Here is a 56,720-nt window from a genome sequence, read left to right as displayed (position 1 = left end):
CCTGGTCCGTCGTCATCGAGGGCGAGTGCAACAAGCCCGGTCGATGGGGCCTGGACGACCTGCTCAAGGCCGCGCCCATGGAAGAGCGCGTCTACCGGCTGCGCTGCGTCGAGGGGTGGTCGATGGTGGTGCCGTGGGTCGGGTACTCGCTGTCGGAGCTGATCAAGAAGGCCGAGCCCACCGGCAAGGCCAAGTATGTCGAGTTCACGACCCTGGCCGACAAGGCGCAGATGCCGGGCGTGCGCTCCGGCGTGCTGGACTGGCCCTACCTCGAAGGCCTGCGCCTGGACGAGGCCATGCACCCGCTCACGCTGATGGCCTTCGGCCTCTACGGCGAGGTGTTGCCGAACCAGAACGGCGCGCCGCTGCGCCTGGTCGTGCCGTGGAAGTACGGCTTCAAGTCGGCCAAGTCCATCGTCAAGATCCGCTTCACCGAGAAACAGCCGGTCAGCAGCTGGACCAAGGCGGCGCAGCAGGAGTACGGCTTCTTCTCCAACGTCAACCCGCTGGTCGACCACCCCCGCTGGAGCCAGGCCACCGAGCGCCGCATCGGCGAGGACGGGCTCTTCGCCAAGCGCCGGCAGACGCTGATGTTCAACGGCTACGAGGCGCAGGTCGGGCAGCTGTACGCCGGCATGGACCTGAAGAAGAACTTCTGACGTGAGCGCCACGCCCGCCGCCGCCCGCGCCCGAAGCGCGCCCGCGAAGCGCCATCCGCTGCTGCACCCGGCGGCGAAGGTCGTGCTGTTCGTCCTGTGCCTGCTGCCGCTGAGCTGGTACGTCTACGGCGCCTTCGCGGACCGGCTGGGCGCCAATCCCGCCGAGACGCTCATCCGCGGGCTGGGCGACTGGACCCTGCGCTTGCTGTGGATCACGCTGGCCGTCACGCCGGTGCGGACCTGGATCCAGCAGCCGGCGCTGGCGCGCTTTCGCCGGATGCTGGGCCTCTTCGTCTTCTTCTATGCGAGCCTGCACCTGCTCGCCTACGGCTGGCTGGACAAGGGCCTGGACCTGTCCGAGATCCTGCGCGACATCGCCAAGCGACCCTTCATCCTGATGGGTTTCACCGCCTGGATCCTGCTGATCCCGCTGGCGGCCACCTCCTTCAACCGCGCCATCAAGGCGCTCGGCGCGCCGCGCTGGCAGATGCTGCACAAGCTGGTCTACGCGATCGCCGTCATCGGCCTGATGCACTTCATCTGGATGCGCGCGGGCAAGAACAACTTCGCGGAGCCGGCTGTCTACGGGGCGATCCTGACGGTGCTGCTGGGCTGGCGGCTGTGGAAGAAAGTCGCGCGCGGCGCACCGCGCTGAGCGTGGGGTAGGGGCTCGCCCGCCCCTTGGATGGCGCCGGAAACCCTCGTTCCGGGATAATCCCCGGTTTGCTTCGCCAGCCGCAAGCGCGCCCTCCATGTCCAACGTCCCGCCAGACCTCTCGCCCGACCGCCTGCCCGCCCTCGTCGACGCCGCCATCATCGGCGGCGGCCCGGCGGGCTGCAGCGCGGCCAGCTGGCTGGCGCAACTGGGCCTGAGCGTCGCGCTGATCGAGCGCGAGCCGCGCCTGTGCGGCAGCCTGCAGGCGCTGACCTACCGCCAGGACTGGCTGCTCGGCGACCCGGGCGAAACGCTCGCGGGCCTGGGCGACCGCTACGCCCATCACACACAGGCCCAGCCCGGCGTGCACACACTGCTGGGTCAGACGCCCCACCACCTCGACTGGACGCCGGACCAGGGCTGGTCCCTGTACCTCGATGGCACCCCGGTGCCCCACGACGGCACGCCCGATCCCTCCGCGCGGCAGCCGCTGCGCGCCCGTTCGCTGCTGCTCGCGACGGGCCTGACCCCGCGGCACCCGACCCCGCTGTACCCGGAGCAGGCGCGTCACGGCCGCGTCCTGGACGCGCTGGAGCTGACGGCGCGCCGCGAGCACCTTCCCCCGGGCCGGGTGCTGCTGCTGGGCGGCGGCGACAACGCCGTCGAGAACGCGCTGTACCTGACCGCGCGGGGCCACGACGTCACGCTGTGGTCCCGCTCCGAATGGCGCGCGCAGAGCCATCTGATCTCCCAACTGGACGAGGCCGCCTCGCTCCGCCGCCGTCCCGCGCAGGCGCTGCCGACCGCCGTCGTCGCCTCCACGCATGACGTCGCCGTCACCTCCAGGGCCTATGGCGAGGAGCGCTTCGACCATGTCGCCGTGCTGCTCGGCTACGAGCCGACGCCGGCCGCCTGGCTGCAGGTCGCCGACGCGCTGCAACGCGCCGGCGTCACCGCCCCCTCGCAGCCGTTCCGCGACGAGCCCCGCTTCGGCGTGCTGGGCCTGTTCGTGGCCGGCGACGCCAGCGGCCGGCAGCACCCGTGCGTGCAGACGGCGCTGGGCGACGGCGTCGTCGCCGCCAAGCAGATCGAAGCCTTCCTGCGCCCGCTGCGCGAGTCGCAACCGCCGCCCGCGCTGCGCCGCAACAACCGCCAGGTGATCCACATCAACGGGCTGCGCTTCGGCGCCAACCTGGGCGTGCTCGACTTCGAGCGCGAGGGCCCACAGCCCATCCAGGTGGATGCCGAAGTCAACCTGGGCGCGCAGACCATCGTCTCGCGCGACGCCGACATCGGCCACGTCCTCGACTACCGCCGGGTGCGCCTCATCATCATCGACGAGTGCACCGCCGAACACACCGATCTGCTGGAAGCCCTGCTGGGCAAGCTCTGCACGCGCCTGATGAAGCTGGCCGGCGTGGTGGGCGTGCGCATCAAGGTGACCAAGCTCGAAATCTTCCCCGACTGCCAAGTCGCGATCAGCGCCGAATGCGGCCAATGGTGAACCCCATGACGACCGAAACCCTGCTCCAAGACTCCGCCACTGCCGTTGACGCCGCCGCCATCGACCGGGCCGCGGCCGACGCCGAGGCCAAGAAGCACGCGCACGAGATGAACAAGCTCTCCAAGCGCCTGCACCGCCAGGTCGGTCAGGCCATCGGCGACTTCAACATGATCGAGGACGGCGACAAGGTCATGGTCTGCGTCTCGGGCGGCAAGGACAGCTACTCGCTGCTGGACATCCTGATCAACCTGCGCGACCGCGCGCCGATCAAGTTCAGCATCGTCGCGGTCAACCTCGACCAGAAGCAGCCGGACTTCCCGGAAGACGTGCTGCCGACCTACCTGAAGTCGCGCGGCGTGGACTTCCACATCGAGGAGCAGGACACCTACTCCATCGTCAAGCGCCTGGTGCCCGAGGGCAAGACGACCTGCTCGCTGTGCTCGCGCCTGCGCCGGGGCATCCTGTACCGGGTGGCCGGCGAGCTGGGCGCGACCAAGATCGCGCTGGGCCATCATCGCGACGACATCGTCACCACGCTGATGCTGAACATGTTCTTCGGCAGTCGCATGAAGGGCATGCCGCCCAAGCTGGTCAGCGACGACGGCAAGAACGTCGTCATCCGCCCGCTCGCCTACGTCAAGGAGTCCGACCTCGAACGCTGGGCCGAGCACCGCGCGTTCCCCATCATCCCGTGCAACCTGTGCGGCAGCCAGCCCAACCTGCAGCGCGCCACCGTCAAGGCGATGCTGCAGGACTGGGACCGCCGCTTCCCGGGCCGCGTCGACAACATGTTCACCGCGATGGGCAACATCGTCCCGTCCCACATGCTGGACCGCGACCTGTTCCCCTTCCAGACCATCAAGGCCACCGGCGCCCCCACCGCCGACGGCGACATCGCCTTCGACGAGGAAGAACACTGCGGCACGCCGGCCCCGGGCAATGTGGTCAAGCTGGTCCGCGCCGCCGCGATCGACGGCCATGGCAGCGGCGATGACAGCGACGATGAAGGCCCGGATCGGGCCTGAGCAAACGGAAACCTGAGCGTTACCCAGCGCTCACAGACAAGGTCAACCGGACGCGGTCACAATCGTTGGACGAACATCCGCGCCCGGGAGCGTTCGTTGCTCCCGGGAATCACGTTCGCGCGTGGCGGCGTTCGTCCACCTGGAGGTCTGTATGTTCACCTTGAATCGTCGTCGACTGGCCCTGGCCGGTCTGGGTGCGGCGGCGCTGCTGTCGCTGACCGCGTGTGCCTCGCTGAATACCGTCACTGCCGATGCGCAGACCTTCGGCAGTTGGCCCGCGGGCCGGCAACCCGGCACCTATGCGTTCGAGCGCCTGCCCTCGCAGCAGCGCAACGAGGCCGGGCAGGCGCAGTTCGAGGACGCGGCCCGCAGCGCGATGCAGAAGGCCGGCTTCACCGAATCGGCCGACCCGAAGACCGCGGACGTGACGGTCTCGCTGGGCGCGCGCGTGACGCGCACCGGCCCCGCGCCGTGGGACGACCCGATGTGGTGGCGCTGGAACGGCAGCTACTTCTCGTGGCGCTACGGCCCGGCCTGGCGGCCGTATTACAGCCGCTGGGGCTACGCCTACCCGATGGATCCGATGATGGAGCGGCGCTACGACCGCGAGGTCGCGCTGCTGATCCGCGACCGCGCCTCCAACGAACCGCTGTATGAAGCCCGCGCCAGCAACGACGGCCTGACCGAGGGCGGCAAGGAACTGATCGGCGCGCTCTTCGAGGCGTCGATGGTGGACTTCCCCCAGACGCGTCCCGAGCCGCACCGCGTGAGCGTGCAACTGACGCCGTCCAAGTGAGCTGACGCCCGCTCCCCCCGACGCGGGGCCGGTGCGTGTGGGTGGGCCTGCCGGCCCCGCCTGATAATCGCGGTTTCTCCACAGGGACCGCGATTTTTCTTATGTCGCTCAACATCGTCGTCATGGCCGCGGGCAAAGGCACCCGCATGAAGTCCAGCCTGCCCAAGGTGCTGCACAAGCTGGCCGGCCGGTCGCTGCTCCAGCACGTGCTGGGCAACACCGCCGCACTGGACGCCGATGCCCGCATCGTCATCACCGGCCATGGCGCCGAGCAGGTGGAGACGGCTGTCGCCGGTCCCGGCATCCGTTTCGTGCGCCAGGAGCCGCAGCTCGGCACCGGCCACGCGATCCAGCAGACGATCCCGGCGCTGACCGCCGGCGGCAGCACGCTGATCCTGAGCGGCGACACCCCCCTGATCACCACCGCGACCACCCGCGCGCTGGTCGACGCCTGCGACGGCCGGCAACTGGTGCTGCTGACGATCGAGTACGCGGACCCCAGCGGCTACGGCCGCATCCTGCGCGACGGCGACAGCGTGCGCGCGATCGTCGAGCACAAGGACGCCAGCGACGAGCAGCGCTGCATCCGCGAGTGCTACACCGGCATCATGGCCGCCCCCACCGAGGCGCTCAAGCGCTGGGTCGGCCAGTTGAGCAATGACAACGCCCAGGGCGAGTACTACCTGACCGACATCGTCGCGATGGCCGTCGCCGAAGGCGTGCCGGTCGTCGCCGTCAGGACGGCCGACGAGACCGAGGTGCTGGGCGTCAACAGCCCGTCGCAGCTGGCGCAACTGGAGCGCCGCCACCAGCTCGCCCAGGCCGAGTTGCTGATGACCGCCGGCGTGCGCCTGGCCGACCCGGCGCGCTTCGACCTGCGCGGCGCGTTGACCTGCGGCCGTGATGTCGAGATCGACGTCAACTGCGTCTTCGAGGGCGATGTCACCCTCGGCGACGGGGTCCGCGTCGGCGCCCACTGCGTGATCCGCAACGCCACCATCGGCGCCAACGCGCGCATCCACGAGTTCACCCACATCGACGGCGAGGCCGCCGGCGCCAGCGTCGGCGAGGGCGCGCTGGTCGGCCCGTTCGCGCGGCTGCGCCCGGGCGCCCAACTGGGCGCCGAGGTCCACATCGGCAACTTCGTCGAGGTGAAGAACTCGACGCTGGCCAAGGGCGCCAAGGCCAACCACCTGGCCTACCTGGGCGACGCCACCGTCGGCGAGCGTGTCAACTACGGCGCCGGCAGCATCACCGCCAACTACGACGGCGCCAACAAGCACCGCACCACCATCGGCGCGGACGTGCACGTGGGCTCCAACTGCGTGCTGGTCGCCCCGATCACGATCGGCGACGGCGCCACCGTCGGCGGTGGCTCGACCATCACCAAGAACGTCGAGCCGGGCCAGCTCGCCGTTGCGCGGGGCCGACAAATCGTGATTTCCGGCTGGAGCCGCCCCACGAAAAAGAAGTGAGGCCTGCACGTCCGGCGGGGAAGCTCGTAAGCTCCGCCATTCGTGTCACGACTCGTGACACGTCGACGCGGTCCTGAAGCCGCCGCCCCTTGCGGCCCAGGCGCTCCCCCCGACTCGTGGGAGGCGCGCTTGCCGCGAGACCCCTAGCATCCGGACCGTTGTCGACCCGACCCGCCGACCCGCATTCCACATGGCGACCCCGAAACCCTGTTCTCCGCTGCCGCCCAAGGACGACGACACCCTCGTCGGCCCGCCCGTGTCCGCGACGCTGGAAGCGCTGCGGGACACCTCGGACGATCCGGCCGCGCAGGCGGCCCGGGCCGAGGCGCTGGAGCAACTGGCGCTGTCGCACGCGATGTGCGATCAGGCCGCCGAGGCCTGCTTCTACCTGTGCCGCAGCCTGGGCCTGGCCCGTCAGCAGCAGGCGCCCGACGCCGAGCCTGACCTGGAACTGCTGTTCCAGTTGCTGGGCGCGCTGGCGGACCTGCCGGCGGAAGTGTCCGCGTTGCCGCTGCCCGAGGGCGAGGCCGATGGCCTGGGTGTGGCCGAGCTCTGCCATCAACTGGGCGCCGCCCGCGAGCTGACCACCGCCGCCTGGCATGACGCCGCGGAACAGGACCAGGCCGTGGCGCCCTGCCCGGCCGCTCCGGCTCGCGCGCTGCATTGAGCGATCTCGCCTCGGCGAGATGACAAAACACCCAACAGCGAGGCGGCCCGGCCGACCCCGTGGTCCAGGCCCCTCAGCGTTGTCGCTCGTGCCCGGCGATCAGCCGGCTCACCCGCGACACCGACAACCCTAGTTCCCGCGCCAGCGCGGTCATCGATTGACCGCCCTCGGTGTGCGCGCGATACAGCGCCTCCTCGCGGCTGCCGCTGGCCTTGAGCCAGTCGCCCCAGCGGCGCGGACGGGGCGCCCGCGGCGGGTGCTCGCTCTGCCGGACAGTGCGTTGCACGAAGGCGGCGTCGCCGAGGAAGATCTGGTGGCGCAGCTCGCCCCAGATGTCGAGGTCGGGCTCCGCCTCGACCATCGCCTGATACCGCTGCCCCGCCTTGCGCCGGTCGGCCGCGTTCTGCGGCACGCGGCCGAGGACGTTGGTCCAGAGCCCGTCCACCTCCAGCCAGTCCGGCGCCGGCACCAGCCCCGCGTGCGCCTGCAGGCTGCTCCAGCGCCACCCGGCCGGCGACGACGCCAGCCCCGATCGGCGCCCGATCAGCTCCACGTAGCGACAGGCGTCGAGCAGCAGGTGTTCCCGATCCACCAGCACCGCCTTGAAACGGCCCTGGAAGACGTGTCCGGTCTGCGCGTGGCGGCGGTTGTGAGCCTGCGTGTAGACGCCGTTCAGATGGCGCATCAGGCGGGACAGATTCGCCTGCCGCGTGAACAGCAGCAGCTCGTAATGGTCGCGCCCCAGGCCGTAGGCCAGCACCTGGGCGTCGAAGCGCTGGACGGCCTGCTCGATGAGATCGAGCATCACATGCCGGTCCTCGTCGTCGGCGAACACAGGCAGATCCCCACGTGTCGCGACGTGATAGACGGCGCCCGGAAACTCGATGCGAAGTGGCCTGGCCATTTCTGCAAACTAGGCGATCAGCGCACAAAAAACAAGCGCCCGACACTCGTTTGAGTGGCGGGCGCAAGACTTGACCCCTGAATCCGGTGGCACCGTCCGGCCACCGGTCTGGAAGGCCGCGGCGCGATGGCGCGGGCGGCTATCGGGGGTCAGTTCTCATCAGCTCTTGCCGAGCGATCCGAGCACGTTCAGGACCGCGTCCTCGCCCATGTTGCGGGCGTCTGCCAGTTCACCGCCCTTCGTGGTGCCCAGCACCTGGCCGTCGGCGCCCAGCACGGCCACGGTCGGGATGCCCTTCTTCAGGGTCACGCCCATCTGGTTGGCGACGTCGACGTTCTTGTCGAAGCGGCCGACGTTGACCTTGACGGTCACGAAGCGCTTGTCGACCTCGCCGCCCAGATGCCCCTGGCCGAAGCCGCGGTTCAGCGCCAGGCAGTCCTTGCACCAGTTGGCGCCGTAGACCACCAGCACCTGCTTGCCCTCCTGGGCGGCGCGGGCGACGGCCTTGTTGATGTCGGCGCGGGCGTCCGCCTGCTCGTCATAAGGCCCCGGACCGGCGCCGTCGGCGGCGATGGCGGGCGACACGAACGCCGCGGCCAGCGCGGCGGCAATCAGGAAGGAGGTGGTGCGGCGTTTCATGCGCCGGAGTGTGCCATCGGCGCCATGCCCCTGCCGAAGGTCGGGGCGCGGCGCGCGCGGCATCGGGTACAAAGGCGGGCTTCGCACAACACCTCACATCCAGGGAACGGGATCTTCACGCCATGGCCTCCAGCCTGCTCGCTTTGCTCGACGACATCACCACCGTCCTGGACGACGTGGCGCTGCTCTCCAAGATGGCCGCCAAGAAGACGTCCGGCGTGCTCGGCGACGACCTGGCGCTGAACGCCCAGCAGGTCACCGGCGTCAGCGCCGACCGCGAACTGCCCGTCGTCTGGGGCGTGTTCAAGGGATCGATGCTCAACAAGGCGATCCTGGTGCCGGCGGCGCTGGCGATCAGCGCCTGGGCGCCCTGGCTGGTGACGCCGCTGCTGATGATCGGCGGCGCCTACCTGTGCTTCGAGGGCGTGGAGAAGCTGGCCCACAAGTGGCTGCACGGCCCGGCGGACGACGCCCATCAGCAGGCGCTGTCCGCCGCGCTCCAGGACCCGTCGGTCGACCTGGCGGCGCTGGAGAAGGACAAGATCAAGGGCGCCATCCGGACCGACTTCATCCTGTCGGCCGAGATCATCGCCATCACGCTGGGCACCGTCGCCGACGCCAGCTTCATGACACGGGTGCTGGTGCTGTCCGGCATCGCGATCCTGATGACGATCGGCGTGTACGGCCTGGTGGCGGGCATCGTCAAGCTGGACGACGTCGGCCTGTGGCTCAGCCGCAAGGCCGCCGCCTGGCAGCAGGCGCTGGGGCGCGGGCTGCTGTGGCTGGCGCCGTGGCTGATGAAGGCCCTGTCGGTGGCGGGCACGGCGGCGATGTTCCTGGTCGGCGGCGGCATCCTGACGCACGGCGCGCCCTTCCTGCACGACGCCGTCCACCACGTGGTCGTGGCCAGCGGTGCGAGCGGCTTCGGCGCGACCGTCGTGCAGCTGCTGGGCGACGCGGTGACCGGCATCCTGGCCGGCATCGTGGTCGTCGCCGGGGTCACCGGTATCCAGCGGCTGCGCCATCGCCGAGAATGACGCCCATGAAGACGCATCACATCGAAGTCCAGAAGTTCAAGGCCGCCTCGAATTCGACCACCAGCGGTCTGGTGACCTTGAAGGTGGACGCCCTCGTCAACGATCGCCAGCCGGTCGAGGGCATCGAGCCCAGCACCCTGATCACGATGACCGAGGCCAACGCCCGCGTGCTGATGGCGCTGCTCAAGACCCAGCTGACCGACATGGACGGCCGCAAGCCCAAGAGCCGCCACGGCCGTCACGGCTGACTTCCGCCAACACCCGCCCGCATTCTCAGGATCCCCCATGGACTTTCCGCAGTACCAACCCGCCAAGGCCGACTACCTGCCGCTGACCGACGACGAGCTGTCGGACCTGGACGACTTCCTGTCCGAGCTCGACAACGACGCCGCGATGAACATCGAGGCGCTGGACGGTTATCTGAGCGCGCAGCTGCTGAGCCCGCTCCCGCTGGCCGACAAGCCTGGCGCCGAGTGGATGAGCCCCGTGTGGGGCGGCGGCGACCCGTTCGTCAGCGGCAAGCAGCGCAAGCGGATCGCCCTGCTGCTGCTGCGCCACGTGCACAGCCTGGCCGTGCAGTGGACGTCGAAGCAGGACGCATGGGAGCCGATCTTCAGCGTCGCCGAGGAAGAAGAGCAGCAACTGGTGGACGCCGAGGACTGGTGCACCGGCTTCATGATCGGCGTGGACCAGGACGGCGAGGCCTGGACGCCGCTGTTCGAGCACGTCAAGACCGCCGCCGCGCTGGCGCCGATCGCGCTGCTGGGCGGCGACGAGAGCCAGCTCAGCGCCGAGGACCAGGAAAAGCTCACCGACCTGCACTGGCGTGACGCGCTCAGCCGCGAGGTGCCGGAGGGCGTGCTGACGCTGTGGACGCTGCGCCAGCAGGCGGACTGATCCCGGCAATGCGCGCGTTCAGATCTTCCGCCGTGGCGGCCACCACGGTCGCCGCGGCTCTGCTCGCCGGCTGCGGCACCAACGTCGTCAACCCGGTCACCGGCCAGACCGAACGCAGCGCGATGAGCCCGCAGCAGGAGGTCGAGACCGGCCGCAAGGCGCATCAGGACGTGCTCAAGGAGTACACGCCGGTCGACGACCCGAAGCTGCAGGCCTACGTGAGCGCGCTCGGCAACAAGCTGGCGGCGCAGTCGCATCGGGCCGAGCTGGAATGGCACTTCACCGTGCTCGACAGCCCCGAGGTCAACGCGTTCGCGCTGCCCGGCGGCTATGTCTACGTGACGCGGGGCATCCTGGCCTACATGGAGAGCGAGGCCGACCTGGCCGGCGTGATGGGCCACGAGATCGGCCATGTCACCGCGCGCCACGGCGCGCAGCGGGCGACGCGGCAGCAGAACGCCGGCATCGGCGTGCTGGCGGCGGCGGTGCTGGGGGCGGTGCTGGAATCGCGCGGCGTCGGCGGCGCGGCCGACCTGGCCGGGCAGGTGTCTCAGAACGTCGCGGCCGGCTACATCGCGTCGTACAGCCGTGAGCAGGAATTGCAGGCCGACCAGCTCGGCGCCGAGTATCTGGCCCGCAACCATTACGACCCCAAGCACATGGTCGAGGTGATCCAGGTGCTGAAGGACCAGGAGCAGTTCGCCGCCGATCAGGCGCGCGCGGCGGGCCGCCCGGCGACGACGGGCAACAACTGGCTCGCCTCGCACCCCAGCAACGAGCAGCGCCTGCAGCGCATCCGTGACGAGGCGGCGACGCTCACCGTCGGCCAGACCGTCGACGAGAACCGCGCGGCCTTCCTGCAGGCGATCGACGGCATGGGCTTCGGCGACAGCCCGGCGCAGGGGCTGGTGCGCGGGCAGTTGTTCCTGCATCCATCGCTGGACATCGCATTGACGGCGCCGTCCGGCTGGACGCTGCAGAACGGCAGCGACGCCCTGACGGTGATGAGCCCGCAGCGCGACGCGGCCCTGATCCTGCAGCCAGTGCCGGAGAAGGCGGGCAGCTCCCATGACGACATCCTGCGCGGCTGGGGCGCCGAGCAGGGCCGCACCGACGCCAGGACCATCAACGGCCTGCGGGCGACGCATTTCAGCGGCGTGCGACGCAATGCGCAGGGGCAGCGCGGTACGGCCGAACTGACCTTGATCACGAGCGGCAAGGGCCAGGTCTACGCGCTCGCCTATGCGGCGAAGGACGCGCAAGTCCTGCAGGCTCGCCGCGCGGGACTGGTCCAGATCGAGGAGTCCTTCCGCGCGCCGAGCGCCGACGACCGCAAGCTCGCCAAGCCCTGGAAAATCGCGCTGCGGCCGTTCCCGTCCGGCGGATTCGCCGAACTGGCGAAGGGCTCGGTGCTGGGCGAGGCCCAGTTGCGCCTGCTCAACGGCCATTACGGCGACAAGGCCGCCCCGGCGGTCGGCCAGCGGGTCAAGACGGTCATCGCGGCGCCCTGAGGGGCGCCCACCGTCGCCGCCGGAGGGCGCGGGGCCGCCAGGTGCGCCCACTCACCCGGCCATGACGACGACCGCCCCGCTCCAACGCCTGATCGATCTCGCCCTCGTCGCCGAGGCGTCCCCCGCTCAACTGGCCGCCCTGGCAGCCCAGGCCTCCTGCGATTGCAGGGAACTGCTGGACCAGCTCTCGCTGCACGTGGCCCGCGCCTTCGCGGACGGCTCGCTGTCGTACGAGGATGGCGACTGCATCATGAACAGCATCTTCGGCACGCTCTGCGCCTCGGATTCCCCGAACGAGCAAATCGACCTGCCCGACCTCACCTTCGAGGTCTACCTCGCCTTCGACGACGGCGAGTGCCGCCGGTCCGGCGACGGTCCGGATGTCGATCCGATCGAGAAGTACACGCGACCGCAGGTGCTGCAGTTGCTGCAGCGCTTCGAGAAGACTGCCTGAGGCGCAAGCGAAAAGGCCCGCGATCCTTCGATCGCGGGCCTCGCTCGCATCGAGCGGACTCGATGCGTCAATCGACCACGACGTAGCTCACGTTGAAGTAGTAGGGATCCGGCGCGCATTCGCCGAAGAAGGACACCTTCGAGCCCTGCGCCTTGGCCAGCAGGATGACGGCCATCAGGTTCTTGAAGTTGGGCGAGCCCATGAAGAACTGGGCATGCACCGCGCCGGGACATGACGGTGCGCCCCACCCGCTCTCGCCGGCCATGTACACGAGGTTGTACTCGGTGCTGTAGCGCAGCTGCTTGATCGGCTGCGAGATCGTGGGCTCGCCCGCGAGGGCCGGGCTCATCGATCCGCACAACGTGACGGCGGTCAATGCCGCCTTGATCTTGACCTTCTTCGCGATCATGAATTCCTCCCTGTGATGTGGTCGCCTTACTTCTGCTGCGCCGGGCCCAGGTGCTGCAGCCAGAACGCCTCGTACTTACGGTGCCAGCCGACCGCCTTGACCGCGCCGCCGAGACCGTGCTCGCCGTCCGGATCGAGGAACAGATCGACCAACCCTTCCTTGCCCGACTCCAGCAGCGCACGGTACACGTTGACGGTGTCCTGATACAGCACGTTGGGGTCCTGCATGCCGTGCACCAGCAGCAGCGGCTTCTTGAGGTTGCGCGCCAGCGGCAGCAGCGAGTACTTGCGCAGCACCGGCTTGCTGCGGTCGACCTTGCCGATGGTGCGGCCGCTGTACCAGCTGTTGTAGTTCTCCCATTCCGTCGGACCGGCACCGGCGATGCCGGCAGCGAACAGGTCGGGCTTCGTGTACATCGTGTACTGCGTCTGGAAGCCACCGAAGCTCCAGCCGTTCAGGCCGATGCGCGCGGCGTCGACCCCCAGGTTGGACTTCATGTACGCGACCAGGTCCTCCAGGTCCTCGCTCTGCGGCGCGCCCGGCTTCTCCCAGTTCGCGTCCGCGAACTTCTCGCCGTAGTTGGAGTGGCCGCGTGGGTCCACCGTCACGGTGACGTAGCCGTGCTTGGCCGCCATGTACATCGCGAAGACGTAGCCGGTCGGCTGGAAGCTGTCGGTCTCCACCGAGTGGCGGTCGTTGAGCGGGCCGCCGTAGGTGTAGACCACCGCGGCGCGCTTGTCCGTCGGCGCCCAGCCCAACGGCTTGAACACGTAGGCGGGAATCATGTCGCCATGGCGGTTCTTGAAGCTGAAACGCTCCGGACGCAGCACGTCGACCTTGGCCCAGGCAGGGTCGTGGCTTTGCGTCAGCAGCTTGCCGGCGTCGGCGCCGGCAGCCACCGGCTGGCCCTTCAGCAGCTTCAGCTCGGGACGCTCGGCCCAGTTGCCGGCGACCGCCGCGGCCCACTGGCCGTTCTTGGCGACCGCCGCGTTGCGGTGGTAGTCCGGCGACCGGCCCAGCGCCGTCATGCGCCCGTCCTTCAGCTCGACGCGCCAGACGTTCATCGCGGCGTAGTCGTCCTTGTTGGCGACGACGAACATGGCCTTCACGTCCGGCGTGAAGCCCAGCACCTGGAAGGCCTCGAACTCGCCGTTCACCAGCGGACGGACCGAGCGGTCCGCGCCGGCCGCCAGGCTCATCGCGTAGGGCTGGCGCCAGCCGTTGTCAGCCAGGATCAGCACCAGTTGCTTGCTGTCCGGCGTGAAGGTCGGCGTCATCACGTTCACCAGTTCATGGTGAATCGGCGCGCGGCGCTCCAGCACCATCTCCGGCTTGGCCGCGTCGGGCTTGCCGAGGTAGACGCGCAGCAGGTCCTTCTCACGCTCGAAGGTCGTGAACACGTAATGGCTGCCATCGCGCGCCCAGACCACCGGCGAGATCTCGAACCAGAAATCACCGCCCGGGTGCGTGAACACCGGCTCCGGCTGGCGCTCGGGCGCCGCGCCGACGGCGGGCACCTTGCGGATGTAGATCGCCAGCGATTCGAGGCCGCGCTTGTCGTCGGAGACCTCGCGGGGGACCTTCTTCGCGGTGGCGAAGCGGTCGTTGTAATTCATGATCTCCACTTGCCGGCCCGCCTTGGGCAGCGGCTTGCCGTCCGCGCCGACCAGCGGCGCGTTGGCGGCCAGCGCCATCCAGCGACCATCCTCGCTGAGCGTGGTCTGGGCGATGCGGAACTTGCGATCCTCGTCGTCCGGGTTGAACAGCTCGCGGTTGATCACCTCGATGCCGGCCGTGGCCAGGCGCACGCGCAGCACGCGGGTCTCGTCCTGGACGATCAGGTGCTGGTCGTCCGGCGTGTAGCCGACCGGCCGGAGCGTGCGGCCGGTGGCCAGCAACGGCTCGGCGCGTTCGGCGCCGGCCTTCCAGCGCAGCAACTGGCCGCGGTAGGCGAACACCAGCTCGTCACCGCGGGTGCCCCACACGAACTGCGAGACACCGGGATACAGGTCCTCGGGCTTGAGCTTGTCCTTGGCGAGCTTCTTCTTCAGCTCGTCACGCAGCTCCCACAGGGCCATGTCCTTGGGATCCTTGGCCGGCTTCTTCGCTTCCGGCGCCGAGGCCCCCGAAGCGGGCGCCGACGCGGCGACCGCGGCGGCCGGGGCGTCGCCCCAGGCGGCCTTCTCGGCGGCCTTGCGCGCGTCCTCGCGGGCCTTGCGTTCGGCCAGCTCGACCTTCAGGTCGGCGAGCGCCTTGCGCTCCCATTGCTCCAGGTCCACCGCCTCGCCGCGCAGGTAGGCGGCCTGGGCTTCCTCGCGCGCCTGGCGCTCGGCCTGCTCGTCGCGCTTCTGGCGCAGCTTGCGGGCGTAACGGTCCAGGTTCTCGGGCGTCTCGACGACGGCCATCAGCGTCGGCGAGCTGACGCGCACCGTCTTGCCGGTTTGCGTGTCATGCACGTAGAGGTCGCTGCCCGGCTCGCCGAACGGGTTCCACAGGTAGGCGACGTAACGGCCGCTGGCGCTGAACCGCACGTCCTTGGCGGACTCGCCGCGATAAGGTTCGGCGCGGAACAGCTGTTCCAGCGTCAGCGGCCGGTTGGCCACGGCGACGGGCGCTGCCTGGGTCGAGGCGGTCGTCTGGGCCAGCGAGCCTTCGCTGGCGCCCAGCCCGGTCGCCAGGGTCGCCAGCGCCAGGGAGGTGAGGATCCATTGCTTCAAAACGTTGCTCCGCCCCGCGGGGTTCGGCGGGGACCGAGGATTCTAGGGACGATGCCAACAACTGCTTACCGCTGACACGTCCACCAAGGCCGTCAAGTGCGCGTTAAACCTCCATACTTTCCCTAGGAACGGCCTGTCGCGACCCCGCCGCCATGACCTCCAGCACGGAGAACCGGGCGATCGCGCCGCGACAGACAACCCAGAGAGGACCCCGATGAAGCAACTGATCCACCGCATCCTGACCGCCACGGCGCTGCTCGCCGGCGCCCTCGCCGCGCCGGCCGCCTTCGCCGGCGATGTCGGGGTGTCCATCAGCGTCGGCCAGCCGGGTTTCTACGGCCGGATCGACGTCGGCAACGTCCGCCCGTCGGTGATCTACAGCGAGCCGCTGATCATGCAGCGCGTCTACGACCCCGCGCCCCCGCTGTATCTGCGCGTGCCGGTCGAGCATCACCGCCACTGGGCTCGCCATTGCGCTTACTACGGCGCCTGCGGACGGCCGGTGTATTTCGTCCGCGAGGACTGGTACGCCCGCACCTACGCGCCGGTCTACTACGGCCGCCCATACGTTCATCCGATGCCGGTCTATGCGCCCCCGCCGCGCTGGGAGCCGCCGCGCCGCGACCACTGGGATGGTCGGCGCGACTGGCATGACCACCGCGACGAGGGCCGCCGGGGTTGGGACGGCCGACGCGACTGGGACGACCGCCGGGGCGACGGCCGCTGGGACGGCCGAGGTGACCGGGGTGACCGAGGCAATCGCGGCGGCGACCGAGGAGATCGCGGCGACCGTGGTGACCGTGGCAATGGCCACCATCATCGCGACTGAGCGACGGGCCTCGCGTATAGTCGGCGGCTTGCACGCCAGTAAGGCGTGATTCACAGCGCCGACGTATGTTCGTCAATGTCTTCGCCGCCCTGGGTCTGCTGGTCTGCATCCTGCTGGCCATCGACATGGCCTTGCCGCGCCGTCATCAGATGGCCATCCGGGCCTGGATGCGGCGTCCACGGCATTTGTCCAGCGGCCCCGGCCTGCGCAGCCGCTTCAACTCCCGTGAACGCCGCCGCGCCGCGCACGATGCCGCGCTCGACGCGATCGCCCGCGCGAAGCACCGCTCGGACAACTGGGACGGCAACGTCTATCACGGTGACGAATTCGAGCAGCGGCGCAAGCCGCACTGACAACGTGGCGGTCCGATGGCCACGCTCGATCACCTGATCCTGAAGGTCAACGACCTGGCCGAGAGCCTCGGCTTCTACACCGGCATCCTGGGCTTCTCCAACGAAGGCACGTCGGGCCCGTTCACCGTCATCCGCGTCGGCCCGGACTGTCAGTTGCAACTGGCTCCCTGGGGCACGGCGGGCATGGAGCACTACGCGTTCTCGGTGACGCCGGATGAATTCGAGCGCATCTTCGCGCGCGTGCAGGCGGCCGGCATCGGCCACGGACCCAGCTTCCACGCGGTCGGCACCAACACCGGTCCCGGCGAGGAAGTCGGCGCCCGAGGCGCGGCGCCGACCTTGTACTTCAACGACCCGAACCAGCATCTGATCGAGATCCGGGCGTATCCACTGGCCTGATCGCGCGACGAGCCGGGCCGCCGAACGCCGCGCCCGCGGGCGGCATCCCGGCCCCTGCCCGGATCACTTCCGCGCCAGCACCGGCGCCAGCGCCACCCCCGTGTGCGTGGCCTGCGCCACCAGCGTCTCGGGCCGTCCCTGCGCGACGACGCGCCCACCCGCCGAGCCCCCTTCCGGCCCGAGGTCCAGCACCCAGTCCGCCTCCGCGATCACGTCCAGGTCATGCTCGATGACGACCACGCTGTGGCCTCCGTCGACCAGCCGATGCAGCACGCGGATCAGCTTCTCGACGTCCGCCATGTGCAGCCCCACCGTCGGCTCGTCCAGCACGTAGAGCGTGTGCGGCGGCTTCTGGCCGCGGCGCGTGACGTCGTCGCGCACCTTGACCAGCTCGGACACCAGCTTGATGCGCTGCGCCTCGCCGCCCGACAGCGTCGGGCTGGGCTGCCCCAGCGTCAGGTAACCCAGGCCGACGTCCTGCAGCAGCTTCAGCGGGTGCGAGATGTTGGTCATCGCGGCGAAGAAGTCCACCGCCTCGTCGATCTCCATCCGCAGCACGTCGCCGATGCTCTTGCCGCGCCAGCTGACCGCCAGCGTCTCGGGATTGAAGCGCTGGCCGTGGCATTGGTCGCACAGCACCTTCACGTCGGGCAGGAAGCTCATCGCGATGGTGCGCATGCCCTGGCCCTCGCAGCCGGGGCAGCGGCCCTCGCCGGTGTTGAAGCTGAAACGCGCTGGCGCGTAACCCCGAGCCTTGGCTTCCAGCGTCTCGGCGAACAGCTTGCGGATCGCGTCCCAGAAGCCGATGTAGGTCGCCGGGCAACTGCGCGGCGTCTTGCCGATCGGCGTCTGGTCGACCTCCAGCACGCGGTCCACGAGCTGGTGCCCCTCGACCGCGTCGCAGCCGATCCACTTCGCGGGCGCGCGGCGCAGCGGCACCGCCGCGGCCATGTTGGCCAGCAGGACATCGCGCGCCAGCGTGCTCTTGCCGGAGCCCGACACGCCGGTGATCGCCACCAGCCGGTGCAGCGGCACGTCCGCCGTCACGCCGTGCAGGTTGTGCAGCGTGGCGTTCAGCACCGTCAGCTTCGGCGCGTCGGCCAGCATCTCGCGACGCGGCTGCAGCGGATGCACCAGCGGCCGCGACAGGAAACGACCGGTCAGCGACTCCGGGTTGGCCGCGATCTGCGCCGCCGTGCCTTCGGCGATCACCCGGCCGCCGCGCTTGCCGGCGCTCGGACCGATGTCGATGATGTGATCGGCGCGCCGGATCGTGTCCTCGTCGTGCTCGACAACCACCAGCGTGTTGCCCTTGTCGCCGAGCGTCGCCAGCGCCTTCAGCAGGATCTGGTTGTCGCGGGGGTGCAGGCCGATCGTCGGCTCGTCCAGCACGTAGCAGACGCCCTGCAGGTTGCTGCCCAGTTGCGCCGCCAGGCGGATCCGCTGCGCCTCGCCACCGGACAGCGTCGGGGCGGCGCGGTCCAGCGTCAGGTAGCCCAGGCCGACTTCCTCCAGGAACTCCAGCCGTCCCTTGATCTCGCTGACGACGTCGCGCGCGATCTCCGCGTCGCGGCCCGTCAGCATCAGGCCGGCGATCCACTCGCGCGCCTCGGTCACGCTCCACGACGCGACCGCCGCGATCGTTTCATGCTCGAAGGTCACCGCGCGCGCCACCGGATTCAGGCGTGAGCCGTGGCACTCCGGACAGGGCTGATCGGTCAGGTCCTCGATCTCGATGTCCTCGGCGAAACCTTGCTCGCGGCCACGGTTGTCCTTCTCCTGCACGCTGTCGTCAAGCACCTTGCGCTGCTCGCGCGTCAGCGCCAGGCCGGTGCCCACGCAGCCGCCGCACCAGCCGTGCTTGGAGTTGTAGCTGAACAGGCGCGGGTCCAGTTCCGGATAGCTGGTGCCGCATTGCGGGCAGGCGCGCTTGGTCGAGAAAACCCGCGCCGCGCCGATGCCCTGTGTCGGCCGGCCGTGACGCAACGCCTCGTGCAGGCCGTCCAGCGGCGCCAGCAGATGCACGACGCCCTTGCCCTGGTCGAGCGCCTTGGCCAGCAGCTCGCGCAACTCGTTCTCGGTCTCCGGCGAGACGACCATGTCGCCCACCGGCAGCTCGATGCTGTGCTCCTTGAATCGATCCAGGCGCGGCCAGGGGCTGGTGGGCAGGAACTCCCCGTCGACGCGCAGGTGCGTGTGCCCGCGCTGCTTGGCCCACTTCGCCAGATCGGTGTAGACACCCTTGCGGTTCACCACCAGCGGCGCCAGCAGGCCGACATGCTGGCCGCGGTAGTCCCGCAGCAGTTGCGCCGCGATCGCCTCGACGCTCTGCGGCTTGACCGGCGTGCCGTCGTGGGCGCAGTGCTGCACGCCGAGCTTCACGTACAGCAGGCGCAGGAAATGCCAGACCTCGGTCGTCGTCGCCACCGTGCTCTTGCGGCCGCCGCGCGACAGCCGCTGCTCGATGGCGACCGTGGGCGGAATGCCCCAGACCGCGTCGACCTCGGGCCGGCCGGCCGGCTGCACGATGGACCGCGCATAGGCGTTCAGCGATTCGAGGTAGCGCCGCTGCCCCTCGTTGAACAGGATGTCGAAGGCCAACGTGCTCTTGCCCGAGCCCGACACGCCGGTCACCACGTTGAACTTGCCGCGCGGGATGCTGACGTCGACCGACTTCAGGTTGTGCTCGCGCGCGTTGACGATGCGGATCGCCTCGTCGGCCTTGCGGCGCTGGCGCACCAGCGCCTGCAGCGGCCGGCCCTCGGCGACCTTCACCGGCGACCGGTCCATCTCCAGCGCGTACTCGCGCAGCGCCTGCGCGGTGTGCGAGGTCGGGTGGTCCTTCAGGTGTTCCGGCGTGCCGGTGGCCACGACCAGGCCGCCGTCCTCGCCGCCTTCGGGACCCAGGTCGATGACCCAGTCCGACGCGCGGATCACGTCGAGGTTGTGCTCGATCAGGATCAGCGAGTGGCCGGCCGACAGCAGCTTGCGCATCGCCCGCATCAGCTTGGCGATGTCGTCGAAGTGCAGGCCCGTCGTGGGCTCGTCGAACAGGAACAGCGTGCCCTTGGTCGCCGTCGCCTGGCGCGGCTTGGTGGCCGCCTCCGCCAGGTAGCCGGCGAGCTTCAGGCGCTGCGCCTCGCCGCCCGACAGCGTCGGCACCGGCTGGCCCAGCGTCAGGTAGTCCAGGCCCACGTCCGACAGCGGCTGCAGCTTGTTCACCACCTCGCGGTCGTCCTTGAAGACGGTCAGCGCCTCGGCCACCGTCAGCTCCAGCACGTCGGACACGCTGTACTGGCGACCGCCTCGCTCCAGCTTCACCTCCAGCAGCTCGGCGCGGAAACGCTTGCCGTCGCAGTCCGGGCAGCGCAGGTAGACGTCGGAGAGGAACTGCATCTCGACATGCTCGAAGCCCGAGCCGCCGCAGGTCGGGCACCGCCCGTCGCCGGCGTTGAAGCTGAACATGCCGGCGCCGTAGCTGCGCTCCTTGGCCAGCGGCGCCTCGGCGAAGCGCTTGCGGATCTCGTCGAACACACCGACATAGCTGGCCGGGTTGGAACGCGCCGTCTTGCCGATCGGCGACTGGTCGACGAAGACCGCGTCGGCCAGCCAGTCCGCGCCCAGCAGCCGGTCGTGCGCGCCCGGCGTCTCGGTCGCCTGGCCGAACCAGCGCGCGAGCGCCGGATAGAGCACGTCCTGCATCAGCGTGCTCTTGCCCGAGCCCGACACCCCGGTCACCGCCACCATGCGCTGCAGCGGGAACTCGACGCTGACGTTCTTGAGGTTGTGCTCGCGCGCGCCCTCCAGGATCAGGCGCGGCGTGTTCTCCTCCACCAGGCGCTTCAGGCCCATGCCGACGTGCTTGCGCGCGCCGAGGTAGGCGCCGGTCAGCGTGTCGGCGGCGCGGATCTGTTCCGGCGTGCCGTCGAAGACGATCTGGCCGCCCTGCTGGCCCGGGCCGGGCCCCATGTCGATGAGCCGGTCCGCGGCCAGCATCACCGCCGGGTCGTGCTCCACGACCACCAGCGTGTTGCCGGCGTCGCGCAGCCGCTGCATCGCCTGGACGATGCGGTTCATGTCGCGCGGATGCAGGCCGATGCTGGGCTCGTCCAGCACGAACAGCGTGTTGACCAGCGAGGTGCCCAGCGCCGTCGTCAGGTTGATCCGCTGCACCTCGCCGCCGGACAGCGTGCGGCTCTGGCGGTCCAGCGTGAGGTAGCCGATGCCGACGTCGACGAGGTACTTCAGCCGGTTGCGGATCTCGTCCATCAGCAGCTTGAGCGCCTCGTCCAGCAGCGTGCCGGGCAGTTGCAGCTCGTCCATGAAGCGGCGCAGCCGATGGATGGGCAACTGCATCAGGTCATGCACGGACAGCCCCGGCAGCGCCTCCAGCTGGACGCGGTTCCACTTCACGCCTTCCGGCATGAAGCGCCGCTCGGCGGGCAGCGCCTCGTCGGCCAGCGGCTTGGAGCCGATGCGCCACAGCAGCGCCTCGGTCTTGAGCCGCGCGCCGCGGCAGGTGGGGCACTCGGTGTAGCTGCGGTACTTGGACAGCAGCACCCGGATGTGCATCTTGTAGGCCTTGCTCTCCAGGTAGTCGAAGAACCGGCGCACGCCGTACCACTGCTTGTTCCAGTTGCCGTTCCAGTTGGGGCTGCCCTCGATGACCCAGTCGCGCTGCGCCTGCGTCATCTGGTTCCAGGCGGTGTCGCGCGGGATGCCGGCCTCGCCCGCGTACTTCAGCATGTCGTCCTGGGACTCCTTCCAGGCCGGCGTCTGCATCGGCTTGATGGCGCCGCCGCGCAGCGTCTTGCGCTCGTCGGGGATCACCAGGCCGAGATCGACGCCGATCACGCGGCCGAAGCCGCGGCAGGTCTCGCACGCGCCCATCGCCGAGTTGAAGGAGAACAGCGGCGGCTGCGGGTCCGCGTAACGGATGTCGCTCTCCGGGCAATGCAGGCCGGTCGAGTAGCGCCACAGCATCGGCTCGACGCCCTCCTGCGCGCTCAGCGCGTAGATCGTCAGCCGCCCGCTGCCGCGCTTGAGGCCCAGCTCGATGGCCTCCATCGCGCGCACCTGCTCGACGCCCTGGATGCGGAAGCGGTCGGCGACCACGTCCAGCACCTTGCGGCCCCCGACGACGCGCTCCGACTGCACCCGCGTGAAACCGGACGCGGACAGCCACTGCTCGACCTCGCCGGCGCTGACGGTCTCCGGCAGCTCCACCGGGAAGGTCAGCACCAGGCGTGGATCGTCGGACTTCGTCCGCGCCATCAGCTCGGCGTAGATCGTCTGCGGCGTGTCGTGGCGCACCGGCAGCGCGGTGTCGCGGTCGAACAGCTCCGCGCCGCGGGCGAAGAGCAGCTTCAGGTGGTCGTTCAGCTCCGTCATCGTGCCGACGGTGGAACGGCTGGTGCGGACCGGGTTGGTCTGGTCGATCGCGATGGCCGGCGGCACGCCGTCGACCTTGTCGACCGCCGGACGGTCCATGCGATCCAGGAACTGGCGGGCGTAGGCCGAGAAGGTCTCGACATAACGGCGCTGCCCTTCGGCATACAGCGTGTCGAACACCAGGCTGGATTTGCCGGACCCGCTGGGCCCGGTCACCACCGTCAATTCCCCGGTGCGGATGTCGAGATCGAGGTTCTTGAGGTTGTGCTGGCGGGCGCCCCGGATGCGGATATCGGCGTCGGACATGTGTGGTGTCGGGCCCGGAGGCTCAAAAAAGGCAGTGGGCAAACATTCTAGGGAGCGCCGATGCCACGAACTGGCAGCAGGCGAACGCCTGGCGGGCGGCAGGAAGCCGCAAGCGGCTCGTCCGCGAGCCAGGCCCCATGGGCGCTCGCCTTTCGGCGGGGACATAGTGGTAAGCAAATGAAATGCCTCGACCGTTCAGGAAGGCTTGGAATACCTCCTGTCAAGGCCTAGGAGTGATGACTTCCGCACACTTGCTAGTCTTCGGGGGCTGCGGCAACAATGGACCCCGTCGCCGCAATGCCACATCCGGCGCCGACACGCGCGACTTTTCTCAGGGATTACCCGCAGTCTTCATGGGCTGGGGGGCGACAAGCGACATGGACAGAAACGACGGCCATCACCCTTCCGAGACCACGCTGGTCCTGATGACGTCCGACGCGTCCGCGAAACCCGCGCCGGCGTCGCCGCCGGCGGTGGATGCCACGGTCTCCGGCCAGCGCCCGGCGCCGGGGGAGGCCTTCGTGCTGCTGGTCGAGGACAACCCGATCAACCAGGTCGTGGCGCTGGAGTTCCTGGCGCTGATGGGTCTGAAGACCCAGTTGGCCCGCAACGGCCAGGAAGCGCTGGACCTGTGCGAGCGCGCCGCGCCCAGCCTGGTGCTGATGGACATCCAGATGCCGGGCATGGACGGCCTGGAATGCGCGCGCCGGCTGCGGGAGCAGCAGGCGCAGGGCCGGCTGCCGCGCTTCCCCATCCTGGCGCTGACCGCACACGCGCTGGACAGCGACGTGGCCGACAGCCTCAAGGCCGGCATGGATGAGCATCTGACCAAGCCGCTGGATTTCCTGACGCTGCGTCGCCGGCTGGCGCGCTGGCTGGATCTGCCTCAGCTCAACGACTGACCCCCGCGGTCGTCAAGACCGCTGTCCACCGCCGGCCACGGCGATCCCGCGCGGGTTTGATCTTGCGCAGGACTGACGGCAATCCCTCCTCGCGGAACTGGCCTGGGCCGGGGCGTGCGTGCTTCACTGGCGTCCAGCGCCCGATGTCCGGTCGCCACGCGTTGAAGGAGTTCCGCATGCCAGTCCCGCTGACCGCCACATTGACCGATGAGGCCTACGACGACATCCGCTGGGCCGCCAGGGAGGATCGTCATTCCGAAATGGAGGTCATCAGCCGCGCGCTCTACACCTACTTCACCTTGCGTCGGGAGATCCGTCGCGGTCGCGTGCTGGGGTTCGTCGACCGGGATCACGAGCACCACCTGCAAACACAAATCCGGTGGATCTGACATGGGCGCCGACGACACCATGGAAACACGCGCCCAATTGCTGGACGCCAAGGTCGGCATCCCCGAGTCCCGCGCGGACGGTCGAGCCCGACGCATCAAGGACCTGGGCCTGTTCTTCGTCAGCGTCTTCATCTTGATGGTACTGGTGGGATTCAGTCTCCTCACGCTGCGGGATGCCTGCACCCCTGATGAAAACCGCCAATGGGCACTGTCAACCTTGACCGCCGTCTTCGGCGGCATCCTCGGCTGGCTGATCAAGCGCTGATGGGCGCCGTCGCGATCCGGCGGAGATTTGATCTTGCGCAGGACTTACTGCAATCCCCCCTCGCGACGCTGGCCTTGGGCCGGCACGCGTGATTCACTGGTCGTCCGCGCTCGACGGTCGAGCGTCATCAAGGAGCCTCGCATGACCATCCGGTACCGCATCGAAGTCGACGATTCCCTGCATCGGGAAATCGAACAAGCGTCCGAAGCCGATCGGACCAGCATGGGCCACGTCCTGCAGAAGTCCGTCGAGCTGTTCCTCAGGGCTCGTCGGGCGGCCCGTTGCGGCGACTACGTCGGCATCGTCCACGCCGATCAGCGTGCCGCGCTGAAGATCGAATTCAGCGAGTTGTGATGCGATGTCCAGCCAAGCTGATACCGGGCTCCGGATGGCGCTGCAGATCGAGTCCGAGGAACGCCCGGCAGATGGTCACGTGCGCCGGATCAAGGACCTGTCCCTGTTCTTCTTCGGCATCCTCGTCCTGTCGACGGTCATCGGCTACAGCCTGACCGTGCTCGTCGCCGACTGCGTGGCCGAGGAGGACCGACGGTGGGCCACGTCCACGCTGGCATGCTGGGCTGGCTGATCAAGCGTTGATCTGGCACAGGTCCGGCGCAGATCGGCGCCGCGCTCAGCCGCCTTCCAGAAACCGTTCCACCACCGCGAAGTGCGCCGGCACGTTCAGCGCCGGTGCGTGCCCACATCCCGGGACGGTGACGACCACCGCGCGCGGCCCCCGCGCCCGCATCGCGTCGGCCGTTTCCGGCAGCAGCAGGTCCGAGCTCTCGCCGCGCAGGCACAGCACCGGCAGGCTCAGCGAGTCCCACTCGGCCCAGCGCTTGTAGTCGTCGGGATGGACGAAGAACTGCCGGACCATCGCCGGGTCGTAGTGCGGCGTCACGCGACCGTCGGGCAGGCGACGCGCCGAGGTCTCGGTCAGGCGCCGCCACTGCGCGTCGCTCATCCAGCCGTAGGGCTGATAGATCTGGCGGAAGTACTGCTCCAGCTCGCCGACGGTGTCGAACGCCGACGGATTGCCCGCATAGCTGCGGATGCGCTGCACGGCCGCGTCGGCGAGTTCCGGGCCAATGTCGTTCAGCACCAGCCGCTGGATGCGTCCGCGCAGCGACGTCGCCGCGGCCAGCAGGCCGATCGCGCCGCCCATCGACGTGCCGACCCAGTGGAACGTCTTCAGCCCCAGTTGATCGACCAGCGCCACCGCCAGCTTCACGTAGAACGCGAGGCAGTACTCGTTGTCGGGGTCGGGACTCCATTGCGACAGCCCGCGTCCGATGGTGTCGGGGCAGATCACGAAATGGCGCCTGGCCAGTTGCGCGGCCAGCTCGTCCATGTCGCGGCCCGTGCGGGCCAGGCCGTGCCAGGCGATGACGGGCTCCGCGGTCGGGTCGCCCCACGCCATGTAATGCAGCTCCCGTCCGGCGCAGCTCAGGTAGTTCGAGGTCGGCGATGTCACGGTCCACTCCTTCGCTGCCGCAACCGCCCGACCAGCCCGGTCGGGAAGTGATACACGGCCAGCACGAACAACACGCCCAGCCACAACAGCCAGCGCTCCGGCGCGATCAGTTGGGACAGCACCGGCACGTCCGCCACCGCCGCGCCTCCGATGCGCATCAGGTCCTGCAGGTAGCTCTGCGCCAGCACGAACAGCGCGCTGCCCAGCACCGCGCCGTAGATCGTGCCCATGCCGCCGATGACGACGATCAACAGGATGTCCAGCATGATCTCGAACGACAGCGAGGTGTCCGGCCCGTTGTAGCGCAGCCAGATCGCCAGCAACGCGCCGGCCAGCGTGGCGAAGACGGCGGCCAGCAGCGTCGACAGCGTGCGGTAGGTCACCAGCCGGTAGCCGATCGCCTCGGCGCGGAAGTCGTTGTCCCGGATGGCCTGCAGCACGCGGCCGAACGGCGAGTTGACGATGCGCAGCAGCGCCAGCACCAGCACCGCGGCGACGACGAACAGCAGGTAGTAGCTCAGCAGCCGGCCGTCCACCGAGACACCGAGCAGCGGCTCCTCCAGGAACTCGGTCGACGGCGACAGCAGCGCGGGCAGGCGGAAGTTCAGGCCGTCCTCGCCGCCGGTGAAGTCCGACAGCTGCGACGCCAGCCCCTGGAACGCCGCCGCGACCGCCAGCGTGATCATCGCGAAGAAGATCGCCTTCACCCGCAGCGAGAAAAGCCCGATCACCAGCGCCAGCAGCAGCGACAACACCAGCGCGCCGCCGATGCCCGCCGCCAGCGCCGCGAAGCCGGGCTCCATGCGCGTGCTCGCGATCGCGACGCCGTAGGCACCGATGCCGAAGAACATCGTGTGCGCGAAGCTGACAATGCCGGTGTAGCCCAGCAGCAGGTCGTAGCTCGCCACGAGCACGATGAACACGAGGATCTTGGCCGCCACGTTGAGCGCCTTGGTGCCGGGGAACACGAACGGCGCCAGCGCCAGCGCCAGCACGGTGACCAGCAGCAGTGCCGCCAACACGCGGCTGCGCGGCAGGTCGTGGGACAGCAGGGAACGGAGCACGGTCATTCCTCGTCCTTCAGCGGCTGCTCACCGGATAGAGCCCTTGCGGCCGCCACAGCAGGACGGCGACCATCAGCGCGATGTTGGAGAACAGCGCCACCTTGGGCGCGACGAAGCCGCAGTAGTTGGCCATCAGCCCCACCAGCAGTGCCCCGGCGAAGCACCCCAGCGTCGAGCCCAGCCCGCCGATGATGATGACGATGAAGATCAGCGTGTTGACCTGCGCGCCGATCTGCGGGATCACGCTTTGCTGGTACAGCCCCCAGAGCACGCCGCCCAGCCCGGCCAGCCCCGAGCCCGCGACGAACACCGCGACGAACAGCCGGCGGATGCGGTAGCCCAGGCTCTCCACCATCTCGCGGTCCTGCACGCCGGCGCGGATCAGCAGGCCGAGCTTGGTGCGGTTCAGCAGCCACAGCAGGCCGACGAAGACCGCCAGGCCCACGATGACGGCCAGCAAGCGGAACTTCTCCACCGCCACGTCGCCGATCAACAGCGCGCCGCGCAGCGACTCGGGCGGCTGCAGCGGGATCATCTGCGCGCCCCAGACGAGCGTGATCAGTTCCTCGCCGATGATCATGCCGCCCATCGTGATCAGGATCTGCTTGAGGTGCATGCCGTAGACGGGCCGCACCAGCACCCGCTCGAAGACCACGCCCAGCGCCGCCGCGCTGACGATGCCGGCCAGCGCCGCCACGGCCACCGCGGCGAGGTTGGCCGCCAGCGACGGGCTCGCCACGAAGCCGCCCATCGCCCCCATCACCGTCGTCGCGACGAACGCACCCAGCGCGATGAACACGCCGTGCCCGAAGTTCAGGACGTCCATCAGGCCGAAGACCAGCGTCAGGCCCGAGGCGATGACGAAGATGATCAGCCCCATCGCCAGGCCGGCGATGGTCAACGTCGCCCAGCTCGTCGCGGAACCGACCAGCGGCAACGCCGCCAGCGCGACCGCGACGATCAGCAGCAGCGGGATCGCGTCGAAGCGCGTCTTCGGTACCGGCTCGGCGGCCAGGGCCATCGCCGTGGGCGACGACAGGGGTGCCGATGCTGACGCTGATGCCGTGGGCACGGCCGCGGGCGTGGATGCGGGTGGGCAAGCAGGTATGGGCATGGGCGTGGGCGCGGCGGGCATGGGAGGGGTCGCCATCGAATCGTCCGCCTTCATTGATGGGCCGCCAGCGACAGCCCGAGCAGCCGGTGCTGCAGCGCCTCGTCCTCGGCCAGGTCGGTCATCCGTCCCGCATGGACGACGCGGCCGTCGTCCATCACCGCGACGCTGTCGCCGAGCGCCCGGGCCACCATGAAGTTCTGCTCCACCAGCAGCACCGTGGTGGGCTGTTCCTCGCGCGCGCCGCCGCGCCTGACCTCGCGCAGCGCTTCGATCAGGTTGCGGATCATGGCCGGCGCGAGGCCCTTGGTCGGCTCGTCGATCAGCAGCAGCCGGCGCGGCTCGACCATCGCGCGCGCGATCGCCAGCATCTGCTTCTGGCCGCCGCTGAGCTTGCCCGCCGGATGGAGCCAGAACTTGCGCAGCGCCGGGAACAGGCCCAGCAGCCAGTCCAGCCGCCCGGTGTCCAGGTCGTCGAGCGAGCGGGCCCGGCGCGCCGCCAGCAGCAGGTTCTCCCGCACCGTCAGGTCGCCGAAGATGCCCATGTTCTCGGGCACGTAGGCGATGTCGGCCTGCGCGATCTCGGGCGTCGGCAGGGCCTGGATGGGCCGCTCCGCCAGCAGCACGCGACCGGCGCTGGCGCGCCACAGGCCCATCACCGTGCGCAGCGTCGTCGTCTTGCCGGCGCCGTTGCGGCCCAGCAGCATCGTCACCTCGCCCTCGGGCACGGCCAGGTCGACGCCGTGCAGGATGTGATACGCGCCGATGTGGGTGTGCACGCCCTCCAGCCGCAGCAGCGGCGGCGCCACCACCGCGCCGGGCAACGGCGGGGCCGGGGCCATCGTCGGTGAAGCCGCAGGCGAGCGCGGAGACAGCGGCGCGCTCATGCGGCCTCCGGCATCGCCAGGCCCAGGTAGGCGCTCTGCACCACCGGCGAGGCGATGACCGTCGCCGGCTCGCCGTCGGCCACCCGTTGCCCGTTGTGCAGCACGACGATGCGGTCCGCCAGCTCCCGCACCACGTCCATCTTGTGCTCCACCAGCAGGATGGTGTGCTGGCCGGCAGCCTTGAGCTCGCGGATCAGGTCCAGGATCACCGGCACCTCGTCGACGCTCATGCCCGCGGTGGGCTCGTCGAACAGATAGACCTTGGGGCGCAGCGCCATCAGCATCGCCACCTCCAGCTTGCGCTGGTCGCCGTGAGGCAGGCTGGCGGCGGGGGCGTCCGCGCGGCGGGTCAGCCGCACGCGCTCGACGATCGCCATCGCCTCGTCCAGCAGCTCGCGGTGATTCAGCCACACGGACAGCATGCGCAACCCCTCGCCGCGCCGCGACTGCACGGCCAGCCGGACGTTCTCCAGCACGCTCAGCGTCGGGAACAGCTGCGTGAGCTGGAACGCCCGGCCCAGCCCGCGCCGCGTGCGCAGCGGCGCGGCCATGCGCGTCAGGTCCTCGCCGTCGAGCAAGACCTGGCCCGAGCTCGCGCCGAGCTGGCCGGAGATCAGGTTGAAGTAGGTCGTCTTGCCGGCGCCGTTGGGCCCGACGATGGCGGTCAGCGTGCCGGGATGGAAGGCACAGCTGACGCGGTCCACCGCCGTGTGGCCGCCGAATCGGATGGTCAGGTCGCGGGTCTCTAGCATGCGTGGGGTCGATCGGGTCGTCCTGGGTCGGCTCAAGGGCAGGTGCCGATCACGTAATAGTTGGGTCCGGTCTGCTTGAGCGTCGTCGAGACGAAGACGTTCCACAAGCCCATGTTCTGGTTGGAGCCGTTGGCGAGCGCGTAGCCCCCGCTCTGGTAGGCGCGGCCAGCCGTCGTGTGCGCGTAGTTGGTCGCGGTGAAGCAGACCGCCGCGCCGCCCGTGGTGGACGCCGTCACCGGCGAGGACGCGGTGCCCTCGATGCCGCCGCCGTCGACCGCCCGCACCGTCCAGCTGTAGCTGGTGCCCGGCGACAGGCCGGTGTCGCCGAAGCTGGTGCCGGTCACCACGGCGCCGTTGACCTTGGCGCCGCCGCGATAGACGTTGTAGCCGGCAGCGCCGCTGACGGCGGCCCAGCCGATGGTCATCGTGGTGTTGGTCGCGCCGGTGGCCGTCACCGACGCCGGGGCTGGCAGGGTGCCCGGGGTGCCGCCACCGCCGCCCGAGGAAATCTGGTCGACCATCGCCTTGAGCGCCGCCATCTGCACGCCAGCCTTCTGCGCGAAGTTGGTGCCGTACCAACCGATCCAGTCCCAGCAGCCGTTGGGATTGGGCAGCGAGCCGCTGGCCGAGGTCGACCGGCTGGTGCTGTCCACGCGCGTCTGCGGGAACAGCACGACGATGTCGTTGGTGTCGGCCCAGCGCGTGTAGCCGGTGTTCTTCAGGAACTTGTCGCCGATCGTGGCGTAGTTCTGCTGGCAGCCGTGCAGCGCCACATGCAGCTTGCAGACCTGCCCGGCGGTGCAGTTGGCCGGCACGTAGACCCAGCCGGTGGCGGCCAGGCCGGGATTGGTGCTGAAGGCGGTCTGGTCGAACTCGATGTAGTTGGCCGCGGCCGGGCTGTTATTGCGCGCGTTCAACGTGCCGTAGAACTTCGTCAGCGCCGCCTTGGCGCCGTCGTAGCCGCAGTTGGCGATGTACGGCGACGCGCTGGTGCCGCAGCTGTTATTGCCGGTGGCGTCGAAGTCCGTCGGCAGCACGTGCGCGGTGCCGCTGCGCTGGATGTAGTCCAGGTTGGCCGCCGTGACGCCGTTGTTGACGTACTGGGTCTGCACCGCGTTCATCGGGTTGGGGCCGACGGTCGTGTCGCTGGTGCCGACGAACAGGTAGACCTTCTGCGCCGCGACGTTGCCCTTGGCGTCGATCGCCGTGCCGCTCCAGTTGTTGAGGTCCGCCTGCAGGGTGTTGAGCGCCGACGACGAGATCGTCGCGTTGTACATGCACGCGGTGTAGTTGGCGTGGCCGGCGCACATGAACGGTCCGCCGGCGAAGACACCGACGCCCTTGAACGTCGATGAATAGGCGTAACCGAGCTGGTTGGCCATGAAGCCGCCCGACGACAGGCCGGACACGGTGATCTGCGTCTTGTCGATGTTGAGCGCCGGCAGCGGCGCCGCCGCGCGCGTCAAACCGGCGACGGTCAGCAACGCGGCGGGCAGGATGAAACGAATCGCGGAACCACGGACTGCGGAGAACTTCATGGGAAACCTCCAGGTTGTCGGGATCGTCGAAGGGAAGATCGGCGGGTCGCCGGCCGCGCCGCGACCCGTCGCCATTGGGGTTGGCGACCGGATTGCGAGCGGGTCGCGGGCGGCAGCGATTGACCGGATCACTCGCGTCGCGCGGGGCGACGCGTCAAGGCACCTCGGCGCGGAGGCCGTCTATCGCTTGTTGCGGAGGGGGATGGCCATTTCCTCGGGCTTGATCTCGCGCACCAGCTCGGGCACGCCCCAGGGGAAAGCCGGGTCGACCTTGATCTTGAAGTGGTACATCGACTGCATCGCCTGGTGGTCCTCGGCGCGGAAGGTCATGCGACCCTTGGGCGTCTCGAAACTCATGCCCTCCATCGCCTTGATCAGCCTGGGCGTGGCGGTGTCGCCGCCGGTTTTCTTGAGCGCCTCGACGATGGCGATCGCCGCGCTCATGCCGCCGGCGGTGAAGAAGTCGGGCGGCGCCTTGAACTGCTTGTAATGGTTGGCGACCAGCCACTCGTTGACCGGATTCTTCGGAATGCCGAAGTAGTAGTAGGTCGCGCCCTCCATGCCAGGCAGCGCCTTGTACGCGGCCATCGCCGGCAGGATGTTGCCGCCCGTGGCGATCTCGATGCCGTGGCGCTTCAGGTCCAGGTCGGCGATCTTGAACGGGTTGCCGGCGCCGGCCCAGATGATGAAGATCACCTTGCGGCCGGGCTGGTCCTTGAGCTTGTCGATCAGCCGCTGCGCGCCGGCGGTGAAGTCGGTCGTGGTGGTGGGCAGGTACTCCTCATGGACGATCCGGGCCTTCTTGACGGCGTCCTTGAAGGCCTTCACGCCGTCGCGACCGAAGGCGTAGTCCTGCGCCAGCGTGGCGATCACCGTGCCGGGCCGGTCCAGCGCGACGGCGTTGGAGATCGCGTCCTGCGAGCTGTTGCGCCCGGTCCTGAAGATGTACTTGTTCCACTTGTCGCCGGTGATGGAGTCGGCGACGGCGGGCTCCACCAGCAGGATCTTCTTGTACTCCTCGGCGACCGGCAGCAGCGCCAGCGCGACGCCGGACGACGACGGCCCGACGGCGATGTCCGCCTTGTCGTCGCCGTAGGCCGCGGCCAGCAGGCTCTTGCCGACGTCGGGCTTGCCCTGGTCGTCCTTCTCGATGACGACGAGCTTGCGGCCCGCCACCGTCATCGTGCCGCCGGTGGCGTAGTCCAGGCCCATCAGGAAGCCGGTCTGCGTCTGCTTGCCGTAGGCCTCCAGCGGACCGGTGCGGCTGTAGACGTGGGCGATGCGGATCTCCTGCGGCGCCGCGCAGGCGCCGGCGGCGATGCCCAGCGCCGCGGTCAGCGCCAATGCCGCGCGCAGCGCCGGCCGCGACATCGGGCGGGATGCCGAGCCGATCGCCACGCGGAAAGCCACGCCGAAAGCGGCGCGTGCCGAACCATGCTTCATGCCTTGTCTCCTGGGGTGGACGGACCGGTCGTTCGCCGGTCTCGGTACCTGCCTTCGCAAGGCCCGTGCCGGGCCGCGCGCGGGCCTCTGCGGCCTGCGCGCGCGGGTGTCCTGTCCGGGTTGACCCGAAGTCACGGGGTGCTTCGCCGGCCGGAATCCGGACAGCACCTGCGGACCAGGACGGCGCGACCGTCCGAAGTCCAGGCACTGCCTGGATTCCGGACAACGAGCCGGCGCGGGACCGCTTCGGCCGCGCCCCTCACGCCCGCATGCGCTGGGGCGGCCCATGTTGAGCCCGGCCCTGCGGACTTCCCACAGGCTCGCGTCCGCATGCGCTGGGGCGGCCCCCGATCGGCACAGTCACGTGCGGCAGGGCAGTGCATGCGCGCCTGGCCCGGCGCCCGGCGCCCGATCGGTGGATCAGGTGCGGAAGGTCGCCACCTGCTCGTTGAGCACCCGCGCCTGCTGCTGCAACGACTCGGCCGCGGCGGCGGTCTGCTCGACCAGCGCGGCGTTCTGCTGCGTCATGTCGTCCAGATGGGCGACCGCCTGGTTGATCTGCGCCAGCCCGTCGGTCTGGCCGGCGCTGGACTGGCTGATCTCGGCCACGGTGCCCGAGACCTGCTGCACCGACTGCAGGATCTGCCCCATCGTCTCGCCCGCGCGGCCGACCTGCGCGCTGCCCGCGTCCACGCGCGACACCGAGTCGTTGATCAGCGCCCGGATCTCCTTGGCCGCGTTGCCGCTGCGCTGCGCCAGCGCCCGCACCTCGCTGGCGACGACGGCGAAACCGCGGCCCTGCTCGCCGGCCCGCGCGGCCTCGACCGCCGCGTTCAGCGCCAGGATGTTGGTCTGGAACGCCACGCCGTCGATGACCGAGATGATGTCGGCGATCTTGCGGCTGGAGCCGGCGATGCCGTCCATCGTCTTCACCACCTCGCCCATCGCGTCCGCCCCCCGGCGCGCGCGATCGGCCGCGCCCAGCGCCAGCTGGTTGGTCTGCTGCGCCGCCTGCGACGAATGCGTCACCTGCTGCGTCAGCTCCTGCATCGAGGCGGCCGTCTGCTGCAGGCTGGACGCCGCCTGCTCGCTGCGCTGCGACAGGTCCTGGCTGCCCATCGCGACCTCGCGCGAGGCGTGCTGGATCGAATCGGTGGCGTCGCGGATCGCGCGCACCAGCTCGCTGAGCCGCGCCTGCATCGCCGTGACCTGGGTCAGCACGTCGCCGATCTCGTCCTGCCGGCCGTCGACGGCCTGGGCGCGCAGGTCGCCGTTGGCCACGGCCTCGACCACCTCGCGCATCTGGCCGAGCCGACGCTTCAGGCCGCGCGCGAACCACTCCACCGCGATCAACGCGGCCAGGCCCACGGCGATCACCAGCCCCAGCGCCAGCAGGCCATCGCGCCGCGCGATGCCGGCCACGTCGTCGATGTAGACGCCCGATCCGATCACCCAGCCCCATGGCTTGAAGCCGGCGACATAGGAGCGCTTGGGCTCCGGCTCGCTCGATCCGGGCTTGGGCCACAGGTAGTCGACGAAGCCGCTGCCCTGCGCCTTGACCGTGTCGACGAAGGCGACGAACAGCTTCAGGCCGTTGGGGTCCTTGTTGCCGGAGAGGTCCTTGTCGTTGAGCTCCGGCTTGATCGGGTGCATGACCATCTTGGGCGTCATGTCGTTGATCCAGAGGTACTCGTTGCCGGAGTAGCGGATCTTGCCGATCTCCGCCGCCGCCAGCTTCCTGGCCTCGGCCTCGGTCAGGCCGCCCGCGCCGACGCGGTCGAAGTGGCGCCGGGCGATCTGCTCGGCGTTCTTCACCTGCTCGACGGTGGTGATCATCTTCACGTCCAGCAGGCTCATCGCGGAGCGATGGCTCAGCCACATCACCAGCACGACGAAGCCGACCACGGCGGCCAGCACGGCCACGCGCAGCCGGGTGGCGAGCGTCCAGGCCCGACGCGGTCCGGACCCCGCGCCGGCAGCGGAGATCGAGGCGCCGCGCGCGGGCGCGGCCTGGGCCGCGTGGATCGCGGTCGTCGCCGCCGTGATGGCGGCATTCGCGGCGCTGGTGGCCGCGCCAGCCGATGAGAAGGCGTTCATTCGGTATCTCCTGGACCGGCCCCTCGATCAACGATCGGCGATCGCCCATCAGCGATCGGATGGCCTTTCGGGTCTCTCCCTTCGATGCACTATGCGCACGGAGGATGGCGCCGGGCAAGCCCGGGGAACCCTGAAAAAGCGCCGCAACAACGGCCCAGGCGTGAGGATGTGGCGTTAACCCGGACCCGTCGCGGTCCACGCCGCCGGTGCTGTCACCGATGCGCGGGACGGCGCCGCGGCCGCCATCGCGGCGGCCATCGCGGCCAGCTCCGGATACTTGCCCAGCTTCTCGTAGAGCGTGGCGCGCGAGATCGCCAGCAGGCGCGCCGCCGCCATGCGGTTGCCGTGCGTGCGGCGCAGCGCCTGCGCGATCGCCTCGCGCTCGAGCGAGGCCTTGCGCGCGCCCAGCGTCGCCTGCGGCAGCGACGGGTCGTCGAGCGCGACAGGGGCGGCGTCGGCGCGCTCCATCGCCCTGGCGCCGTCCGGGATCGCGCCAACGGCCGGCGCACCGATGGCGGCGACAGCGGCAGTTGGCGCCAGGGTCCCAGCGCCCGCCCCAGGCAGGGTCGGAGGTGCCTGCGGGAGCGGCGGCTCGGTCAAGCCGAAGTGCTCGGGCGCCAGTTGCTCCTCGTCGCTCATCAGGAAGGCCTGCTCCAGCGCGTTGCGCAGCTCCCGCACATTGCCGGGCCAACGCTGCGCCGCCAGCGCGCGCAGCGCGCCCGGGTCGAGCGTCTTGGGCGCGAGGCCACCGCGCCGGGCGATGTCTTCGAGCAGCACGTCCACCAGCGCCTCGATGTCCTCGGCCCGCTCGCGCAGCGACGGCAGCCGGATCGGCAGCACGTGCAGGCGGTAGAACAGGTCGGCGCGGAACTCGCCGCGCGCCACCATGGCCGCCAGGTCGCGGCTGGTGGCGGCGATCACGCGCACGTCCACCTTCACCACCTCGTTGCTGCCCAGCGGCTCCAGCTCCTGCTCCTGCAACACGCGCAGCAGCTTGGCCTGCAGCGCGGCCGGCATGTCGCCGATCTCGTCGAGGAACAGGGTGCCGCCGTCGGCCAGCTTGAACTTGCCGTCGCGGCCCTTGCGCTCGGCGCCGGTGTAGGCCCCCGGCGCGACGCCGAAGAACTCCGCCTCCAGCAGCGTCTCCGGCACCGCCGCGATGTTCACCGACACCAGCGGCCGCGCCGCGCGCCGCGAGGCCGCATGGATGGCATGCGCGAGCAGCTCCTTGCCGGTGCCGGTCTCGCCCAGCAGCAGCACCGTCGCGTCGGTCTGCGCGACGCGGCGCGCCTGGCGCTTGACGTCCAGCGCGGCGGCGCTGGCGCCGACGAAGTCGATGATGCGGTGCTTGGGCCGGCGGTTGCGCGATTGCTCGGCGGCAAGCTGCCGGCGGGTTTCGTCCAGCTCCGCCTGCAGGCACGCGAACTTGGTCATCAACGGCTGCATCGTCGTCTCGGGGTGGTCCAGCAGCACCATGCCCATCGCGCCGATCACGTCCCCGCCCGGCCCGCGCAGCGGCAGCCGGCTGACGAGGAAGGTGCCCGCCTTGTTGGTCAGCAGGTCCACCAGGATGGGCTGGCCGGTGTCGATGACCTGCGCCATCAGCGTGTTGGGCACCACCTCCTCGACACGGCGTCCGACGAACTCGGACTCGTCGCGGAAACCCAGCGCCGGCAGGAAGCGCTTGTAGCCCTCGCTGATCCAGACGACGCGGTGCTCGCGGTTGACCACCATCGCGCCCTGCGCGGTACTGGCCAGCACGTCGAACATGGACTGCGCGGCCAGGCGCAGCACGGCCTCGGCGTCCTGAGGAATGTCGTTCATCGCTTGTCTCCTGGGCAATCCGCCCGATGCCCGCGTGCCGGCCGCTCCGGGGAGCCGCGACCGCGAATCTGATGCGGACCAATGTAGCAGCGCGCCGCGCCGCCGGGCATCGGTCGCCACCAGGGAATGTCGGCGTCCGCCCACCGGATCCCCGTCGACGGTCGGTGCTCGCCCGCCCCTGGGAAGGCCCGCATGGCTCACCGCGGCGATGACGCTATAAACCGCCCTCATGGCCATCGTCGACTCCTGGACCTCGGCGCGCGCGGCACGGCAGGTGCTGGGGCTCGCGCACAAGCTGCTGTCGGAACGCGGGCAGGCGAACAGCCTGGGGCTCGCGGGCGACCTGATCGAGAAGATGGGCACGCTGCCGGCGCAAGCCTGGCCGATCGTCTTCGACAAGCTGGCCGCCGATTTCAATCCCGACCCGGCGCAGGTGCTGCGCGCCGCGCAGGCCTATGCGGCCACGCCCGACGGGGACGCGCTGCTGGCGCTGACCGCCGTCAGCGAGCCGCCGCGGCAGGAGCTCTTCCGCCGCCTGAACCGCGCGCCCGGCGGCACCGCGACGCTGGTGCGCATGCGCCGACGCCTGCTCGACGGCCTGAAGGGCCACGACGACTGGCGCATCGTCGACGCCGACCTGCTGCACCTGCTGTCGTCGTGGTTCAACCCGGGCTTCCTGGAGATGCGGCAGGTCGACTGGAACTCCCCCGCGCGGCTGCTGGAGCAGATCATTCATCACGAGGCCGTCCACGCGATCGACGGCTGGGACGACCTGCGCCGGCGGCTGCTGCCGGACCGGCGGCTGTTCGCCTTCTTCCATCCGCAGTTGCCCAACGAGCCGCTGATCTTCGTCGAGATCGCGCTGCTGCCCGACATGCCCGACGCGATCGCACCGCTGATCGAGAAGCGCAGCGACCCGATGCCTCCCGCCAGCTACAAGGCAGCGATCTTCTACTCCATCAGCAACTGCGAGCCTGGGCTGCGCGGCGTCTCGCTGGGCAACTTCCTGATCAAGCGCGTGGCCGAGCACCTGCAGCGCGAGCTGCCTCGGCTCAAGCTGTTCTGCACGCTGTCGCCCATTCCCGGCTTCGCGGCATGGCTGCAGGGAGCGCCGGCGCTGACGGGGCCGGATGCCCTGCCTGGACTCAAGCGCCCGCAGGCGGAGCGCGCGGCGCAGGCGCTGGAGCGGGTGCGGCACCACTCGGCGGCGGCGCTCGCCAGCCCGGCCGCGCTCAGCGACGAGGCGCTGCAGGCCGACCTGCGCCGGCTCGCCGCCGTCTACCTGATCGCGCAAACGCCGCGCCCCGGCGGCGATCCGGTGGCGCGTTTCCACCTGGACAACGGCGCGCGCCTGGAGCGGCTCAACATCGGCGGCGACCGCTCGGCCAAGGGCCTGAGGCAGTCGCACGGGCTGATGGTCAACTACCTGTACGACCTCGACCGCATCGAGGGCCACCACGAGGCCTTCATGCAGGGAGAGATCGCCTTCTCGCGCGGCGTCGGCACCCTGCTGTGACGGCCGGCGGCACGCGCAGTTTTCTTCCCCCCACCAGAAGCCCGCAGAGGCTCACAGGAGACATGCCATGACGCATCCTTCCCCGGCCCGGCGCCGTCTGCTCGGCGCCTGCGCCGCCACGGCGCTGGGCAGCGCCGTCCTCGGCGTCGCGCCCGCGGCCTTCGCGCAGAACGCATGGCCCACCCGGCCGGTGGTGATCGTGGTGCCCTTCCCGGCCGGCGGCGGCACCGACGCCTTCGCCCGGCCGCTGACCGCCGTGCTGACCAAGCAGACCGGCAAACAGTTCATCATCGACAACAAGGGCGGCGCCGGCGGCACGGTGGGCGCGACGATCGCGTCCAAGGCCCAGCCCGACGGCTACACCTTCTTCATGGGCGCGGTCCATCACGCGATCGCGCCGGCGATGTATCCCAAGCTGGACTACCGGCTGGAGGAGGACTTCATCCCGGTGGGCCTGATCTCCAGCGTGCCGCAGGTCATCGTCGTCAACCCGACCCGCGTGCACGCCACCGACGTCAAGGGATTGCTGGAGCAGTTGCGCGCCAATCCCGGCAAGCTGAACTACGGGTCGGCCGGCAACGGCACCTCGCACCACCTGGCGGGCGAGCTGTTCAAGCTCCAGACCAAGACCTTCATCACGCACATCCCCTACCGCGGCGCCGGCCCCGCGCTGCAGGACCTGATGGCGGGCCAGGTGGACCTGATGTTCGACGGCCTGGGCTCGTCGGCGGCGCACATCCGCGGTGGGCGCATCAAGGCGTTGGCGGTGGCGTCGGCCAAGCGCGCGCCGGGCTTCCCGGACATCCCCAGCGCGGTCGAGGCCGGCATCCCCAACTACCAGGTCGCCACCTGGTACGGCCTGTGGGCGCCCAAGGGCACGCCCAAGGAAATCATCGCCGCGATGCAGGCCGAGCTGCGCAAGGCCCTGGCCACCGAGGAGCTGCGCAACATCTGGACCGGCCTGGGCACCGACACGCCCAGCCTGTACGGCGACGCCTTCGGCAAGTTCGTGCACGGCGAGGTGGTGCGCTGGGCGGAGGTGGTGAAGAGCAGCGGTGCGAAACTGGATTGACGGGCCGACACGCCGGCCGATCGATGGACCGAGGGATGGATCGATGGATGTTTCGATGGAAATGAACGCCAACCTGTTCGTGGCGCTGCGCGCCAACTTCGCCGAGGACCTGGACGCGTGCGCGATCGAGGTCGCGGACGGCGAGGCCGGTGCCGGCGCCGGCCAGCGCTACAGCTGGCGCGACATCGACCGCGCCACCGCGATGATCGCCAACCTGCTGGACTCGCTGGACCTGCCGGCCGGCAGCCGCGTCGCGGTGCAGACGGAGAAGAGCGTCGAGGCGCTGCTGCTGTACCTCGCGGTGCTGCGCGCCGGCTACGTCTACCTGCCGCTGAACACGGCCTACCAGGCGGCCGAGCTCTCGTACTTCATCGACAACGCGGAGCCGGCCGTCGTCGTCTGCGCTGGCAGGAATTTCGGCTGGGTCAGCAAGCTGGCGTTCCAGGCCAAGGTGCCGTGGGTCTTCACGCTCGACGAGGACCGCCGCGGCACGCTGCTGGACCGCGCGGTGCAGATGAGCGACCGGCACCAGCCGGCCGAGCGCAAGGCCGACGATCTGGCCGCGATCCTCTACACCAGCGGCACGACCGGGCGCAGCAAGGGCGCGATGCTGAGCCACGGCAACCTGCTGTCCAACGCCCAGGTGCTGAAGCATTGCTGGGGCTGGCGCGCCGACGACGTACTGATCCACGCGCTGCCGATCTTCCACGTGCACGGCCTGTTCGTCGCGTCGCACGGCGCGCTGCTGGCGGGAGCGAAGATGCTGTGGTTCAACCGCTTCGATCCGCGCGCGGTGATCGCGCGGCTGCCCGACGCGACGCTGTTCATGGGCGTGCCGACGCTGTACGTGCGCATGCTCGAACAGGCCACGCTGACGCGCGAGGCCTGCGCGCGGATGCGGCTCTTCATCAGCGGCTCCGCGCCGTTGCTGATCGAGACCTTCCAGGCCTGGCGGGACCGCACCGGTCACACGATCCTGGAGCGCTACGGCATGAGCGAGACCGTCATGCTGACCTCCAACCCCTATCGGGCCGAGGACGGCGACCGCCTCGGCGGCACCGTGGGTTTCCCGCTGCCGGGCGTCGGCCTGCGCGTGCTCGACGACGCGGGCGAGCCGTGCCCGTCGACCGGCGACGGCGAGATCGGCCACATCCAGGTGACGGGGCCCAACGTCTTCGCGGGCTACTGGCGCATGCCGGAGAAGACCCGGGAGGAGTTCACCGCCGATGGCTGGTTCAAGACCGGCGATGTCGGGCGGCGCGACGAGCGCGGCTACGTGACCATCGTCGGCCGCAGCAAGGACCTGATCATCAGCGGTGGCTACAACGTCTATCCGGCCGAGATCGAGGGCTGGCTCAACGAGCTGCCGGGCGTGGCGGAATCGGCGGTCGTGGGCGTGCCGCATCCGGACTTCGGCGAGGCGGTGATCGCGGTGGTCGTGCCGCGTCCGGGAGCGCAGGTGGAGGGCGCCGCGGTGATCGCGGCGCTGAAGGACCGCATCGCCAATTTCAAGGTGCCCAAGCGCGTGTTCGTGGAGAACGAGCTCCCACGCAACGCGATGGGCAAGGTGCAGAAAAACCTGTTACGGGAACGGCACCGCGGATTGTTCGTGTGACAGGGAGACGGACGAGGTTCAGATGAACCCGAAGAAAGGCCAGAACATCGGCGCGCTCCTGACAGTGGAAGAAGCCCGATCAGTCCCGCGCCCTCGGGCCCGGTTCCAGCCGCTACAGTGACGGCGTCGCCCGCTCCCTTGCCCGCCCTTCGATGCCAGCCGCCGCAACGCCCCTCGACAACGCCGCCTGCCCGCGCTGCGGCGGCGGTTTCCATTGCGGGGTGGACGAGGGCTGGTGCGCGTGTTTCGGCCTGCGGCTGGGCGAGTCCTTGAAGCGCGATCTGCGCGCGCGCTGGCCGGACCGCTGCCTGTGCCTGCGCTGCCTGGCCGAGCTGGCGGCCGACGATCCGGACAGCCAGGTCCCGGAGCCGCCGAAAAACCAGCCACCGTCCCCGCTGTTGGACGTTTGAGACCGTACGACGCACGGCCACAATCGCGTCGATGCCTTCCTCGCTGTTCAGCCAGTCCATCGCCGCCCGCCTCGACATGAAACGGGTGCGCGTGCTGGTGCTCGGGCCGTTCCTGGCGCTCGGGCTGGTGCTGATCGTGCTGTGGGCGCTGGTGGGCTGGTTCGCGCTGGTCTATCCGCGCTCGCTGGTGCAGGACCTGCAGGACGACCTGGAGAGCGTCGCCCAGAACGCCGCGCTGGAGACCGAGGTGCTGCTGCGCGAGACCGAGGGCAACCTGCGCACCATCGACCTGCTGATGCTGACGCGCAAGCCCGAGGCGCAGGACCGCGACGCCACCGTCTCGCTGCTGGCCGACACGATGCGCGACAGCGCGCGCGGCATGACCGACGTGATGCTGGCCAACACCGACGGGCGCCTGTGGCGCATCCCGTCGGTCACCGGCGAGCCCTACCTGACACTGGGGCCCGACAGTTTCCTGACGGCGTTGCGCCGGCCGGGCGGCCCCGGCATCGTCATCGGCGCGCCGCTGCGGCTGCGCGAGGGCGCCCACCTCGTGCTGCCGATGGCGACGCGGCTGAGCGCCCGCGCCGGGGAGTTCGACACCGTCGTCGCCTTCCTCGACCTCGACGGCCTGCTGAAGCTCTATCGCCCGCGCATCATGCGCACCGGCATGGCGATCTTCCTGGAGCGCAAGGACGGCGTCGCGATGGCGCGCTGGCCCGAGATCGCCGGGCTGCTGGGCCGCAACCTGAAGGATCTGCGCGGCGGCCGGGTGCTGCCGCCCGACGCGCCGGCCAGCGGTCGTTTTCTGGTGGCCGAGAGCCCGGTCGACGGCCTCGACCGCATCGTCGCCTACCGCTCGCTGCAGGACTATCCGCTGCGGCTGTTCGTCTCCTTCGAGCGCGACCGCATCCTCGCCGGCTACCTGAAGCAGCGGCGCGTGGTGCTGGGCTTCTCCATGCTGGTCAGCGCGATCGCCATCGGGCTGATGGCCTGGTTCACGCGGGTGCAGGCGCGGGCGCGGCTGCGCGAGGCGGAACGCCAGGCCACCTCCGACGCGTCGCCGATGGGGCTGTTCCGCTGCGATCTGTCGGGCCGCACCGTCGACGCCAACGAGACCTACCTGCGCCTGCTGGAGGTGGATCGTGCGTCGCTCGCCTGGGGCTGGCTGGAGCGCCTGCCCGAGGCCGAGCGCGAGACGGTGCGCGCGCAGTGGGCGGCGCTGGCCGCGACCGGCGAGTCGGTCGACCGCGTGCGGCGGCTGACGCGCCGCGACGGCGGCGAGATGCTGGTGGCGCTGCGCATGCGGCCGATGCGGATCGACGGCCACATCGTCGCGCACGCCGGCACCGTCGCCGACATCAGCGCCGAGCTGGCCGTGGAGCGCGAGCGCGAGCGCAGCCAGGCGGTCATGAGCGCGCTGGCGCAGAGCGTGGCGGTCATGATGCTGGCCGTGGACAGCGACGAGCGGGTGCTGTTCTGCAACAAGGCCTTCGAGCAGCGTTTCGACATCGCGCACCGGTCCTGGGTCGGCCGCGGCGCCCAGGAGCTGCTCGGCGATCGCTACGCCGCGGTGCGCCCGCTGATCCTGCGCGCCTTCGCGGGCGAGGCCAGCGTGATCGAGATGCGCGAGGACGACATGCGCGACGAAGCCAGCCGGCCCATGCCGCTGGACGTCAACGCCGACGGCCGCGGCGACGCGCGCTACATCGAGCTCAGCTACGCGCCGTTGCTCAGCGACGCCGGCACCATCATCGGCGCCTACGGCGTGGCGCGCGACGTCACCGAGGTGAAGCAGGAGCAGATGCGACTGCTGAAGGCATCCAACACCGACCCGTTGACCGAGCTGCTGAACCGCGCCGGTTTCTCGGCCTATGTCGACGCGGCGCTGCGGCGGGCGAGTGACCGGGGCGAGCTGGTCGCCCTGCTCTACATGGACCTGGATCGTTTCAAGCCGGTCAACGACGAGTACGGCCACCCGGTCGGCGACGCGCTGCTGAAGGCGGTGGCCGGCCGGCTGCGCCACGCGCTGCGCCCGCAGGACCTGGTGGCGCGGCTGGGCGGCGACGAGTTCGCAGTCTTCCTGCACCACGTCGCCAAGCCCGAGGATGCGCGGGTCGTCGCCGACAAGCTGGTGCACGCGTTGGCGATGCCGTTCCGCATCGGGGCGTTGGAGCTGCGCATCGGCGCCAGCGTCGGTTTCTGCGTGCAGTGGGCACGGGAGGTCCGCATCGACGCGCTGGTCATGCAGGCCGACGAGCAGCTGTACCGCGCCAAGCGCGCCGGGCGAGGCCAGGCCAGCGGCAGCCTCTGCGCCGGGCGGCCTCAGGGTCAGCCGGGCTGAACGAATCGGGGGGCGGATCAACCGCCGCAGTTGCCGAAGGCCTCGGGATCCTGGCCGTTCAGCGTGGCCGTGGGCGTGGAGCCGCCGTGCTTGATGCGCATCAGCGTCATCTGCAGCACCTTGGCATCGGCGCTGGCGCGATGGCGGCGCAGGCGCGCCTCGGCGCGGACTTCCTGCTGGACGACGGCCCAGCGGCCGGCCTCGTCCTCGCTCAGCAGCCGCCGCACGTCCTCGAGCCGGAAGCGCGGGGTGATGCCGACGCTCTCGAACAGCGTCGACAGCCAGCTGTAGTCGTGCCCCCAGCTGTCGCAATAGACGGTCTGGCCGGCCAGGCGGGTGTTGATCTCCTGCGCGACCCATTCCCGCGGGCGGCCGTGACGCAGCAGCAGCTCACGGGAGATGCCGTGCAGCGATTCGGCCGCCCCGTCCCAATGAAGCCAGTCGGGCGCGGGCTGGATCAGCGAGCAGAACGGCAGGCCGGTGGCCTCCACGAAACCGATCTCGATCGGGTAACTGCCCCGCCCGAATCCTGAAGCTTCCACGTCCAGGATGGTGGGGGCCACGACGGGCGCGGGAGCAAGGGCGAGCATGTCCGCGAGTATGCAAGCGCCGGGCCAGCGCCCGCGACCCGGGCCTCCTTCAATCAGGGGACGGCCGGATGGGGGGACGGCGGCTCCACCGGATCGTTCTTGCGGCCCTCCTGGCCGCCCTGCCCGCCGTGATCGCCCCGGTCGCCCCGGTCTCGGATGCGGCGCCGCTGCAAGGCATCCCACCCGTCCAGGCCGCCGTCCAGCGCCAGCACGCGCGGATGGCCGCGTGCGATCAACTGGTGCGCGCCGTTCACAGCGGAGATTTCATTCGGGCAGTTGCAGTAGAGAACCAGCAGCCGGTCGCCGGGGAGCTGGTCCGCGTACTCGGCCAGGCGCGGCAGCGGGATGTTGAGCGCGCCCGGCAGCGTGCGCGGGTCGGCGGCGCGGCCGGCGTCGCTGCGCACGTCGATGAACAGCGGGGCCATGTCCTGGTCGATCAGCGCGGCGGCGTCCTCGACGCTGATGCGCTCGACCTCGCCCTGCAGCCGGGCCATCCGGCGGCGGCGCCACCAACGGTTTCCGACCAGCAGCGCCAGCACCACGCCCAGGGCGGCCAGGGCCACCATGCCGGCGTTGGACAGCGCGTCCAGCACGTCCTGGATCTGGTTGCTGAAGACCAGGCCCAGGCCGAGGAAACACAGGCTCCAGACCAGCCCGGCGATCGCGTCGTAGGCGATGAAGCGGCGCCAGCCCATGCCGAGCGCGCCGGCCATCGGCGCGGCGACGACCGAGATGCCGGGCAGGAACTTGGCGGCCAGCAAGGAGCTGCCGCCCCAGCGGGCGATCAGGCTCTCGCTCTGGCGCACGCAGACGTCCGGGGAGAGGGAGACGCGGCACAGCAGCCGCAGCACGCGGTGGCCGTAGCTGCGGCCGGCGATGAACCAGATGGCGTCGCCGATGACATTGGCCAGCACCGCGGCGGTGACCAGCGACAGCGCCGAGATCCGCCCCCCCGCCGCCAGTCCGCCCGCGACCACCAGCAGCGGCGCCGCCGGCACCGGCGCGCCGATGCGGGCCGCCAGCGTCACGAGGAAGACGAGCAGGAAGTCGTGCTGGACCAGCAGATCGATCAGGGCGCGCATGGCCGCGATTGTCGCGGCTGGCGAAGACGCCCGTTGGCGGTGGGGCGATTAGGGGGCGCCGCCGCAGGGTCGGCTATTTGACGCCGCGAGCCGCCGCCGGAGCGACACGTCGCCGCCGGGCCTTGTTCGCGGGCGGGCCGGCGGTCGATGGGGATTCAGCGCGAGCACGGGCGCGCGCCTTCGGCGCCGACTCGCCATCCTGCGGGTCCTGGGCGATGGAATCCGCCAGGGCACGGAAATCCAGCGTGGGCAAGAGCATTTGACCGTGCGTGCTGCGGCCCGTGATCGCGCAGACCATGTCCCGGGCCACGCCATACAGAAGCGAGACGCCGTTGACCACCGCCAACCGCTTGCGCTCCAGCCCTGTCGCTCCACCATGCATGCGGACCACGCCTTGAATCGTCAACGTCCCCTGGTAGGGCAGGGACCTGGGCGCCTTCGGCTGGAACATCAGCGAGAACCGGATGCCGAAATCAGCCCAGCCGTCGCCGTGACCCAGATCCTGGACGTCGGTCTCGGAACTCAACTTCATCCTGGCCGGGCTGACGACGAAACCCACGTCGCGTTCGCCATTGTCGAAGTCCGTCACCGCATCGATGTGAACAGCTTCAAGGCCATGTCTCAATAGCTGGAGCGGACTAGGCTGCATGTGCCCACTCCGGCGTCCCCTCGTCGGTCTTCACGCGTTCCTCGACCAGCTCGCTGACCACCGGCACGCGCCTCCACCGGGAATGGATGACCTGCGCATTCGACGCCGTGGCCGTGGGGAATTCAATCGCGTCGCGGTCGTCCTGAAGCTCCACCGGCCGGCCGCGTTCCCACGGTTGAACCATGCGTGGCGCGTTCCGTTCTCGGAACACAAGATCGAACGAATGCCCCAAGGCCCTGGCGACGGCGGCGACCGTGTCGATGGTCAGGTTGGCCTCGCCAGACAGGACCTGCGTGACGCGGGCTCGTGTCCATCCCATTCGCGCGGCCAGCTCGGACCGGGAAAGGTCCGACTCGGACAGCAGGACGTTCAGATCCGCCGCCACGGCCACGCGAGCCAACTCGTTCTGGAACTCATCGGAATCCTCCCGGAGGGAGGTAAACAAGGCTTCCCGAGACATTGGCACTCCGTTGAAACAGCCCATCAAACCCAGCGCAGCAGCCGTCGCTGCCGGGCTTCCAGAAAACGATCGACGGCGCCCTCCGCCGCCAGTTGCTCACCCACCGTCAGTCGGTCCCGAAGCTTGACCAGGATGGTGCTGAGCAAGACCACCCGATCCTGCGCGTAATAGAACAGCAGCCTGATGTCGCCCCGGCGCAGACGCCAGATCCTTTCGACCTTGCCGGACACCGAGCTCCGGAACGCGTGCGTTTCATGCAGTGCCTTCTTGTCGAACGCCTGGGTCAACGGCTGGCCGCCTTGAGCGACCTTCACCAGCATCAACAGCGCGGCGATCGCGACGCGCTGATGCACCTGGCTGGGCAGCGCCTGGATCTGCGTCCAGATCTCTGCGCTGTCCGGATCGGCCTCGGCACATTCGGAAGTCACCCTGAAGCGGCTGACGTTTGGTGACGCGGGGGGGCCGGGGGAGGACTCCTCGAACTGCTCGGGCCTGATCTCGGTGAAATGGCAGTATACGATCTGTTTAGTCATAGCTAAACCAAGCGGATTCCGTGAAATGGCATCCGCTCGATCAGCGTGACCTTGTCTCCCACGGCGCGGAGGATCGTAGGGTCGTCTTCCGCCGTGATGCTGGTCTTTCCCCGCCCAACCGACTTGTCCCAGTCGGTAGCGAACCAACAACTACTTCAAGACGCCAGCTTCTCCCCCTGCGCCGGCCTCGCCACGAAGGCGTACTGCACGTACTTCGTCTCCTCCAACTGCCGGCCGAAGAGCCGGTAGGTGATGCGGCGGGGCAGCGAGCGCGTGTACCACTGCTCGTTGATGCCCTGGACGCGGACCACCTCGTAGCCGCATTCGTCGAGCATCCGCAGCGCGCTGGTGCGGGTGAAGAAACGCAGGTGGGTGCGGTCGCGCACGCCGGTGCTCTCGTAGCGGAAGTCGCGGTTGCGGACCAGCGGCCAGAGGGTGTCGATGTGCAGCAGGTTGGGCAGCGACACCAGCACCACGCCGCCCGGTGCCAGCAGCGGTTGCGCATGGTTCAACGCGGCCCAGGGATCGGGCATGTGCTCCAGCACGTCGTTGAAGACGATGGCGTGGAAGTGACGCTCGGGCAGCGGCAGGTCGGTGCCGAAGAAGCCCTGCAACACACGGTCCAGATGGCCGCGGGCGCGGTCGGCGGCGCCGATGTCGGGTTCGACGCCCCAGACCTCGACGCCGGGCCGTGTCTGCTTGACGGCCTCGCCGAACGCGCCGGTGTTGCAGCCCACGTCCAGCACGCGCAGGCACTCCTGCGGCAGGAAGGCCAGCATCTCCCGGCGGGCCAGGTGGGGGTAATCGGTGCGGACCAGGGGGCTGGCGTTCGGCATGGGACCTCCGGCGGCGAGGGAATGCCCCTCGCCGGTGCGCGCAGCTTAGCGAGTGCCCGTGACCACTGGAACCCCTAAGGGAGGGACTGCACAACGCCCCAGGTGTCAGGACGCGGGCGTGGATCCACCGATCAGGACGGGTCGTCCGCGTCGCCACCCGGGCCGGCTCCGACCGGTCCCGGCGCGCGACGAGCGACGCGAGGGGACCCGGTCGAAGCGGCTCAGAACGACGTCCAGTCGTCGTTCCCGGTCGCCAGGGCCGGCGTCGGCCCGGGGCGGATGGCTCGCAAGGCGGGTTCCGCCAGCTTGCGCACGGGCGCCAGGGCTGCCAGCGGCGCGCGGGAGGGGGTGGCCGCACGCACGGCCGCCTTGGCGGCCCGGACCGGCGATGCGGCATCGGCCCGGCGCGCGGCGGCGACGACCGGTGGCCGGGCCGGCGACTTCGCGGCGGCCGGCGTGGCGGGCCTCGCGGTCGCGACGCTCTCGCTGCCGGTGCGGAAGACCGCCACCGCCGCCACCATCTCGGCGGCCTGACGCTTCATGCCGTCGGCGGCGGCGCTTTCCTCGACCAGCGCGGCGTTCTGCTGCGTGGCGCGGTCCATCTGCGTGACGGCTTCGCCGACCTGCGTGACGCCGCCGCTTTGCTCGATGCTGGCGGCGCTGATCTCGCCGACGATGTCGCTGACGCGGCGGATCGCGCCGACGACCTCGGTCATCGTCGCGCCCGCCTGATCGACCAATCCGGTGCCTTGCTCGACGCGACCGACGCTGTCACCGATCAGTTGCTTGATCTCCTTGGCGGCTTCGGCCGAGCGGCTGGCCAGGCTGCGCACCTCGGCGGCGACGACCGCGAAACCGCGGCCCTGCTCGCCCGCGCGGGCCGCCTCGACGGCGGCGTTGAGCGCCAGGATATTGGTCTGGAACGCGATGCCATCGATGACGCCGATGATGTCGGCGATGCGATGGCTGCTCTCCTGGATGCCGCGCATCGTGTCCACGACCTGGCCGACGACCGCCCCGCCGCGCATGGCGACCTCGCTGGCGTTGAGCGCCAGTTGGTTGGCCTGCTGCGCGTTGTCGGCGTTCTGGCGCACGGTGGCGCTGAGCTGCTCCATCGACGCCGCGGTTTCCTCCAGCGCCGAGGCCTGCTCCTCGGTGCGCGACGACAGGTCGTTGTTGCCCTGCGCGATCTGCTCGCTGGCGATGGCGATGTTCTCGGCGGAACCACGCACCTGGCCGATCAGCGCCAGCAACTGCCGCTGCATCTGGCCCATCGACGCCAGCACGCTGTTGGCCGGTGCCGTCGCGGCGCCCTCGACGGCGCGCAAGTCGCCGTCGGCGATGCGGTGCGCGGCGTCGGCCAACAGCGCCGGCTCGGTGCCCAGCGCGATCGTCAGACGACGCACGATCAACCAGCCCAGGCCGACGGCCAGCGCCACGGCGGTCGCGCTGATGAGGATCAGCCACCAGCGCTGCGACGCGTAGTTCCGCGACGACGCGGCCACCAGCTCGTCACCGCGGGTCCGGGCGTACTGGATGTACTCCCGGGAGGCGGTCAGCAGCGCCGCGAGCAGCGGCCGGCAGTCCCGGGTCATCATCTCCATCGCCTCGTCGCGCTTGCCGGAGGCGGCGAGCTCCACGATGTTGGCGGCCACCGGACCGTACTTGGTCTCGACCTCGGCGATGCGGGCCAGCAGTTCGCGCTCGCGGGGGGAGGCGTCCGACGCCTGGGCCACGGCGCTGTTGAGCGCGGCCAGTTGCCTGGCCAGCGTCGCATGCGCCTCGAGCGCCATCGCCTTGGCGCTGTCGATATCGGCCGGCGTCTTGACGATCACCATGTCGCGCACCCCGATCGCGCGGCGATTGGCGGCGATGCGGACATCGGTGGCGAGGTTCTCGCGGACGTTGATACCCTCCACGTAGCCGGCGAACCGGTCGTTGGCGGCGCCGAGGTGATGCAGCGCGACGATGCTGACCAACATCACCGCCATCACCAGCGCGGCGAAGGCGAGCATCAACTGCTTCTTGATCGAAAGACCGTTCATGGCTCTGTTTCCAAGGAAGAGGACGCCGGGCGGCTAGGCGGCGGACTTTGGGTTGAATCCGATCGCTCGCCAGCGAATCCGTGAGGTGGTGAGCGATATGCTAATTTCGGAAGCAGTTTGCCGTTCTTGCCGTTTTTAGGCGATGTGACAGAAGTCGGACTCACCGGCCACCGCCGCCATCAGGGGAGCCGACGGCGTGATGGGGGTCACGAATCGCGAGCCGCGAATGCGCGACCGTCCGGGCACAAGACCCTCGCGCCGCAGCGGTCAATCGCCGCGCGGGCTCAGCGGTCGCCGTGCTGCGAAAGTCTCGCGATGCCGGCACTTGCGAAGGAGAGCGCCCGCCGCTTCTTGACGTCATAGGACATCTGGTCCGCCTCGTCGATCAGGCCTTGCAGGTCGCGAGTGCCATCCGAGGTCGCGAATCCGATCGATGCGCCGATGACGATCCGCAGACCGTCGACATCCATGGGCAATGAGAGGGCGGTCTCGATCCGCTTCGCGATCTGAGCCATCCGGGACGGGTCGGCGATGTCGGGAAACACCAGGACGAATTCGTCGCCGCCGACCCGGGCGAGCACGTCGCCATCGCGCGACTCGCGCCGCAACCGTCCGGCGACGATCTTGAGCACCTCGTCCCCGACGCCATGTCCGTGGCGATCATTGACGGGCTTGAACTTGTCCAGGTCGAACACGACCACGCTCATCGCCCGGTTCCCCAGCCGCAGGCTCGCTCGATCCAGCGCCCTGCGGTTGGCCAGCCCCGTGAGCGGATCCGTCTCGGCACGGGTCGTGAGCTCCACCATGTTCCGTTCGCCAAGGCGCACGAGGCCTGTGGTGTAGGCCACGCTCCACAGCATGAATGCCAGGAAGCCGCCGACCAGTCCGATGGACCACCGCTTGAGCGTCGTCAGCTCCCTTGACAGCCGAAGCTGCCGGGCGGCAAGCAGCGCCTGCTCGGCCGCATGCATGTCGTCCAGCAGCGCGCGCAGCTTGCGCGAGCCGTCGGTGGCGATGTGCGGCTCGATGGCCGCGTGCAGGTCCGAGAATTCGTAGCTCTCGGCAAAGGTCACGCATTCCAGATACCAATCCGTTATCACCGACGCCTCGGATTCGACGGACGCGGCGAGGGCGGACTGCCGGGGGTTGTCCTTGACCAGCCTGATCAATTGGTCGGTGGCCTCGTTCGCATCCGCTATCGAGGTCCTCAGCCTGGAGGAAGGGATGCTCCACGGACTGAGCGCCATGTTGCGCAGCGTGACGCCGCCGCGCAGCAGGGTGACTCGAACCTGATTGATCTGGTCCAGGACCGCATAGGTATGTTCGACCTGGTCGATCGCGTCCTCGTACTCCCGGGCCTTGGCGATCAAGGCGACCGCGGCGGCCAGCACCACGGCGAAGGCCACCGCCTGGCTGAGCCGAAGCACCCGGGCGATGCGGCGGAGGATCGGATTGGCGAGCGGTCCCAAGGTGTTTCGGAGAAAGGTCAGGAGTCGATGTATCGAGCGGCTCAGGTCGGCGTCGCCTCGCGGAAACCGGAGGACGGCGCTCGCGGGATCGACTTACCTCGCAGGCAGCCTGAAACGCCCCACGAGGCTGGAAAGGTTCTGCGCCTGGCCGTTGAGACTGCTGGCCGCCGCCGCCCCTTCCTCCACCAGCGCGGCGTTCTGCTGCGTGACCTCGTCGAGTTGCATCACGGCGCTGCCCACTTGCTGAATGCCGTTGCTCTGTTCGAGCGTGGACGCCGAGATCGCCCGGATCAGCAGGTCGACCCGGCTCACCTGCTCCACCACGCGCTCCATCACCTGACCGGCGCCTTCGGCGCTGCGCGTGCCGTCGACGACCTGTTCTCCGCTGGCCTGGATCAATGTCTTGATCTCCTTGGCGGCGCCGGCGGAGCGTTGCGCCAATGCCCGGACCTCCGAGGCGACGACGGCGAAGCCGCGCCCCTGCTCGCCGGCCCGCGCGGCTTCGACGGCGGCATTCAGGGCAAGGATGTTGGTCTGGAACGCGATCGAGTCGATGACGCCGATGATCTCCGCGATCTTGCTGGACGAGTCGGAGATGCCCTGCATGGTTTGAATGAGGCCGGCGACGGCACGTCCCCCCTCGGCGGCGGCATCCGATGCCTCGGTCGCCATCTGGCTCGCTTCGCCCGCGGACCCGGCGTTCTGAGCCACGGAGCTCGTGAGCTGCTCCATCGACGACGCGGTCTCCTGCAGGCTGCTGGCCTGGCTCTCGGTGCGCTGGCTCAGGTCGGCGTTGCCTTGGGCAATCTCGCGAGACCCGGTGGCAATGCTCTCGCTGCTGTCCCGCACCTCACCGACCAGCGCGCCGAGCTGGTCGACCATCTTGGCCATCGACCGCAGCAGCAGGGCCGGCTCGTCGGATTCGGGGGCCTCGATCCGCAGCGTCAGGTCGCCGGCGGCCACCGCATCGGCGGCATGGACCGCGTCATTCAACGGCGCGGTGATCGACCGGGTCACCAGGATCGCCAGCAATACGCCCAGCGCCAGCGTGACGGCGACCACCACCGAGATGATCTTCACGCTCTTGCCGTAGGAGGACAACGCCGCGTCGGCCGACTTGTCGCTCCCTTGACGATTGAACGCAATGTCCTGATCGAGTGCCGTGGAAAGGGTCAGGAACAGCGCCAGAGACTTCCCCGTGGCGCGGCCCCTGGCGTTCTCGTGGTTGCCTTCGCCAGCCTTGATGGCCAGCTGGATCGCCTCGTCCTCCTTCAGGTACTCCGCCCAGGCCTTGCGGATGGCCTCGCACAAGACCCGCTCCTCATCCAGCGTGATGGTGGCTTCATAGAGCCGTCTGGCCTCCTCATAGTCGACCAGGCCGGCGGCGCGAATGCGCCGCGCATCCTCGCGATCCTCGGCGCTCTGCTCCAGCACCCCGCGCATCGACGAGCGACGGACCGAGTTGGCCGCGCTCTGCATCTTCGAGAGGTAGGTGATCGCGGGCAGCCAGTTGGTATTCAGGTCTTCAACGCTCTCGTACATCACGAAGAGCTGGTGCGCGCCGAACCATGCGGTGAAGCAGAGCAGGCACAGCAACGTGGTGAACGCCGCCGCGAGGCGCTTGCCGATTCGAAGGGAACGCAGGAGGGACATTGTCTGAAAGCCTTTCTTGTAATGGATACCGTGTCTGTCTCGGAACAACGGAGGTTTGGGAATAGGTGGGGAATGAGGTCGGATGGACGTCGGCGTGCGGTGCTCCGGCGGGATCGATCCGCCAGGCGGATCGATCGGGCGGCGCTTGTCCGCGCATCGCCCGCGGGACGAATGCGCCGTCTAGGCCGCGGACGAGTCGTCGGCGCACGACGTCATCGCAGCCCCGCGGTCATCGATCCATGAAATCAGCCGATCCGCCGACATCGGTCGAGAAAAGAAATAGCCCTGAAGCTCGTCACACCCCAGATCGACCAGGGCGCGTTGTTGACCCACGGTCTCGACGCCTTCGGCGACGACGCACAGTCCGAGCGCATGCGCGAGACGCACCACCGCGTCCACCAGCGATCGGGCGTCATTGTTCGAATCCACGTCCTGGACGAAGCTCCGGTCGATCTTCAATTGCCGGGCCGGCAGCTGCCTGAGGAAACCCAGGCTCGAATAGCCGGTTCCGAAGTCGTCGATGGAAAGGAACAGCCCGACCTTGCCCAGTTCCTCCAGGGTCGATTGGGTCGCCTGCACATCCTCCATGGCCGCCGATTCAGTGATTTCGCACAGCAACTGCGAGGGCAGGATGGCATGGCGCTGCAAGGCGCTTTTTGTCTTCGCGACGAAGTTGGCCTGGCGCAGCTGGAGCGCGGAGACGTTGACGGCCACATGGACGACATGCCCGTCGTCCGCCCACGCGCGCATCTGCCGGCACGCCTCTTCGATCACCCAGTCGCCGATACCCGCGATGAGCCCGAATCGCTCCGCCACCGGGATGAACAGGTTGGGCGGCACCATGCCTCGCTCCGGATGCTCCCAGCGGAGCAGCGCCTCGACGCCGATGAAGCCGCCGTTGCGCGCCTCGACCTTGGGCTGGTAATGCAATCTGAGCTGGCCGCGTTCCACGGCAAGCCGCAAATCGCTCTGGAGCGTCACCTGATCCGCCGCGTCGCATTCCATGTACTGCTGGAACACGGCATAGGCACCGCCGCCGCCTCGCTTGGCGGAATACATCGCCGCGTCGGCGTTGACGATGAGCTTGTCCAGCGGACCATGTTCCGGATACGCCGCGATGCCGATCGACGCGCTCAACCGGAGCTCGTGGCCTGGCGATATCTCGAAGGGCTCCAGCAGACTCTTCGTCAACCGGGCAGCCAGCGCCTGGGCATCGGGGATGTTGCCCAGGTCCTCGATCAGGAGGACGAACTCGTCGCCGCCGACACGCGCCACGACATCGCTCTGCCGCGCCACCTGCGTCAGGCGACGCGCCGATTCGATGAGGATCGCATCGCCGGACTCGTGGCCGAACGAGTCGTTGACCGGCTTGAAGTTGTCGAGGTCCACGAAGAGCACCGCGAACTTCTTCGAGACGCCGCGCGCCTGCTGCTTCTCGTAGCGCTGATACGCCCTGGACAGCCGCTCCTTGAAAAGCGTCCGGTTGGGCAGTTGCGTCAGCGAGTCGTGAAACGCCTGCGTCTGAAGGCGCTCGTTCACGGAGATCAACGACCGCGCCAATTGCCGACTCTTGCTGTGCAGGCTGAGCAGCAGCGTCAGGACCAGCACGCTGCAGGTGAAGCCCACCACCAGCAGCAGCAGACCCTTCGGCGCGATCGCCCCGGCGGTGACGCAGAACGCGCCGACAGGCACGTTGGCGGCGGCCATGCCGGTGTAATGCATGCCGGTGATGGCGACCCCCATCAGCAGTGCCGCGTTCGCCTGATACAGCACCTTGCGTCGATCCAGCCGCAGCAACCAGTCGAAGATCAGCAGGGCCGCCATCGATGCCCCCAGCGCCACCAAGGCGGACGCCGCGATCAACCACCGGCTCCAGACGATGGCCGGGGACAGCGCGAGCGCCGCCATGCCCGTGTAGTGCATCGCGCAGATGCCGCTGGCCATGCCGATCGATCCGACGATCACGCGGCATGCGGTCAGTCGGGCCTTTCTGGCGATCCAGAGCGCCACGCCCGATACCCCGACCGCGGCCAGCCAGGACGACAGCGTCAGGGCCTTGTCGTACCCGAGCTGTATCGGCAACGAGTAGGCCAGCATGCCGACGAAGTGCATGGACCAGACACCGGTGCCCATGGCGAATGAGCCGCCGACCCACCATCCCAGGCCCTCGGTCGCGCCGCGCTCTCGCTCCCGCTTGGCCAGCTCGATGGCCACGTATGAGACGAATACCGCGATCAGGAACGACGCCGCGACGACCCACGGGTCGTACGTCGGCTCAAGAAATCTGGTGGCTGCCGTCAGGTCGCCTGTTGTCATGTGGTCCTCGTGCTTTCGAGCCGGCCTCTCGGCTCGCCGGGTGTGCTCATCCAGGTCGGTCAGGCGAGCACCACGTCGACGTCGACGTTCAAACGCGTGCCGTTGGAGTACGGGCAGAAGCTTTGGGCCGTGCGGATCAGCGCCTCGGCCACGGGCTTCTCCAGGCCGGGCAGGCTGACGTGAAGGCAGACCTTGAAGCCCAAACCTCGCTCCGCGGGCCCCACGCCGACCTCGGCCACCACGGACACTTCATCCGAGAGCGCGATCGCGCGCCTCAGCGATATGGCGGTCATCGCCGCCAGGAACGAACTCGCGAAGCCAAGCGCGAAAAGTTGCTCCGGGTTGGTGCCGGGGCCGCCATCGCCGCCCATCTCGACCGGGACGGACAGCGGCACCGTCAAGGGACCCTCGGACATGCTTGCAAAGCTGGTATGTCCTCCCATCGCGATCGCGGTCGTGGCATACCAAATCTCTCGCAAAGACATCCAGCCCTCCTCTTCCAACTTTCGATGCATTCAACACGGCCAGCTTCCGGAGGCACCAGCCCAATTCGGGATCTGGCCATGTCGGACACGCGCCCCTCTCGTTTGTCACACTCTGCCTGATGGATAGGTCGCCGATTCGGCGCCATCGTCGAAAGCACTTTCCAGGGTTTCGTGAAGATCGGCGGACCGTCGCCCGGCCTGGGCGGCACGACGTCGACCGGCCGGCGGCGACGGAGGACCTAGGCCTGCGGCAGGATCTTGAAGACGGACACCGCCTCGACCAGGCCGCCCGCGCGTTGCCGCAGGCTCTCCGCCGCGACGGCGCTCTGCTGCACGAGCGCGGCGTTCTGCTGCGTGACCTGGTCCAGGTTGGAGATGGAGCCGCCCACCTGGCTGACGCCCACGCTCTGCTCGGCGCTCGCGGTGCTGATCTCCCGCACGATGTCGCTCACGCCCTTGACGGACGAGACGATGCTTTGCATCGTCTGCCCGGCCAGCTCGACCAGCTTCGATCCCTGGCCCACGTGCTCCACGCTTCGCGAGATCAAGCCCTCGATCTCCTTGGCGGCCTCTCCGCTTCGACGCGCCAGCGTGCGCACCTCCTCCGCCACGACCGCGAAGCCGCGGCCGTGCTCCCCCGCCCTCGCCGCCTCCACGGCGGCATTCAGCGCCAGGATGTTGGTCTGGAACGCGATGCTGTCGATGACGGAGATGATCTCTGCGATCCGCTGCGAGCTGTCGTTGATGTGCCGCATGGTGTCCACGACCTGGGCGACGACGGCCCCGCCTTCGTCGGCCACGGCCCGGGCATCCACGGCGAGCTGATCGGCCTGGCTGGCGTTCGCCGCGGTGTGCCGGACGGTCGAGGACAGTTGATCCATCGTGGAAGCCGTCTGCTGAAGGGAACTGGCCTGCTGCTCGGTACGCAGGCTGAGGTCCGCGCTCCCGGTCGCGATCTGCGTGGACGCAGTGGCGATGCCTTCCGAGTTCATGCGGACGCGGGCGACGATCTCCGTCAGGCTGACATTCATCCTCGACAGCGCGCGAAACAGCTTCCCCACCTCGTCGGTCCGGGCCAACGACACCTTCACCGTCAGGTCCCCATCGGCGACCGCCTCCGCGACCTTGACCGCCTGCGCCATCGACTGGGTGATGGATTGCGTGACGAGCCAGCCGGCGGCCGCCGCGGCGATCACGGCCACGAGACTTGCCGCGATCAGCACGTCCCGCTGGAGCTCATACGCCGACTCGGCCTCCTGGACCAGCCGCGCC

Annotated in this window: 51 protein-coding genes and 1 pseudogene (2 of these 52 cut by a window edge); 26 read left to right on the top strand and 26 right to left on the bottom strand. The window is 69.4% G+C overall.

Features of this window, described 5'->3' with window-relative positions; all coding sequences use genetic code 11:
* The 8 genes and pseudogenes from msrP to CDN99_RS19845 all read left to right on the top strand — a co-directional run.
* Positions 1-659 carry the 3' portion of a protein-methionine-sulfoxide reductase catalytic subunit MsrP gene (gene msrP / locus CDN99_RS19875; protein ID WP_088386626.1) on the top strand. The gene continues 334 nt to the left of window position 1, outside the view, so only the last 659 of its 993 coding nucleotides appear in the window; the start codon falls outside the window, past its left edge; it ends in the stop codon at positions 657-659.
* Position 660: 1 nt separating this feature from the next.
* On the top strand, positions 661-1,314 hold the full coding sequence (gene msrQ / locus CDN99_RS19870) for a protein-methionine-sulfoxide reductase heme-binding subunit MsrQ (protein WP_238139611.1): 654 nt from the start codon (positions 661-663) through the stop codon (positions 1,312-1,314).
* Between the two features lie 97 nt (positions 1,315-1,411).
* A pseudogene (locus tag CDN99_RS29410) lies at positions 1,412-2,365 on the top strand (NAD(P)/FAD-dependent oxidoreductase); the annotation flags it as partial.
* Positions 2,366-2,449: 84 nt separating this feature from the next.
* Entirely contained in the window at positions 2,450-2,818 is a 369-nt protein-coding gene (locus tag CDN99_RS29405; RefSeq protein ID WP_238139622.1) for a dihydroneopterin aldolase, read from the top strand.
* Positions 2,812-3,843 carry a tRNA 2-thiocytidine(32) synthetase TtcA gene (ttcA, locus tag CDN99_RS19860; RefSeq protein ID WP_088386624.1) on the top strand — a complete coding sequence of 344 codons (1,032 nt, stop codon included), beginning with the start codon at positions 2,812-2,814 and terminating at the stop codon, positions 3,841-3,843. The genes CDN99_RS29405 and ttcA overlap by 7 nt, the downstream gene beginning before the upstream one ends.
* A gap of 151 nt (positions 3,844-3,994) precedes the next feature.
* Positions 3,995-4,639, top strand: coding sequence for a DUF4136 domain-containing protein (locus CDN99_RS19855; protein WP_088386623.1), 645 nt, complete (start codon positions 3,995-3,997; stop codon positions 4,637-4,639).
* 101 nt (positions 4,640-4,740) lie between these two features.
* Positions 4,741-6,114: a bifunctional UDP-N-acetylglucosamine diphosphorylase/glucosamine-1-phosphate N-acetyltransferase GlmU gene (gene glmU, locus CDN99_RS19850; protein WP_088386622.1), complete on the top strand. Its 1,374-nt coding sequence runs from the start codon at positions 4,741-4,743 to the stop codon at positions 6,112-6,114.
* A 190-nt stretch (positions 6,115-6,304) separates the two neighbouring features.
* Positions 6,305-6,781 carry a hypothetical protein gene (locus CDN99_RS19845; RefSeq protein ID WP_088386621.1) on the top strand — a complete coding sequence of 159 codons (477 nt, stop codon included), beginning with the start codon at positions 6,305-6,307 and terminating at the stop codon, positions 6,779-6,781.
* Between the two features lie 73 nt (positions 6,782-6,854).
* Here CDN99_RS19845 and CDN99_RS19840 read toward each other — a convergent pair whose 3' ends face one another.
* Both CDN99_RS19840 and CDN99_RS19835 read right to left on the bottom strand, forming a co-directional pair.
* Positions 6,855-7,685, bottom strand: a complete 831-nt coding sequence (locus CDN99_RS19840) for a transposase (protein ID WP_088386620.1) — start codon at positions 7,683-7,685, stop codon at positions 6,855-6,857.
* 159 nt (positions 7,686-7,844) lie between these two features.
* Positions 7,845-8,324, bottom strand: coding sequence for a thioredoxin family protein (locus CDN99_RS19835; RefSeq protein WP_088386693.1), 480 nt, complete (start codon positions 8,322-8,324; stop codon positions 7,845-7,847).
* A gap of 122 nt (positions 8,325-8,446) precedes the next feature.
* Between CDN99_RS19835 and CDN99_RS19830 the strand changes: the two genes are divergently transcribed.
* The 5 genes from CDN99_RS19830 to CDN99_RS19810 all read left to right on the top strand — a co-directional run bounded on the left by CDN99_RS19830 (position 8,447) and on the right by CDN99_RS19810 (position 12,223).
* Positions 8,447-9,361 carry a DUF808 domain-containing protein gene (locus tag CDN99_RS19830; RefSeq protein ID WP_088386619.1) on the top strand — a complete coding sequence of 305 codons (915 nt, stop codon included), beginning with the start codon at positions 8,447-8,449 and terminating at the stop codon, positions 9,359-9,361.
* A 5-nt stretch (positions 9,362-9,366) separates the two neighbouring features.
* Entirely contained in the window at positions 9,367-9,609 is a 243-nt protein-coding gene (locus CDN99_RS19825) for a hypothetical protein (protein WP_088386618.1), read from the top strand.
* A gap of 37 nt (positions 9,610-9,646) precedes the next feature.
* On the top strand, positions 9,647-10,258 hold the full coding sequence (locus tag CDN99_RS19820) for a UPF0149 family protein (protein WP_088386617.1): 612 nt from the start codon (positions 9,647-9,649) through the stop codon (positions 10,256-10,258).
* Positions 10,259-10,266: 8 nt separating this feature from the next.
* A complete protein-coding gene (locus tag CDN99_RS19815) occupies positions 10,267-11,769 on the top strand; it encodes a M48 family metalloprotease (RefSeq protein WP_088386616.1) in 1,503 nt (500 codons plus the stop codon).
* A gap of 61 nt (positions 11,770-11,830) precedes the next feature.
* Positions 11,831-12,223, top strand: a complete 393-nt coding sequence (locus CDN99_RS19810) for a hypothetical protein (protein ID WP_088386615.1) — start codon at positions 11,831-11,833, stop codon at positions 12,221-12,223.
* Positions 12,224-12,290: 67 nt separating this feature from the next.
* Here CDN99_RS19810 and CDN99_RS19805 read toward each other — a convergent pair whose 3' ends face one another.
* Positions 12,291-12,632 (bottom strand): hypothetical protein, encoded by a 342-nt coding sequence (locus tag CDN99_RS19805; protein WP_088386614.1) that lies wholly within the window; start codon positions 12,630-12,632, stop codon positions 12,291-12,293.
* 26 nt (positions 12,633-12,658) lie between these two features.
* Complete coding sequence (locus tag CDN99_RS19800; RefSeq protein WP_088386613.1) at positions 12,659-15,349, bottom strand: prolyl oligopeptidase family serine peptidase; 2,691 nt, start codon at positions 15,347-15,349, stop codon at positions 12,659-12,661.
* A gap of 214 nt (positions 15,350-15,563) precedes the next feature.
* Here CDN99_RS19800 and CDN99_RS19795 point away from each other — a divergent pair, with 214 nt between their 5' ends.
* From CDN99_RS19795 to CDN99_RS19785, 3 genes are all read left to right on the top strand, one after another.
* Positions 15,564-16,178 (top strand): hypothetical protein, encoded by a 615-nt coding sequence (locus CDN99_RS19795; RefSeq protein WP_088386612.1) that lies wholly within the window; start codon positions 15,564-15,566, stop codon positions 16,176-16,178.
* A gap of 65 nt (positions 16,179-16,243) precedes the next feature.
* The gene (locus CDN99_RS19790) at positions 16,244-16,531 is read left to right on the top strand and encodes a hypothetical protein (protein ID WP_088386611.1); all 288 of its coding nucleotides are present in this window, start codon (positions 16,244-16,246) and stop codon (positions 16,529-16,531) included.
* A 15-nt stretch (positions 16,532-16,546) separates the two neighbouring features.
* Positions 16,547-16,930 (top strand): VOC family protein, encoded by a 384-nt coding sequence (locus tag CDN99_RS19785; protein WP_088386610.1) that lies wholly within the window; start codon positions 16,547-16,549, stop codon positions 16,928-16,930.
* A 63-nt stretch (positions 16,931-16,993) separates the two neighbouring features.
* Here CDN99_RS19785 and uvrA read toward each other — a convergent pair whose 3' ends face one another.
* Complete coding sequence (uvrA, locus tag CDN99_RS19780) at positions 16,994-22,627, bottom strand: excinuclease ABC subunit UvrA (RefSeq protein ID WP_088386609.1); 5,634 nt, start codon at positions 22,625-22,627, stop codon at positions 16,994-16,996.
* 377 nt (positions 22,628-23,004) lie between these two features.
* Here uvrA and CDN99_RS19775 point away from each other — a divergent pair, with 377 nt between their 5' ends.
* The 5 genes from CDN99_RS19775 to CDN99_RS19755 all read left to right on the top strand — a co-directional run bounded on the left by CDN99_RS19775 (position 23,005) and on the right by CDN99_RS19755 (position 24,769).
* Positions 23,005-23,529: a response regulator gene (locus CDN99_RS19775; RefSeq protein WP_158218896.1), complete on the top strand. Its 525-nt coding sequence runs from the start codon at positions 23,005-23,007 to the stop codon at positions 23,527-23,529.
* A gap of 176 nt (positions 23,530-23,705) precedes the next feature.
* Positions 23,706-23,918: a hypothetical protein gene (locus CDN99_RS19770; RefSeq protein WP_088386607.1), complete on the top strand. Its 213-nt coding sequence runs from the start codon at positions 23,706-23,708 to the stop codon at positions 23,916-23,918.
* Position 23,919: 1 nt separating this feature from the next.
* Positions 23,920-24,183, top strand: a complete 264-nt coding sequence (locus CDN99_RS19765) for a hypothetical protein (protein WP_088386606.1) — start codon at positions 23,920-23,922, stop codon at positions 24,181-24,183.
* 141 nt (positions 24,184-24,324) lie between these two features.
* On the top strand, positions 24,325-24,537 hold the full coding sequence (locus tag CDN99_RS19760; protein ID WP_088386605.1) for a hypothetical protein: 213 nt from the start codon (positions 24,325-24,327) through the stop codon (positions 24,535-24,537).
* 4 nt (positions 24,538-24,541) lie between these two features.
* Positions 24,542-24,769 (top strand): hypothetical protein, encoded by a 228-nt coding sequence (locus CDN99_RS19755; RefSeq protein ID WP_141100879.1) that lies wholly within the window; start codon positions 24,542-24,544, stop codon positions 24,767-24,769.
* A 45-nt stretch (positions 24,770-24,814) separates the two neighbouring features.
* Here the strand turns inward: CDN99_RS19755 and CDN99_RS19750 are convergent, their stop codons facing one another.
* The 9 genes from CDN99_RS19750 to CDN99_RS19710 all read right to left on the bottom strand — a co-directional run bounded on the left by CDN99_RS19750 (position 24,815) and on the right by CDN99_RS19710 (position 36,373).
* The gene (locus tag CDN99_RS19750; RefSeq protein WP_088386692.1) at positions 24,815-25,603 is read right to left on the bottom strand and encodes an alpha/beta fold hydrolase; all 789 of its coding nucleotides are present in this window, start codon (positions 25,601-25,603) and stop codon (positions 24,815-24,817) included.
* A 50-nt stretch (positions 25,604-25,653) separates the two neighbouring features.
* The gene (locus tag CDN99_RS19745) at positions 25,654-26,721 is read right to left on the bottom strand and encodes a branched-chain amino acid ABC transporter permease (RefSeq protein ID WP_193531736.1); all 1,068 of its coding nucleotides are present in this window, start codon (positions 26,719-26,721) and stop codon (positions 25,654-25,656) included.
* Between the two features lie 16 nt (positions 26,722-26,737).
* On the bottom strand, positions 26,738-27,742 hold the full coding sequence (locus CDN99_RS19740) for a branched-chain amino acid ABC transporter permease (protein WP_088386602.1): 1,005 nt from the start codon (positions 27,740-27,742) through the stop codon (positions 26,738-26,740).
* A 143-nt stretch (positions 27,743-27,885) separates the two neighbouring features.
* Entirely contained in the window at positions 27,886-28,674 is a 789-nt protein-coding gene (locus tag CDN99_RS19735) for an ABC transporter ATP-binding protein (RefSeq protein WP_088386601.1), read from the bottom strand.
* Between the two features lie 41 nt (positions 28,675-28,715).
* A complete protein-coding gene (locus tag CDN99_RS19730) occupies positions 28,716-29,471 on the bottom strand; it encodes an ABC transporter ATP-binding protein (protein ID WP_088386600.1) in 756 nt (251 codons plus the stop codon).
* Between the two features lie 32 nt (positions 29,472-29,503).
* Positions 29,504-31,009: an extracellular catalytic domain type 2 short-chain-length polyhydroxyalkanoate depolymerase gene (locus tag CDN99_RS19725; protein WP_088386599.1), complete on the bottom strand. Its 1,506-nt coding sequence runs from the start codon at positions 31,007-31,009 to the stop codon at positions 29,504-29,506.
* A 180-nt stretch (positions 31,010-31,189) separates the two neighbouring features.
* Positions 31,190-32,380, bottom strand: a complete 1,191-nt coding sequence (locus CDN99_RS19720) for a substrate-binding domain-containing protein (RefSeq protein ID WP_088386691.1) — start codon at positions 32,378-32,380, stop codon at positions 31,190-31,192.
* Between the two features lie 492 nt (positions 32,381-32,872).
* Entirely contained in the window at positions 32,873-34,549 is a 1,677-nt protein-coding gene (locus tag CDN99_RS29660; protein WP_088386598.1) for a methyl-accepting chemotaxis protein, read from the bottom strand.
* Between the two features lie 174 nt (positions 34,550-34,723).
* Positions 34,724-36,373, bottom strand: coding sequence for a sigma-54 interaction domain-containing protein (locus tag CDN99_RS19710; protein WP_088386597.1), 1,650 nt, complete (start codon positions 36,371-36,373; stop codon positions 34,724-34,726).
* A 229-nt stretch (positions 36,374-36,602) separates the two neighbouring features.
* Here CDN99_RS19710 and CDN99_RS19705 point away from each other — a divergent pair, with 229 nt between their 5' ends.
* The 5 genes from CDN99_RS19705 (at position 36,603) to CDN99_RS19685 (ending at position 43,330) form a co-directional block, all read left to right on the top strand.
* Entirely contained in the window at positions 36,603-37,889 is a 1,287-nt protein-coding gene (locus tag CDN99_RS19705) for a malonyl-CoA decarboxylase domain-containing protein (protein WP_088386596.1), read from the top strand.
* Between the two features lie 67 nt (positions 37,890-37,956).
* The gene (locus CDN99_RS19700) at positions 37,957-38,961 is read left to right on the top strand and encodes a Bug family tripartite tricarboxylate transporter substrate binding protein (RefSeq protein ID WP_088386595.1); all 1,005 of its coding nucleotides are present in this window, start codon (positions 37,957-37,959) and stop codon (positions 38,959-38,961) included.
* A gap of 55 nt (positions 38,962-39,016) precedes the next feature.
* Positions 39,017-40,576: a malonate--CoA ligase gene (locus tag CDN99_RS19695; protein WP_088386594.1), complete on the top strand. Its 1,560-nt coding sequence runs from the start codon at positions 39,017-39,019 to the stop codon at positions 40,574-40,576.
* A 152-nt stretch (positions 40,577-40,728) separates the two neighbouring features.
* On the top strand, positions 40,729-40,986 hold the full coding sequence (locus tag CDN99_RS19690) for a cysteine-rich CWC family protein (RefSeq protein ID WP_088386593.1): 258 nt from the start codon (positions 40,729-40,731) through the stop codon (positions 40,984-40,986).
* A gap of 31 nt (positions 40,987-41,017) precedes the next feature.
* Complete coding sequence (locus CDN99_RS19685; protein WP_088386592.1) at positions 41,018-43,330, top strand: diguanylate cyclase domain-containing protein; 2,313 nt, start codon at positions 41,018-41,020, stop codon at positions 43,328-43,330.
* Positions 43,331-43,347: 17 nt separating this feature from the next.
* Here the strand turns inward: CDN99_RS19685 and CDN99_RS19680 are convergent, their stop codons facing one another.
* From CDN99_RS19680 to CDN99_RS19625, 12 genes are all read right to left on the bottom strand, one after another.
* Positions 43,348-43,920 (bottom strand): 3'-5' exonuclease, encoded by a 573-nt coding sequence (locus CDN99_RS19680; RefSeq protein WP_202820297.1) that lies wholly within the window; start codon positions 43,918-43,920, stop codon positions 43,348-43,350.
* 53 nt (positions 43,921-43,973) lie between these two features.
* Complete coding sequence (locus tag CDN99_RS19675; RefSeq protein WP_088386591.1) at positions 43,974-45,002, bottom strand: VTT domain-containing protein; 1,029 nt, start codon at positions 45,000-45,002, stop codon at positions 43,974-43,976.
* A 73-nt stretch (positions 45,003-45,075) separates the two neighbouring features.
* A complete protein-coding gene (locus CDN99_RS19670) occupies positions 45,076-45,651 on the bottom strand; it encodes a hypothetical protein (protein ID WP_141100878.1) in 576 nt (191 codons plus the stop codon).
* Complete coding sequence (locus tag CDN99_RS19665; protein ID WP_158218895.1) at positions 45,641-46,111, bottom strand: helix-turn-helix domain-containing protein; 471 nt, start codon at positions 46,109-46,111, stop codon at positions 45,641-45,643. The genes CDN99_RS19670 and CDN99_RS19665 overlap by 11 nt, the downstream gene beginning before the upstream one ends.
* 23 nt (positions 46,112-46,134) lie before the next feature.
* On the bottom strand, positions 46,135-46,644 hold the full coding sequence (locus CDN99_RS19660) for a hypothetical protein (protein ID WP_141100877.1): 510 nt from the start codon (positions 46,642-46,644) through the stop codon (positions 46,135-46,137).
* Positions 46,645-46,799: 155 nt separating this feature from the next.
* Positions 46,800-47,480 (bottom strand): class I SAM-dependent methyltransferase, encoded by a 681-nt coding sequence (locus tag CDN99_RS19655; RefSeq protein WP_088386587.1) that lies wholly within the window; start codon positions 47,478-47,480, stop codon positions 46,800-46,802.
* A gap of 221 nt (positions 47,481-47,701) precedes the next feature.
* Positions 47,702-49,525, bottom strand: a complete 1,824-nt coding sequence (locus CDN99_RS29655; protein ID WP_088386586.1) for a methyl-accepting chemotaxis protein — start codon at positions 49,523-49,525, stop codon at positions 47,702-47,704.
* A gap of 284 nt (positions 49,526-49,809) precedes the next feature.
* Positions 49,810-50,994 carry a GGDEF domain-containing protein gene (locus CDN99_RS19645; RefSeq protein ID WP_088386585.1) on the bottom strand — a complete coding sequence of 395 codons (1,185 nt, stop codon included), beginning with the start codon at positions 50,992-50,994 and terminating at the stop codon, positions 49,810-49,812.
* Positions 50,995-51,087: 93 nt separating this feature from the next.
* Positions 51,088-52,647: a methyl-accepting chemotaxis protein gene (locus tag CDN99_RS19640; protein WP_088386584.1), complete on the bottom strand. Its 1,560-nt coding sequence runs from the start codon at positions 52,645-52,647 to the stop codon at positions 51,088-51,090.
* Between the two features lie 180 nt (positions 52,648-52,827).
* Positions 52,828-54,963, bottom strand: coding sequence for a putative bifunctional diguanylate cyclase/phosphodiesterase (locus CDN99_RS19635; protein WP_088386583.1), 2,136 nt, complete (start codon positions 54,961-54,963; stop codon positions 52,828-52,830).
* Between the two features lie 59 nt (positions 54,964-55,022).
* Positions 55,023-55,448, bottom strand: coding sequence for an Ohr family peroxiredoxin (locus CDN99_RS19630; protein WP_259374723.1), 426 nt, complete (start codon positions 55,446-55,448; stop codon positions 55,023-55,025).
* Positions 55,449-55,687: 239 nt separating this feature from the next.
* A protein-coding gene (locus CDN99_RS19625; protein ID WP_088386581.1) for a methyl-accepting chemotaxis protein crosses the window boundary here: on the bottom strand, positions 55,688-56,720 show its 3' portion. Its footprint extends 530 nt past the window's final position; 1,033 of the gene's 1,563 nt are visible here — the last part of the coding sequence; its start codon lies off the right edge, out of view; it ends in the stop codon at positions 55,688-55,690.

Origin of the sequence: Roseateles aquatilis (assembly GCF_002205645.1) — a bacterium.
GTDB classification, from domain to species: Bacteria; Pseudomonadota; Gammaproteobacteria; order Burkholderiales; family Burkholderiaceae_C; genus Roseateles; species Roseateles aquatilis.
The sequence above is the reverse complement of the archived record's forward strand: the minus strand, read 5'-3'. Positions and strand labels throughout refer to the sequence as shown.

Excerpts from the sequence above, each read along its gene's own strand:
- CDN99_RS19710 (WP_088386597.1), bottom strand. The coding sequence starts at position 36,373 with ATGAACGACATTCCTCAGGACGCCGAGGCCGTGCTGCGCCTGGCCGCG.
- ttcA (WP_088386624.1), top strand. The coding sequence starts at position 2,812 with ATGGTGAACCCCATGACGACCGAAACCCTGCTCCAAGACTCCGCCACT.
- CDN99_RS19740 (WP_088386602.1), bottom strand. The coding sequence starts at position 27,742 with ATGGCCCTGGCCGCCGAGCCGGTACCGAAGACGCGCTTCGACGCGATC.
- CDN99_RS19830 (WP_088386619.1), top strand. The coding sequence starts at position 8,447 with ATGGCCTCCAGCCTGCTCGCTTTGCTCGACGACATCACCACCGTCCTG.
- CDN99_RS19705 (WP_088386596.1), top strand. The coding sequence starts at position 36,603 with ATGGCCATCGTCGACTCCTGGACCTCGGCGCGCGCGGCACGGCAGGTG.
- CDN99_RS19835 (WP_088386693.1), bottom strand. The coding sequence starts at position 8,324 with ATGAAACGCCGCACCACCTCCTTCCTGATTGCCGCCGCGCTGGCCGCG.
- CDN99_RS29655 (WP_088386586.1), bottom strand. The coding sequence starts at position 49,525 with ATGAACGGTCTTTCGATCAAGAAGCAGTTGATGCTCGCCTTCGCCGCG.
- CDN99_RS19685 (WP_088386592.1), top strand. The coding sequence starts at position 41,018 with ATGCCTTCCTCGCTGTTCAGCCAGTCCATCGCCGCCCGCCTCGACATG.
- CDN99_RS29660 (WP_088386598.1), bottom strand. The coding sequence starts at position 34,549 with ATGAACGCCTTCTCATCGGCTGGCGCGGCCACCAGCGCCGCGAATGCC.
- CDN99_RS19735 (WP_088386601.1), bottom strand. The coding sequence starts at position 28,674 with ATGGCCCCGGCCCCGCCGTTGCCCGGCGCGGTGGTGGCGCCGCCGCTG.
- CDN99_RS19700 (WP_088386595.1), top strand. The coding sequence starts at position 37,957 with ATGACGCATCCTTCCCCGGCCCGGCGCCGTCTGCTCGGCGCCTGCGCC.
- CDN99_RS19660 (WP_141100877.1), bottom strand. The coding sequence starts at position 46,644 with ATGACTAAACAGATCGTATACTGCCATTTCACCGAGATCAGGCCCGAG.
- glmU (WP_088386622.1), top strand. The coding sequence starts at position 4,741 with ATGTCGCTCAACATCGTCGTCATGGCCGCGGGCAAAGGCACCCGCATG.
- CDN99_RS19695 (WP_088386594.1), top strand. The coding sequence starts at position 39,017 with ATGGAAATGAACGCCAACCTGTTCGTGGCGCTGCGCGCCAACTTCGCC.
- CDN99_RS19755 (WP_141100879.1), top strand. The coding sequence starts at position 24,542 with ATGTCCAGCCAAGCTGATACCGGGCTCCGGATGGCGCTGCAGATCGAG.
- CDN99_RS19760 (WP_088386605.1), top strand. The coding sequence starts at position 24,325 with ATGACCATCCGGTACCGCATCGAAGTCGACGATTCCCTGCATCGGGAA.
- CDN99_RS19775 (WP_158218896.1), top strand. The coding sequence starts at position 23,005 with ATGGACAGAAACGACGGCCATCACCCTTCCGAGACCACGCTGGTCCTG.
- CDN99_RS19630 (WP_259374723.1), bottom strand. The coding sequence starts at position 55,448 with ATGTCTTTGCGAGAGATTTGGTATGCCACGACCGCGATCGCGATGGGA.
- CDN99_RS19720 (WP_088386691.1), bottom strand. The coding sequence starts at position 32,380 with ATGTCGCGGCCGGCGCTGCGCGCGGCATTGGCGCTGACCGCGGCGCTG.
- CDN99_RS19680 (WP_202820297.1), bottom strand. The coding sequence starts at position 43,920 with ATGCTCGCCCTTGCTCCCGCGCCCGTCGTGGCCCCCACCATCCTGGAC.
- CDN99_RS19665 (WP_158218895.1), bottom strand. The coding sequence starts at position 46,111 with ATGTCTCGGGAAGCCTTGTTTACCTCCCTCCGGGAGGATTCCGATGAG.
- CDN99_RS19815 (WP_088386616.1), top strand. The coding sequence starts at position 10,267 with ATGCGCGCGTTCAGATCTTCCGCCGTGGCGGCCACCACGGTCGCCGCG.
- CDN99_RS19785 (WP_088386610.1), top strand. The coding sequence starts at position 16,547 with ATGGCCACGCTCGATCACCTGATCCTGAAGGTCAACGACCTGGCCGAG.
- CDN99_RS19690 (WP_088386593.1), top strand. The coding sequence starts at position 40,729 with ATGCCAGCCGCCGCAACGCCCCTCGACAACGCCGCCTGCCCGCGCTGC.
- CDN99_RS19825 (WP_088386618.1), top strand. The coding sequence starts at position 9,367 with ATGAAGACGCATCACATCGAAGTCCAGAAGTTCAAGGCCGCCTCGAAT.
- CDN99_RS19810 (WP_088386615.1), top strand. The coding sequence starts at position 11,831 with ATGACGACGACCGCCCCGCTCCAACGCCTGATCGATCTCGCCCTCGTC.
- CDN99_RS19730 (WP_088386600.1), bottom strand. The coding sequence starts at position 29,471 with ATGCTAGAGACCCGCGACCTGACCATCCGATTCGGCGGCCACACGGCG.
- CDN99_RS19790 (WP_088386611.1), top strand. The coding sequence starts at position 16,244 with ATGTTCGTCAATGTCTTCGCCGCCCTGGGTCTGCTGGTCTGCATCCTG.
- CDN99_RS19840 (WP_088386620.1), bottom strand. The coding sequence starts at position 7,685 with ATGGCCAGGCCACTTCGCATCGAGTTTCCGGGCGCCGTCTATCACGTC.
- CDN99_RS19655 (WP_088386587.1), bottom strand. The coding sequence starts at position 47,480 with ATGCCGAACGCCAGCCCCCTGGTCCGCACCGATTACCCCCACCTGGCC.
- CDN99_RS19765 (WP_088386606.1), top strand. The coding sequence starts at position 23,920 with ATGGGCGCCGACGACACCATGGAAACACGCGCCCAATTGCTGGACGCC.
- CDN99_RS19805 (WP_088386614.1), bottom strand. The coding sequence starts at position 12,632 with ATGATCGCGAAGAAGGTCAAGATCAAGGCGGCATTGACCGCCGTCACG.
- CDN99_RS19640 (WP_088386584.1), bottom strand. The coding sequence starts at position 52,647 with ATGTCCCTCCTGCGTTCCCTTCGAATCGGCAAGCGCCTCGCGGCGGCG.
- CDN99_RS19675 (WP_088386591.1), bottom strand. The coding sequence starts at position 45,002 with ATGCGCGCCCTGATCGATCTGCTGGTCCAGCACGACTTCCTGCTCGTC.
- CDN99_RS19845 (WP_088386621.1), top strand. The coding sequence starts at position 6,305 with ATGGCGACCCCGAAACCCTGTTCTCCGCTGCCGCCCAAGGACGACGAC.
- CDN99_RS19750 (WP_088386692.1), bottom strand. The coding sequence starts at position 25,603 with ATGGCGTGGGGCGACCCGACCGCGGAGCCCGTCATCGCCTGGCACGGC.
- CDN99_RS19725 (WP_088386599.1), bottom strand. The coding sequence starts at position 31,009 with ATGAAGTTCTCCGCAGTCCGTGGTTCCGCGATTCGTTTCATCCTGCCC.
- CDN99_RS19795 (WP_088386612.1), top strand. The coding sequence starts at position 15,564 with ATGAAGCAACTGATCCACCGCATCCTGACCGCCACGGCGCTGCTCGCC.
- CDN99_RS19635 (WP_088386583.1), bottom strand. The coding sequence starts at position 54,963 with ATGACAACAGGCGACCTGACGGCAGCCACCAGATTTCTTGAGCCGACG.
- CDN99_RS19670 (WP_141100878.1), bottom strand. The coding sequence starts at position 45,651 with ATGCAGCCTAGTCCGCTCCAGCTATTGAGACATGGCCTTGAAGCTGTT.
- CDN99_RS19770 (WP_088386607.1), top strand. The coding sequence starts at position 23,706 with ATGCCAGTCCCGCTGACCGCCACATTGACCGATGAGGCCTACGACGAC.
- CDN99_RS19820 (WP_088386617.1), top strand. The coding sequence starts at position 9,647 with ATGGACTTTCCGCAGTACCAACCCGCCAAGGCCGACTACCTGCCGCTG.
- uvrA (WP_088386609.1), bottom strand. The coding sequence starts at position 22,627 with ATGTCCGACGCCGATATCCGCATCCGGGGCGCCCGCCAGCACAACCTC.
- CDN99_RS19855 (WP_088386623.1), top strand. The coding sequence starts at position 3,995 with ATGTTCACCTTGAATCGTCGTCGACTGGCCCTGGCCGGTCTGGGTGCG.